Source organism: Lichenibacterium ramalinae, from assembly GCF_004137085.1.
In the GTDB taxonomy this organism is placed as follows: domain Bacteria; phylum Pseudomonadota; class Alphaproteobacteria; order Rhizobiales; family Beijerinckiaceae; genus Lichenihabitans; species Lichenihabitans ramalinae.
The window spans coordinates 1-57,671 of record NZ_QYBC01000018.1; the positions used below are offsets into that span (position 1 = coordinate 1).

At 71.9% G+C, this 57,671-nt stretch carries 50 protein-coding genes; 30 read left to right on the plus strand and 20 right to left on the minus strand.

From position 1 onward, the window contains the following. Positions 1-455: 455 nt before the first annotated feature. From D3272_RS19635 to D3272_RS19650, 4 genes are all read left to right on the plus strand, one after another. The gene (locus D3272_RS19635; protein ID WP_129220918.1) at positions 456-3,845 is read left to right on the plus strand and encodes a hybrid sensor histidine kinase/response regulator; all 3,390 of its coding nucleotides are present in this window, start codon (positions 456-458) and stop codon (positions 3,843-3,845) included. A gap of 68 nt (positions 3,846-3,913) precedes the next feature. Next, on the plus strand, positions 3,914-4,804 hold the full coding sequence (locus D3272_RS19640) for a response regulator transcription factor (RefSeq protein WP_129221019.1): 891 nt from the start codon (positions 3,914-3,916) through the stop codon (positions 4,802-4,804). 70 nt (positions 4,805-4,874) lie between these two features. Beyond that, entirely contained in the window at positions 4,875-5,297 is a 423-nt protein-coding gene (gene arfB / locus D3272_RS19645) for an alternative ribosome rescue aminoacyl-tRNA hydrolase ArfB (RefSeq protein WP_129220919.1), read from the plus strand. Between the two features lie 124 nt (positions 5,298-5,421). Then, positions 5,422-5,673, plus strand: coding sequence for a hypothetical protein (locus D3272_RS19650; protein ID WP_129220920.1), 252 nt, complete (start codon positions 5,422-5,424; stop codon positions 5,671-5,673). A 128-nt stretch (positions 5,674-5,801) separates the two neighbouring features. On the opposite strand, the gene D3272_RS19655 is transcribed toward D3272_RS19650, so the two are convergent. Then, the gene (locus tag D3272_RS19655; RefSeq protein ID WP_129220921.1) at positions 5,802-7,757 is read right to left on the minus strand and encodes a hypothetical protein; all 1,956 of its coding nucleotides are present in this window, start codon (positions 7,755-7,757) and stop codon (positions 5,802-5,804) included. 482 nt (positions 7,758-8,239) lie between these two features. On the opposite strand from D3272_RS19655, the gene D3272_RS19660 reads away from it, so the two are divergent. Both D3272_RS19660 and D3272_RS19665 read left to right on the plus strand, forming a co-directional pair. Then, on the plus strand, positions 8,240-8,503 hold the full coding sequence (locus tag D3272_RS19660; protein ID WP_129220922.1) for a hypothetical protein: 264 nt from the start codon (positions 8,240-8,242) through the stop codon (positions 8,501-8,503). 232 nt (positions 8,504-8,735) lie between these two features. Next, a complete protein-coding gene (locus tag D3272_RS19665) occupies positions 8,736-10,262 on the plus strand; it encodes a sensor domain-containing diguanylate cyclase (protein ID WP_129220923.1) in 1,527 nt (508 codons plus the stop codon). A 91-nt stretch (positions 10,263-10,353) separates the two neighbouring features. Here D3272_RS19665 and D3272_RS19670 read toward each other — a convergent pair whose 3' ends face one another. From D3272_RS19670 to D3272_RS19690, 5 genes are all read right to left on the minus strand, one after another. Beyond that, entirely contained in the window at positions 10,354-11,466 is a 1,113-nt protein-coding gene (locus D3272_RS19670; RefSeq protein WP_129220924.1) for a Gfo/Idh/MocA family protein, read from the minus strand. A 194-nt stretch (positions 11,467-11,660) separates the two neighbouring features. Then, entirely contained in the window at positions 11,661-12,605 is a 945-nt protein-coding gene (locus D3272_RS19675) for an AEC family transporter (protein ID WP_129220925.1), read from the minus strand. Between the two features lie 242 nt (positions 12,606-12,847). Further along, positions 12,848-13,381: a P-loop nucleotide/nucleoside kinase family protein gene (locus D3272_RS19680; protein WP_129220926.1), complete on the minus strand. Its 534-nt coding sequence runs from the start codon at positions 13,379-13,381 to the stop codon at positions 12,848-12,850. Beyond that, a complete protein-coding gene (locus D3272_RS19685) occupies positions 13,378-14,622 on the minus strand; it encodes an aminopeptidase (protein WP_129220927.1) in 1,245 nt (414 codons plus the stop codon). Before D3272_RS19685 ends, D3272_RS19680 begins: the two co-directional genes overlap by 4 nt. Before the next feature lie 104 nt (positions 14,623-14,726). Then, complete coding sequence (locus tag D3272_RS19690; protein ID WP_129220928.1) at positions 14,727-16,496, minus strand: SLC13 family permease; 1,770 nt, start codon at positions 16,494-16,496, stop codon at positions 14,727-14,729. Positions 16,497-16,707: 211 nt separating this feature from the next. On the opposite strand from D3272_RS19690, the gene D3272_RS19695 reads away from it, so the two are divergent. From D3272_RS19695 to D3272_RS19705, 3 genes are read left to right on the plus strand one after another with little or no spacing between them, the layout of a single operon-like run. Next, entirely contained in the window at positions 16,708-19,038 is a 2,331-nt protein-coding gene (locus D3272_RS19695) for a hybrid sensor histidine kinase/response regulator (RefSeq protein WP_245496685.1), read from the plus strand. A gap of 20 nt (positions 19,039-19,058) precedes the next feature. Beyond that, positions 19,059-19,439, plus strand: a complete 381-nt coding sequence (locus tag D3272_RS19700) for a response regulator (protein WP_129220930.1) — start codon at positions 19,059-19,061, stop codon at positions 19,437-19,439. 16 nt (positions 19,440-19,455) lie between these two features. Next, positions 19,456-20,115, plus strand: a complete 660-nt coding sequence (locus D3272_RS19705; protein WP_129220931.1) for a hypothetical protein — start codon at positions 19,456-19,458, stop codon at positions 20,113-20,115. A 116-nt stretch (positions 20,116-20,231) separates the two neighbouring features. On the opposite strand, the gene D3272_RS19710 is transcribed toward D3272_RS19705, so the two are convergent. Further along, positions 20,232-20,918 carry a GNAT family N-acetyltransferase gene (locus tag D3272_RS19710; protein WP_129220932.1) on the minus strand — a complete coding sequence of 229 codons (687 nt, stop codon included), beginning with the start codon at positions 20,916-20,918 and terminating at the stop codon, positions 20,232-20,234. A gap of 9 nt (positions 20,919-20,927) precedes the next feature. Further along, positions 20,928-22,490 (minus strand): helicase HerA domain-containing protein, encoded by a 1,563-nt coding sequence (locus D3272_RS19715; protein WP_129220933.1) that lies wholly within the window; start codon positions 22,488-22,490, stop codon positions 20,928-20,930. 137 nt (positions 22,491-22,627) lie between these two features. Between D3272_RS19715 and D3272_RS27445 the strand changes: the two genes are divergently transcribed. Beyond that, the gene (locus D3272_RS27445) at positions 22,628-22,771 is read left to right on the plus strand and encodes a hypothetical protein (protein WP_165361427.1); all 144 of its coding nucleotides are present in this window, start codon (positions 22,628-22,630) and stop codon (positions 22,769-22,771) included. A gap of 10 nt (positions 22,772-22,781) precedes the next feature. Here the strand turns inward: D3272_RS27445 and D3272_RS19720 are convergent, their stop codons facing one another. After that, entirely contained in the window at positions 22,782-23,072 is a 291-nt protein-coding gene (locus tag D3272_RS19720; RefSeq protein WP_129220934.1) for a hypothetical protein, read from the minus strand. A gap of 397 nt (positions 23,073-23,469) precedes the next feature. Next, positions 23,470-24,591 (minus strand): extracellular catalytic domain type 1 short-chain-length polyhydroxyalkanoate depolymerase, encoded by a 1,122-nt coding sequence (locus D3272_RS19725; protein WP_129220935.1) that lies wholly within the window; start codon positions 24,589-24,591, stop codon positions 23,470-23,472. Positions 24,592-25,031: 440 nt separating this feature from the next. On the opposite strand from D3272_RS19725, the gene D3272_RS19730 reads away from it, so the two are divergent. Continuing rightward, positions 25,032-25,892, plus strand: coding sequence for an SDR family NAD(P)-dependent oxidoreductase (locus tag D3272_RS19730; protein ID WP_129220936.1), 861 nt, complete (start codon positions 25,032-25,034; stop codon positions 25,890-25,892). Positions 25,893-26,056: 164 nt separating this feature from the next. Further along, a complete protein-coding gene (locus D3272_RS19735) occupies positions 26,057-27,835 on the plus strand; it encodes a hypothetical protein (RefSeq protein ID WP_129220937.1) in 1,779 nt (592 codons plus the stop codon). Positions 27,836-27,946: 111 nt separating this feature from the next. On the opposite strand, the gene D3272_RS19740 is transcribed toward D3272_RS19735, so the two are convergent. The 8 genes from D3272_RS19740 to D3272_RS19775 form a co-directional block, all read right to left on the minus strand. After that, positions 27,947-28,966: an alpha/beta fold hydrolase gene (locus D3272_RS19740; protein WP_129220938.1), complete on the minus strand. Its 1,020-nt coding sequence runs from the start codon at positions 28,964-28,966 to the stop codon at positions 27,947-27,949. A gap of 34 nt (positions 28,967-29,000) precedes the next feature. Next, positions 29,001-29,738, minus strand: coding sequence for a tetratricopeptide repeat protein (locus D3272_RS19745; RefSeq protein ID WP_129220939.1), 738 nt, complete (start codon positions 29,736-29,738; stop codon positions 29,001-29,003). Positions 29,739-29,903: 165 nt separating this feature from the next. Next, positions 29,904-30,029 carry a type B 50S ribosomal protein L36 gene (gene ykgO, locus D3272_RS19750; RefSeq protein WP_012590802.1) on the minus strand — a complete coding sequence of 42 codons (126 nt, stop codon included), beginning with the start codon at positions 30,027-30,029 and terminating at the stop codon, positions 29,904-29,906. A 118-nt stretch (positions 30,030-30,147) separates the two neighbouring features. Further along, positions 30,148-31,209 carry an alkene reductase gene (locus D3272_RS19755; RefSeq protein WP_129220940.1) on the minus strand — a complete coding sequence of 354 codons (1,062 nt, stop codon included), beginning with the start codon at positions 31,207-31,209 and terminating at the stop codon, positions 30,148-30,150. A 102-nt stretch (positions 31,210-31,311) separates the two neighbouring features. Next, positions 31,312-31,929 carry a 2,3-bisphosphoglycerate-dependent phosphoglycerate mutase gene (locus D3272_RS19760; RefSeq protein ID WP_129220941.1) on the minus strand — a complete coding sequence of 206 codons (618 nt, stop codon included), beginning with the start codon at positions 31,927-31,929 and terminating at the stop codon, positions 31,312-31,314. Between the two features lie 25 nt (positions 31,930-31,954). Next, positions 31,955-32,770: a 4-hydroxy-tetrahydrodipicolinate reductase gene (gene dapB, locus D3272_RS19765; RefSeq protein WP_245496686.1), complete on the minus strand. Its 816-nt coding sequence runs from the start codon at positions 32,768-32,770 to the stop codon at positions 31,955-31,957. 45 nt (positions 32,771-32,815) lie between these two features. Beyond that, positions 32,816-33,160 carry a hypothetical protein gene (locus D3272_RS19770; protein ID WP_129220942.1) on the minus strand — a complete coding sequence of 115 codons (345 nt, stop codon included), beginning with the start codon at positions 33,158-33,160 and terminating at the stop codon, positions 32,816-32,818. Between the two features lie 59 nt (positions 33,161-33,219). Then, the gene (locus D3272_RS19775; RefSeq protein WP_129220943.1) at positions 33,220-33,498 is read right to left on the minus strand and encodes a BolA family protein; all 279 of its coding nucleotides are present in this window, start codon (positions 33,496-33,498) and stop codon (positions 33,220-33,222) included. Between the two features lie 98 nt (positions 33,499-33,596). Here D3272_RS19775 and D3272_RS19780 point away from each other — a divergent pair, with 98 nt between their 5' ends. From D3272_RS19780 to D3272_RS28215, 12 genes are all read left to right on the plus strand, one after another. Further along, positions 33,597-34,226 (plus strand): J domain-containing protein, encoded by a 630-nt coding sequence (locus tag D3272_RS19780; RefSeq protein ID WP_129220944.1) that lies wholly within the window; start codon positions 33,597-33,599, stop codon positions 34,224-34,226. 58 nt (positions 34,227-34,284) lie between these two features. Then, on the plus strand, positions 34,285-35,274 hold the full coding sequence (cobS, locus tag D3272_RS19785; RefSeq protein ID WP_129220945.1) for a cobaltochelatase subunit CobS: 990 nt from the start codon (positions 34,285-34,287) through the stop codon (positions 35,272-35,274). A gap of 43 nt (positions 35,275-35,317) precedes the next feature. Beyond that, a complete protein-coding gene (locus D3272_RS19790; RefSeq protein WP_129220946.1) occupies positions 35,318-35,809 on the plus strand; it encodes a DUF29 domain-containing protein in 492 nt (163 codons plus the stop codon). Continuing rightward, positions 35,806-36,222 (plus strand): GNAT family N-acetyltransferase, encoded by a 417-nt coding sequence (locus D3272_RS19795; protein WP_129220947.1) that lies wholly within the window; start codon positions 35,806-35,808, stop codon positions 36,220-36,222. The genes D3272_RS19790 and D3272_RS19795 overlap by 4 nt, the downstream gene beginning before the upstream one ends. Next, complete coding sequence (gene cobT, locus D3272_RS19800) at positions 36,219-38,138, plus strand: cobaltochelatase subunit CobT (protein WP_129220948.1); 1,920 nt, start codon at positions 36,219-36,221, stop codon at positions 38,136-38,138. Before D3272_RS19795 ends, cobT begins: the two co-directional genes overlap by 4 nt. An 87-nt stretch (positions 38,139-38,225) precedes the next feature. Beyond that, on the plus strand, positions 38,226-39,191 hold the full coding sequence (locus D3272_RS19805; RefSeq protein WP_129220949.1) for a sensor histidine kinase: 966 nt from the start codon (positions 38,226-38,228) through the stop codon (positions 39,189-39,191). A gap of 266 nt (positions 39,192-39,457) precedes the next feature. Next, positions 39,458-40,039, plus strand: a complete 582-nt coding sequence (locus D3272_RS19810) for a TadE/TadG family type IV pilus assembly protein (protein WP_281010983.1) — start codon at positions 39,458-39,460, stop codon at positions 40,037-40,039. 115 nt (positions 40,040-40,154) lie between these two features. Continuing rightward, positions 40,155-40,760 (plus strand): TadE/TadG family type IV pilus assembly protein, encoded by a 606-nt coding sequence (locus tag D3272_RS19815; protein WP_165361429.1) that lies wholly within the window; start codon positions 40,155-40,157, stop codon positions 40,758-40,760. 71 nt (positions 40,761-40,831) lie between these two features. Then, positions 40,832-42,112, plus strand: coding sequence for a pilus assembly protein TadG-related protein (locus D3272_RS19820; RefSeq protein ID WP_165361430.1), 1,281 nt, complete (start codon positions 40,832-40,834; stop codon positions 42,110-42,112). Between the two features lie 117 nt (positions 42,113-42,229). Next, positions 42,230-44,080: an ABC transporter ATP-binding protein gene (locus D3272_RS19825; RefSeq protein ID WP_129220953.1), complete on the plus strand. Its 1,851-nt coding sequence runs from the start codon at positions 42,230-42,232 to the stop codon at positions 44,078-44,080. A gap of 122 nt (positions 44,081-44,202) precedes the next feature. After that, positions 44,203-44,928, plus strand: a complete 726-nt coding sequence (locus D3272_RS19830; RefSeq protein ID WP_129220954.1) for an SDR family oxidoreductase — start codon at positions 44,203-44,205, stop codon at positions 44,926-44,928. A 179-nt stretch (positions 44,929-45,107) separates the two neighbouring features. After that, a complete protein-coding gene (locus D3272_RS28215; protein WP_281010984.1) occupies positions 45,108-45,242 on the plus strand; it encodes a hypothetical protein in 135 nt (44 codons plus the stop codon). Positions 45,243-45,329: 87 nt separating this feature from the next. Here the strand turns inward: D3272_RS28215 and D3272_RS19835 are convergent, their stop codons facing one another. After that, entirely contained in the window at positions 45,330-46,046 is a 717-nt protein-coding gene (locus D3272_RS19835) for a FadR/GntR family transcriptional regulator (RefSeq protein WP_129220955.1), read from the minus strand. A gap of 273 nt (positions 46,047-46,319) precedes the next feature. Between D3272_RS19835 and D3272_RS19840 the strand changes: the two genes are divergently transcribed. The 5 genes from D3272_RS19840 to D3272_RS19860 all read left to right on the plus strand — a co-directional run bounded on the left by D3272_RS19840 (position 46,320) and on the right by D3272_RS19860 (position 52,252). Further along, complete coding sequence (locus D3272_RS19840) at positions 46,320-47,255, plus strand: dihydrodipicolinate synthase family protein (protein WP_129220956.1); 936 nt, start codon at positions 46,320-46,322, stop codon at positions 47,253-47,255. 244 nt (positions 47,256-47,499) lie between these two features. After that, entirely contained in the window at positions 47,500-48,864 is a 1,365-nt protein-coding gene (locus D3272_RS19845; RefSeq protein WP_129220957.1) for an MFS transporter, read from the plus strand. Between the two features lie 11 nt (positions 48,865-48,875). Further along, a complete protein-coding gene (gene araD, locus D3272_RS19850) occupies positions 48,876-50,684 on the plus strand; it encodes an L-arabinonate dehydratase (protein WP_207210261.1) in 1,809 nt (602 codons plus the stop codon). A gap of 22 nt (positions 50,685-50,706) precedes the next feature. Next, the gene (locus tag D3272_RS19855) at positions 50,707-51,420 is read left to right on the plus strand and encodes a ribonuclease activity regulator RraA (protein WP_129221022.1); all 714 of its coding nucleotides are present in this window, start codon (positions 50,707-50,709) and stop codon (positions 51,418-51,420) included. Positions 51,421-51,457: 37 nt separating this feature from the next. Beyond that, positions 51,458-52,252 (plus strand): HpcH/HpaI aldolase family protein, encoded by a 795-nt coding sequence (locus tag D3272_RS19860; protein ID WP_129220958.1) that lies wholly within the window; start codon positions 51,458-51,460, stop codon positions 52,250-52,252. A 45-nt stretch (positions 52,253-52,297) separates the two neighbouring features. Here D3272_RS19860 and D3272_RS19865 read toward each other — a convergent pair whose 3' ends face one another. Continuing rightward, positions 52,298-55,150 carry a response regulator gene (locus tag D3272_RS19865; protein ID WP_129220959.1) on the minus strand — a complete coding sequence of 951 codons (2,853 nt, stop codon included), beginning with the start codon at positions 55,148-55,150 and terminating at the stop codon, positions 52,298-52,300. A gap of 272 nt (positions 55,151-55,422) precedes the next feature. Between D3272_RS19865 and D3272_RS19870 the strand changes: the two genes are divergently transcribed. Continuing rightward, positions 55,423-57,477: a hybrid sensor histidine kinase/response regulator gene (locus D3272_RS19870; RefSeq protein WP_245496687.1), complete on the plus strand. Its 2,055-nt coding sequence runs from the start codon at positions 55,423-55,425 to the stop codon at positions 57,475-57,477. Positions 57,478-57,671: the final 194 nt, after the last annotated feature.

A 57,671-nucleotide genomic window follows, 5' to 3' on the forward strand; every position in this document is an offset into this window, starting at 1 on the left:
GGCAGACCGACGCGAGGGGGACGACCAGCCAACCATACCAAAAGCCAAAAGGGCCGTTAAGTCCGACAAGCTGCTAGAGGCGTTTGCTGAGGGATATTTCCGGGCAACTGCCGCTCTCACAGATTCGCGGCCTCCTGCGGAGGATCGTCAAGAATCGCCTCACCCCGACCCTGACCAGCCAAGCTTCTTCGATTAGGTATGCCCGGCAGCGCCGCGTCGTCTCTATCAGCCATATTTTTTGGCATGCCAGAACAGCCCTGAGGTAACAGCTACCAGCTGAGCGATCGTCGATTGCCGAGCCCTTCGATGCTGGCGCGAACGCCTTCCGTGAGGGAGTGCAGAAGTTTAAAGGTGATTTTGGTGGCAAGCGAGCCAACCTTGCCAAGGCTCGCCATGGGTCCTTCCCACCCCGCCCCCCTCCGGCCCATAACCTGCATGGCCTGCACGGGGGAATCATGACCGGACGCCAACGCATCCTGCCCGTCAGGCGCGACTACAATCGCTGGGTCGCCGACGAGACGCTGGAAGACTTCGCGCTGCGCTTCACCGCCAAGGCGGCGCGGCGCTGGTCGTCGTCGCGCGTGTCGCAGACGGCGCTCGGCGCCATCTCGTTCCTGGCGCTGGAAGCCATCGGGGGCAGCGTCACCCTCACCTACGGCTTCACCAACGTGCTGGCCGCCACGCTCGTGGTGGGCCTCGTGCTCTTCGTCACCGGGCTGCCCGTCAGCATCGTGGCGGCGCGCTACGGGGTCGACGTCGACCTGCTGACCCGGGGCGCCGGCTTCGGCTACATCGGCTCCACCGTCACGTCGCTGGTCTACGCCACCTTCACCTTCATGCTCTTCGCCATCGAGGGGTCGATCATGGCGAGCGCGCTGAAGCTCGTCTTCGGCGTGCCGCTGCCGCTCGGCTACCTCGTCAGCGCCCTCGCCGTCATCCCCCTGGTGACGCATGGCATCAGCTGGATCAGCCGCTTCCAGCTGCTCACCCAGCCGCTGTGGATCGGGCTGAACCTGCTGCCCGTGGGCTTCATCGCGCTGCACGACTGGCCGGCCGTCGCGGCCTGGACGCGCTTCGGCGGGCTCGGCGTGCCGGAGGGGGCCGGGGGGTTCGACCTCCTGAAGTTCGGCGGCGCCGCCTCCGTCATCCTGGCGCTGATGCCGCAGATCGGCGAGCAGGTGGACGTGCTGCGCTTCCTCCCCGCCCGGCCGGCGCCGGGCCGCGCGGCCCGCGCCTGGTGGCTGTCGCTGCTCGCCGCCGGCCCGGGCTGGATCGTGCTCGGCGCCCCGAAGCTGCTGTTCGGCTCGCTGCTCGCCGTGCTGGCGCTGCGCGCCGGCGTCGGGCCCGGCCATGCCGCCGACCCGGCCGAGATGTACCGCATCGCCTTCGGCCACGTGCTCGGCAGCCCCGAGGCGGTGGCGCTGCTCACGGCGGGCTTCGTCGTGGTGTCGCAGCTGAAGATCAACGTCATGAACGCCTATGCGGGCTCGCTCGCCTGGTCCAACGTGTTCTCGCGCGTCACCCACTCGCATCCCGGCCGGGTGGTGTGGCTGGTGTTCAACGTCGCCATCGCGCTGCTGCTGATGGAACTCGGCATCTATGCGGCGCTGGAGCGCATCCTGTCGCTCTTCGCCGTGGTGGCGGTGGCGTGGCTCGGCGCCGTGGTGGCGGACCTCGCCGTCAACAAGCCGCTCGGCCTGTCGCCGCCCGGCATCGAGTTCAAGCGCGCCCACCTCTACGACATCAACCCCGTGGGCTGCGGCGCCATGGCGCTGGCGACGCTCGTCGCCCTGCTGGCGGCGGCGGGCCTGTTCGGCGAGGCCGCGGCGGCGCTGGCGCCCTTCGTGGCGCTGGGCACGGCGCTCCTCGCCGCCCCCGCCATCGCGGCGCTGACGCGCGGGCGCTTCTACCTCGCCCGCAAGCCCCGGGCCTCCTGGGGGGCGCTGCCGACGATCGCCTGTTCCATCTGCGCCCACCCGTTCGAGCCCGAGGACATGGCGCATTGCCCGGCCTATGCCGGCCCCATCTGCTCGCTGTGCTGCTCGCTCGACGCGCGCTGCGGCGACCTGTGCCGGCCGCGCGCCACCGCGCTGGCGCAGGGCACGGCGGCCCTGAAAGCCCTGCTGCCGCGGCGCTGGGGCCTGCGGGTCAGCCGCCCCGCCGTGCAGTTCGGCCTCACCTTCCTGTGCTTCGTCGCCGTGGTCAGCCTCGTGGTGCTGCTCATCCACGTCGGCGCCGCCGCCACGGGCCCGGACATCCGGCCGGTGATCGACCGCACGCTGGTGGCGGCCTTCGCCATCCTGTGCATCGTATCGGGCGTGCTGGCCTGGTTCTTCACCCTGGCGGGGGAAAGCCGCCGCGCCGCCCAGGACGAATCCGCCCGCCAGACGGCCCTGCTGCTGCAGGAGATCGACGCCCACCGCCGCACCGATGCCGAGCTGCAGCGGGCGCGGGACCGGGCCGAGGCGGCGAATTCCGCCAAGAGCCGCTACGTGGTGGGCCTCAGCCACGAGCTGCGCACCCCGCTCAACGCCGTGCTGGGCTACGCGCAGCTGCTGGAGCGCGACGGCGACCTGCCGCCGGCGCGCCAGAACGGCGTGCGGGTGATCCGCCGCTCGGCCGAGCACCTGTCCGGCCTCATCGACGGGCTGCTCGACGTGTCCAAGATCGAGGCCGGCCGCCTGCAGATCCGCGCCGACCCGGTCCGCACGGCCGAGTTCTTCGCCGGCCTCGTCGACATGGTGCGGCTGCAGGCCTCGGCGAAGGGCCTCGCCTTCCGCGTCGCCGGGCTCGACCTGCTGCCCCCCGTGGTGCGGACGGACGAGAAGCGGCTGCGGCAGGTGCTCATCAACCTCCTGTCCAACGCCATCAAGTTCACGCCCGCCGGCCACGTCGCCCTCACGGTGGCGTTCCGCAACCAGGTCGCCACGCTCGACGTGTCCGACAGCGGCCCGGGCGTCGCCGCCGAGGACCGGGCCCGCATCTTCGAGCCCTTCGACCGCGGCCCCCAGGCCCGGGCCGATGCCGTGCCGGGCCTCGGCCTCGGCCTCACCATCACGAGGCTCCTCGCCGAGCTGATGGGCGGCGACATCGCCGTGCTGGACCCCCCGGCGGGCGGCGGCGGCGCGCTGTTCCGGCTGCGGCTGATGCTGGCGGCCGCCGCCGCGCCCGCCCTCGCGGCGGCGCCCCGCGCCGTGTCGGGCTATCGCGGGCGCCGCCGCACCCTCATGGTGGTGGACGACGACCCCGAGCAGCCGGTGCTGCTCCGCGCCATCCTGGAGCCGCTCGGCTTCGCCCTGCTCAGCGCCCGCGACGGGCCGACCTGCCTGTCGCTGCTCGCCGACGTCGCGCCCGACCTCTTCGTGCTCGACGTGTCCATGCCCGGCATGGACGGCTGGACGCTGGCCCACGCCGTGCGGGCCCGCGGGCTCGACGCCCCGATCCTCATGATGTCGGCCAACCTCGGCGAAGTGTCGCCGGCCGGCGGGGCCGCGGCGGGCGAGGACGCCGACCACGACGCCGTGCTGCCGAAGCCCTTCGACCTCGCCCGGCTCATCGACAGCCTCGGCACCCTGCTGGCGCTCGACTGGATCGAGGGCCCGCCCGCGCCCCCGCCGCCGACACGGCCGGCGGCGGCGCGGGACCCCGATCCCGCCGACGTCGCGGAGCTCCGGCGCCTCGCCTCCATCGGCTACGTGCGCGGCCTCGAGGCCAAGCTCGCCGCCATGGCGGGGGACCCGGCCCAGGGCGCGCTGGTGGCGGCGCTGCGCGAGCGGGTGGGGCGCTTCGACCTCGACGGGCTGGCGGCGCTGCTCGACGGCGCGGGCGCGGAGGCCGCCTCGTGAGCCTTCCTCCGGCCGGCGGCCCCACCCCGGGCGGCCCCGCCCCGGGCGACACCACCCCGGGCGGCACCGTGGCGCTGCGCGACACCGTGCTGGTCGTCGACGACACGCCCGACACGCTGGGCTTCCTCACCGAAGCCCTGGAGCGGGCCGGCATCACGGCGCTGGTCGCCACCGGAGGCCCGCAGGCGCTGGCCCTGGTCGGCCGCCTCGTGCCCGACCTCGTGCTGCTCGACGCCATGATGCCGGGGATGGACGGGTTCGAAACCTGCCGCCGCCTCAAGGCCGGCCCCGCCGCCCACGTGCCGGTGATCTTCATGACGGCGCTCAGCGACACCGAACACGTGGTGGCGGGCCTCGATGCCGGCGGCGTCGACTACGTCACCAAGCCCATTCGCCTCGACGAACTCCTGGCCCGCATCCGCGTCCACCTCGCCAACGCCCGGGCGGCGCGGAGTGCCCGGGCGGCGCTCGACACCTCCGGCGCCGCGCTGGTGGCGGTCGACGGCGCCGGCGCGCTGCTGTGGTCGACGCCCGGCGCCGCCGCCATGCTCCGCGCCGCCTGGCCGGAGGACGGGGCGTTGCCGGCCGGCCTCCCGGCGCGGCTCGCCGCCGGCCGCGACGCGCCCGGGCCCGTGACGGCGGCCGGGGCCGACGGCCGCCCGGCGCTGCGCTTCGCCCATCTCGGGGCGGCGGCGCCGGGGGAAACGCTGTTCCGCCTGAGCCTCCACGACGCCCGGCCCGACGAAGCCGTGCTACAGGGGCGCTTTCCCCTCACGGCGCGCGAGGCCGAGGTGCTGCTGTGGCTGGCCCGCGGCAAGAGCAACCGCGACATCGCCGCCATCCTCGATCTCGCGCCCCGCACGGTGAACAAGCACCTCGAGACGGTCTTCGCCAAGCTCGGCGTCGAGAACCGCGCCTCGGCGGCCGTGCTGGCGACGCGGGCGCTGGGGGAGCGGTGAGGCGCCGCGTGGGTCGATTCCCCACCCGCGAACCTGTATCGCTTCCCCGCCGACCCAGGGGAGCCCGCCGGTGATCAGGATCACGGAGCGCATCGCGCTCGACGACGACGAAGTGCAGGAGGAGTTCCTGCGCGCCTCGGGCGCGGGCGGGCAGAACGTCAACAAGGTCGAGACGGCGGTGCAGCTCCGCTTCGACGTGCGTGGCTCGCCGAACCTGCCGGAAGGCGTGCGGGAACGGCTGGCCCGGCTGGCGGGCCGGCGGCTGACCAAGGACGGCGTGCTGGTCCTGTCGGCCCAGCGCTTCCGCACCCAGGAGCGCAACCGCGCCGACGCGCTGGCGCGATTCGTCGCCCTGGTCCAGGAGGCCGCGGTGCCGCCGCCACCGCCGCGGCGGCCGACCCGTCCCACCCTCGGGTCGAAGAAGCGCCGGCTCGAGGGCAAGCGAATCAGGGGGGACGTCAAGGCGATGCGGGGGCGGCCCGAGGGCGACTGAGCCGGCATTGTGTCAAAAAGCGCCCAGTCCCGCCGTATTTTACCATGATGCGGCGCGCTAATAGAACAAAAAGTGGCAGAACGTCATCTTACCGGGCGAAGGTAGCTCGCAAGCAGGTGGTGACGTGCTGGATGAGACGAAGGTTGGGCGGCCGCCGGTCGAACTCGTCGGCGGGGAAGATGCGGTCCTGACGGCGCTTCGTCGCCTGTCGGCGCTGGAGGACCGCGGCGTCACGGCCTTCGAGGTCGCCGAGGCGTTGGGGACCGACAGCGGCCGGGTGCGGGCCGAACTCGGCTCGCTGCTCCGCAAGGCCCTGGTGCGCTGCGAGGGCCTGGTCGGCGATCCGGGCGTCGCCTGCTGGCGCCCCGTCTTCTGAGGACGGGTGAACGCCTGCGCTTTGCCCGAGACGGCTGAGGGCGGTCCCCGTGTGCTCCGGGGGCGTCCCGCCACGCTCCCGGTCCCGTCACCGACCCGGCATGGTGCCTGCCCCGCCGGTCGCGCCCGTCACGCCGGGGCGTCGTGGAAGGCGAAGTCCTGCCGATTGTGCTGGAGCTGCGCCTTGGTGATGCCGGTGAGGCGGATCGAATCGCCCGACGTGGGGTCGACGATGCGCACCCCGCCCGACACGTTCTGGGTGTGGCGCAGGATGTCGGCGATGGAATTGGCGAAATCGGCGCCGGGCAGGCTGATCGTGTCGTGGTCGGCCCCGTTGAGCCTGAACGCGTTCAGCACGTCGGCCCCGTATCCCGGATCGAACACGAAGGTCGTCGCCGCCATGCCGTGCACCTGGAACGTGTCGCGGTAACCGGACGCGATCGTGTGCCCCGGCGACGTGATGTCGACGGTCCGCGAGCCGTTCCGGTTCGTCACGGCGGTGAAGCCCGGGTCCGAGGCGCCGGCATCGGCCGCGACCGCCGTGCTGGCGGTGGCGGTCGATGCCGCGAGCAGCGACGCGCCGCCCGCGCTCGTCGCACCGAGCGGCACCGCCGATACGTCCGTGCCGGTCGTCGTGGTCGTGCTGGCGACCGTGGCGGCGGCCGTGCTGGCGACCGTGGGGGTGGTCGCCGCCCCCAGTGACGAGGCCGCAGGCGTCGATGCGGTCGTCGACGCGGACGTCTGCGCCGAAACCGCCGGGGCCACCTGGGCGGTGGCAACGGTCTGGATCGCCGCCGCCTGCGCCCCGCCGCTCGACACCGGTGCCGAGGCTGCCGCGCCGAGCGTCGGCCCCACCGCGATGATCAGGGGGTGGTCGGTGACCGACACCGCCACCGTGCTGGTGGCGCCATAGGTGGCGATCGGCGTCGAGCCGAGCAGGGGATCGTAGACCGACACGGCGTGGAGGCCACCGAGCCCCACCGTCACGGTTTCGGTCGGCGCCGCGACCTCGGCGTGGTTGCTCCACAGGGTCGGTTCCGCCCACACCACGATGTCGGTGGTGCCGTCCGATTTGGCGACCTCCAGGCTGTTCCCGGTCTGCGGCAGGCCCGTCAGCGTGTAGGGCAGGGGCGTCGGCGTGAAGGTGTGGGCCGAAGCGCCCGTGTCGGCCAGGATGGCGGTGAGGTTGTGGATGCCGGTGGCGGCGAGCTTGGGGGCGTTGGCGGTGTCGAACAGGCCGTAGCCGGCGTTGCCCTGCGGCGAGCCCGTCGCATACGCGTCCATCAACTCGTAGAGGTAGGTCGCCGAGGCGCCGTCCTTGGCCGTGTCCATCAGCAGGTCGAGCGTGTATTTGCCCTGCACGGTGGCGTCGACGCCGTTCACGTCGGAAAGCTTCGTCGTATAGCCGGTCTCGGTATAGACGAACGGCCCCTTGGTGCCGGGTTCGTTCCGCAAAGCCATGCCGGGGTCCACCCAATAGGCGGGCGCCCCCCCGTTCTGGGGGTAGGGATGCTGGGTATCGAAGTCGGCGAGCCCCGACGTCGTGCTGGGGTCGGGCCCCGCCCCGAAGCCCACGGTGCTGTAGCCGGTGAAATAGTCGACCTTGACGCCCGGCAGACGCGGGTCGGCCTTCACGGTCTGGTACAGGTAGCGCTGCAACGCGACCGCGCCGTCGAGCCCGCCCTGGCCGTTGAAGGTGAGCGTCCCGTTGTTGATCTCGTTCGGGCCCTCGATCGCGTCGACGCTCCCCGGCACCGCCGCGGCCAGCGCCTCGATCTTGCCGAGCGTATACTGGATCGAGGCCGTGGTGGAGGTGCCGCCGCCCACCACGAAGGTGAAGGTGATGCCGGCCCTGGCCAGGGCGATGTAGGACGACAGCGGGGCGGAGCCGTTCTCGCCGTCCGAGATGCCGTCGCGGACCTTCTTCACGCCGAGGGCGGCGAGGTCGGCGGCTATGTTGCCGACGTTGGCGTAGCCGCCGTCCGTGTAGGCGATATGGGTGTCGACCCCAATGCCGCCGAGTACGTCGGCCGCCCGCATGGCCGCCGTCCCGGCCTGGATCGTCGCAGTGTCGCTGGTTGCCAAGACCGCCCACTCACATTCGTGACACTCGGACACCAACCTGGGTTAGCGCACTTAAGAAAAGAATAATTACGCTCAGTTTCACCATGGTATCGCCGTGTCGTGGCCTGCGACCTGTTGCAGGGTTAAGTAAAGTTTCACGTAATTCTCAGAATGCCGCAGCAGAACGGCCGTGGAACCGGCCCGTCGACCGGGGAGACTGGGTCGGCATTGGCGCAAGGGAGTCGTCCTTGCGGATTGACGACGTTTCCCTTCGAGCAGGCGCGCGAGACGGGGCGGCGAGCGCAGGGTGACCTTGCGTCGCGACCCCCGGCCGGCGCTTCGCTGCCGGCTCCCTCGCCGGGAGACGCCCGGCTGGGACGTCCGGGGGGGGCGGCGCATTTTAACCCATGTGAGTGCGGGCCGCGCGGTCGCGTGCTAGCTCCGCCGGGACGCGACCGCGACCGGGACGGCGCCGAGTGACCTCTCACGCTGCGAGGTGTTTCTTGGACCACGCGCTCCGTTCCGCACTTGACCTCACGCGCGCCATCGTCGAGGTCGCACCGCTCGATCTCGACGCGGCCGCCCTCATGGTGGACCGAATCGGGTCCCTCGGCGGCCTCCCCCTCCGCAACCAGACCCTGCAGACCGTGGCCGCCATCGATGCGGCGCGGGCCCGGGCCGACGGACGCTGCGGCGTCGTCGCCTGCTACGCCATCTTCACCCTCGTGGCGGCAGCCGAGGGCATGCTGGTGAGACGTTCTCATTGAGAGCCGGGCACGGGCCGGGGCTCGACCTCCGTCGCCCGCAACGGAATCCGGGAGCTTCGGCCTCGTCCTGCGGCGAAGCCTGAAACAGGCCAAGGTTAGGCCGGCCCGTCACGGGACGACGCCAGGGTTTTCACCCTGTTGTGGACCGGGTGACGAAAGGCGAAGAAGCGCCAGCATAGGATAAGACGAGTTTCACCTTTTTGACCTGTACTCCGCCGCAAGGGGGAGCAGGATGACGTTCAGGCCGATCGAGGAGGTCATGCGGCTGCAGTCGGGCCGGCAGTCTGGCCGGGGTCGGACGGCGCTGCTGGCGCTCACCGGTGCCGTGCTGGTGGCGATCTGCCTCGTCTTCACCTTCGTCATGGCGGGCTGGTACCGCGACGTCGGGCGCGGCCTCGGTGCTTCGGGCGAAAGCGTGGCGGCCGCCGTCGCCGAAGAGGTGGACCGCAACATCGAACTGCTCGATCTCGCGCTGCGTGCCCTGTCGCAGCAGTGGAGCAAGCCGGACCTGCAGGCCATGCCGACCGCGCTGCGCGACCGGGTGCTGTTCGACAATGCCATGCGGGCGCCCGGCTTCGGCAACCTCCTGGTGCTCGACCGGGACGGCGCCCTCGTGGCGCATCCGCCCGGCACCGATCCCGTGTCGTCCCGATTCGGGGATCGGGACTATTTCCGCGTCCATATCGCCGGCGGCAGCGTCGGCCTTTTCGTCAGCAAGCCGTTCCAAAGCCGCCTGTCGGGCCGTTGGACGTTGGCGCTGAGCCGCCGCATCGACGGGCCCGGGGGCGAGTTCGGCGGCATCGTCCTGGGCACGCTCGACCTCGGCTACCTCGCCAAGCTCTACAAACCGCTCGCCATCGGGCCGGGCAGCGCCGTGACGTTGTTCCGGACCGACGGCACCGTGATCACCCGCGAGCCCTTCGTGCAGGCCGACATACGGCTGTGGGCGGGGGGCGGCGACGCCTTCAACCGCATGCGGTCGACCCATTCGGGCACCTTCGCGGGCGCGTCGCCGATCGACGGCGAGGAGCGCATCATCTCCTACCACAGGGTCGGCAACCTGCCGCTGATCCAGGCCGTGGAGATCACGGGCGAGGCGGCCTACGCGGATTGGTGGCGCCGGGCCGTGGCGGTGGCGGGGCTGCTGACGCTGCTGTGCCTCGGCAGCATGGGCCTGTCGCTGCGGCTGTACCGGGAAGTCGGGCGGCGCGCCATCGCCGAGGCGGAATTGTCGCGGCTCGCCGGCACCGACGCCCTGACCGGCCTCGCCAACCGGCGGCAGTTCGAGGCCGTCCTGGGGCGCGTGTGGCCCCGCGCCGCCGCCTCGGGCGAAAGCCTCGCCCTGCTCATGATCGATGCCGACGCCTTCAAAGCGTACAACGACCTCTTCGGCCACCAGGCGGGCGACGGCGTGCTGCGGGCCATCGCCGGCCGTCTCGACCGCGTCGCCCGGGACCTCGGGGGACTCGCCTGCCGCTGCGGCGGGGAAGAATTCATCCTGTTGGTGCCGAGCGTGACGGAGGCCGGCGCGCTGGCGACGGCCGAGGCGGCCCGCGCGGGCGTCGAGGCCTTGGCGCTTCCCCACCCGCGGGGCGTCGCCAGCGTCGTGACGATCAGCGTCGGCGTGTCGATGCAGCGGCCCGCGGCGGGTGGCACCGCGGAGGGCGCGCTCGCCGAGGCCGATGCCGCCCTCTACCGGGCCAAGGCGGAAGGCCGCAACCGTTGCCGCGGCGCCCCCGCGCTCGACCGGGCCGCCTGAGAGGACGGGACTGGATGCCGCCGTCCCAGACCCGACGTCGTCCGACCGTGTCGTAACGCATCCGGGCCCGGGCCCGGTCGCGGTCGCAGGCTCAATCCACCGAAACCCAGCCGCCCTCGCGTGCCGCCCGGTAGATGGCGGCGACCGTGCGGGTCACGGCCCAGCCTTCCCGAAAGTCGGCGTGGCCCACGGCTTCGCCGCCGATCGCCCGCAGGAAGTCCGCCACCTCGATGGTCTTGAGGTCGTTGAAGCCGAGCCCATGCCCCGCCGCCGGGCAGAAGGCCCCGTAGGGCGGGTGGGCCGGCCCGGCCTCGATGGTGCGGAACCCCTGCAGGCTCGCCGGGTCCCGGGTGCGATACAGCGCGAGTTCGTTCATCCGCTCCTGCGTGAAGCGGATGGCACCCTCCGAACCCGACACCTCGAAGGCGAGGCCCATCTTGCGGCCCGTCGCCAGCCAGTTGGCCTCGATCGTGCCGACGGCGCCCGTCGCGAAGCGGAGCGCCGCCGTCGCGACGTCGTCGACCTCCACGGCCCGGCTGCCGCCGTCGAAGGGCCGGCGGGGCACCAGCGTGGCGGTCTCGCCCGTGACGGCCGCGATGGGGCCGACCACGAAGCGGGCGATCGCCACGATGTGGCTGCCGATGTCGGCGAGCGCGCCGCCGCCGCCCGACGGGTCGAGGCGCCACGTCCAGGGGATCGCGGCGTCGCTCATGAAATCCTCGGCATGGACGCCGCGGAAGGAGCGGACCTCGCCGATCTCCCCCGCCGCCACGAGGTCCCGCGCCAGCTTCACCATGGGGTTCTTGAGGTAGTTGAAGCCGACCTGCGTCGACACGCCCGCCGCCTCGGCCGCCAGAGTCATCTCTTCGGCTTCGGCGGCCGTGGGGGCGAGCGGCTTCTCGCAATAGACGTGCTTGCCGGCCGCGATGGCGGCCAGCGCCATCTCGCGGTGGAGCGTGTTGGGCGTCGTGATCGACACGATGCCGACAGCGGGATCGGCGATCAGCGCCCGCCAGTCCCCGGTGGCGCGGGGGAAGCCGAGGCGGGCCGCCGCCTGCTCGGCCGCGCCGGGCGAGGCGTCGGCCAGGACGGCGAGTTCGGCGCGCACCGGCAGGTCGAACACGCGGTTGGCGGCGAGGAAGCCGAGGGCATGGGCCTTGCCCATGAACCCCGAGCCGATGAGGCCTACGCCCAGCACTGCCATCCCGTCCTCCCGACAGCGGCGGCCTCGTCGGGCGCCTGCCGCATCCTGAGCCTGTGGACCGGCTCGCCTGCCGAAGCTGTCGCGTGTCCGCTACGGCAAGACACACGCTAGCCCGGGGGCACGTCTCGGGATAGGCCGAAACGGACCGTATGTTTCGAAAAAATGCGCGTCTGGAACGGCCGGACTGCCGCGTTTCAGCGGCCCAGCCAGGCCACCAGGGCCGATACGGTGACGACCGACAGCACGGTCGAGACCAGGATGGCGCGCGACGTCGCCGCCGCCTCGCGCCCGTAGAGCTTGGCGAGCATGAAGGGGCCGGTGCCGGTCGGCAGCGCGGCGAGCAGCACCGCGGCGTCGAACCAGGGCTTGGGCATCGGCACCAGCCAGGCGAAGGCGAGCGCGAACAGCGGCTGCCCCACCAGCTTGAGGCCGACCAGCCGGGCGACCTCGGCCGTGTCGGCCCGCTCGCGCTGCTGGTGCAGGAACAGCCCGATCGTGACCAGCGCGCAGGGGCTGGCGGCGGCGCCGAGCAGGCCGAGGAAACGGTCGGCCGGCAGGGGCAGGGCGAGGCCCGTCGCCGCCCAGATCCCGCCCGCCACCGGCGACACCAGCAGCGGGTTGCGGGCCAGCGACGCGGCGGTGCGCACCAGCGTGGCCCACCGGCCCGGCGCGCTCCCGCCCTCGGCTCTGGCGAGATCCGCCTCGATCAGCACGATGGCGAAGGCGAAGAGCAGGCAGGCCGTCAGCAGCACCGAGATCACCAGAGCCGGCAGGATGGCGTTGCCGAACAGCGCCAGTCCGAGCGGGATGCCGAGGAAGCCCGAATTGGCGTAGGCGGCGTCGAGCCCCTCGATGGCCCTGTCGGCGAGGCGTTTGCCCCGGCGCCGGTCGAGCACCATCGACAGCCCGAAGGTGGCCGCCATGGCGCCGCCCGACGCGACGGCGAAGCCGGGGTGATCGATATCGGCGAAGCTCATCTTGGCGGTCGCGGCGAAGAGCAGCGCCGGCAAGGCCAGCCACACGACGAAGCGGTTCAGGGCGTCGGTGACGCCGGCATCCAGCACCCCGCTCGCCGCCGCCAGATAGCCGATGCCGATCAGCGCGAAAACCGGCAGGACGGCATCGATCACGGATTGCATGGCCGGCGCGACATCCCGTTGGCGAGGCTTCCCGGCCTGGAGGGCCGCCGCCTGCAGCGACCTCGCTCCAGCTCCGAATCGAGAGCAGTTTCACGGACTTGGAATCGCCGAGGCGGTCCCGGGGAAGCCAGCACTCGTTTAGCGCGTCCGCCCCTGGGCGGCCAGCGGCGGGGACGCGGGCCCACCCTGCGCGCAGCGCGGGGCAGCGGGCCGCGGCGGCGAGGCGGGCCCGTCGCGGCCGATCAGCCGCCGTCGGCGCCGAGATGCGCCACGATCTCGTCGAGGCTCCGTGCGCTGTCGCGGTGCGCCGTGTCGCAGACGAGGTGCGGCTCCGGCCAGGGATCGGTCTCCAGGGCCTGCACCCTGGCCCACCCGGGCGGGACGAGGCCCGGGATGTCGGAGCCGCGCGTCTCCACCCGATGCCGGTGCTCGGCCAGGTCCGAACACACGACCTCGATCTCGACCGACCGGGCGCCCGTCCGCGCCGCCACGGTTCGCCAGCCCTGCCGGCTCGCCGCGACGGGGTTGACGGCATCGGCCACGACCGAGAGGCCCTGGCTCAGGTGATCGGCCGCGAGGGCATTGGCGATGCCGTAACCGGCCGCCCCGACGTCGCCCGCCGGCACGCCCGCGTCGCGCATCGCCTGCTCGATCGTGTCGATCCGCAGCGCCACCGCGCCGAGGCGTCGTGCCAGGGCCCGCGCCAGCGTGGTCTTGCCGACGCCCGGCCTGCCGCCGAGAACGATCAGCGTCGGGCGGCCGCCGGTGCGCGTCACACCCACTCGCCCTTGCGGAACAGCGGCACGCGGCTGCCGTCGAGGTGCAGGCCGTCGATGTCGATGAGGCCGGAGCCGATCATCCAGTCGATGTGGATGGCGCTGGAATTGCCGCCCCGCGCGGCGATCTCCTCCGGGCTCAGCGTGGCGCCGTCGACGAAGCACTTGGCGTAGCACTGGCCGAGCGCGATGTGGCAGGCGGCGTTCTCGTCGAACAGGGTATTGAAGAACAGCAGCCCGCTCCGCGAGATCGGCGAGGAATGGGGCACCAGCGCCACCTCGCCGAGGCGTCGCGCGCCGGCGTCGGTGTCGAGCACCTTGTCGAGCACCTCCTGCCCGCGCGTCGCCCTGGCGTCGACGATCCGGCCCTCGGCGAAGGTCACGGTGATGCCGTCGATCAGCGTGCCCTGGTAGGACAGCGGCTTGGTGCTGGACACGCGGCCCTCGACGCGCAGGGCGTGCGGGGTGGTGAAGACCTCCTCGGTGGGGATGTTGGGGTTGCAGGTGATGCCGTTCTTCGCCGTCGAGGCGCCGCCGTGCCATTCGTGCCCGTCGGCGAGGCCGATGGTGAGGTCGGTGCCGGGGCCGGAATAATGGAGGGCGCTGAAGCGCTGGCCGTTCAGCCGCTCGGTGCGGGCGCGCAGGTTGGCGTTGTGCTCCGCCCAGGCCGCCACGGGGTCGGGGCGGTCGACGCGCGAGGCCGCGAAGATGGCGTCGGCGAGCCTGCGGGTGGCGGCCTCGGCCGGGAGGTCGGGGAAGACCTGGCGGGCCCAGGCCGCGCCCGGATAGGCCACGATGTTCCAGTTGACGTCGAAACCCGTGATCCGCTCCATGGCGGGCCGGTAGGCGACGGAATTGGCACGATTGGCGCGCGACACCCTGGCGGCGTCCTGCCCGGCCAGCAGCATCGGGTCCTCGCCCACCACGGCGAGGCGCGCCGTGCCGGCGTCGAAGGCCTTGGCCATGCCGTCGTAGAGCCAGCCGGCCGCGCGGTCGAAACTCGCCTCCTCGCCCGAGCGGTAGCGCGCCAGCGCCACCTCGGGGTCGGACAGCAGCGGCGTCACGAGGCCGGCCCCCGCCCGGTAGGCGTGGTCGGCGATGCGCCGCACCAGCGGCAGCGCCTCGACCGGCGCGGTGAGCAGGAGGTCCTGCCCGGGTCGCAGCTGCAGGCCGACCTTGACGGCGACCTCGGCCAGGGCGTCGAGCCGGGCGGGGTCGATGGCGGGGGAGATGTCGGTCATGGGCCTGCCTTTCGGGATCGGGAGTCTGGTGCCGGGCGACGACGCTTCCGGCTCACCCCACCGTGGACCCGGCGGGCCGGGGCTTCAATCCGCTCGCCGCGGCATCAGGGGCCATGCCCGTGCAGCGGCCAGAACCAGGAGATGAGCGGCACGCCGGCCGCCACCACCATGATGGAGAGCGGCAGGCCGAGCCGCGGGTAGTCGCTGAACCGGTAGCCGCCGGGGCCCAGCACCAGCGTGTTGCACTGGTGGCCGACCGGCGTGAGGAAGTCGCAGCCGGCGCCGAGCGCCACCGCCATCAGGAAGGGGTCGGGGTTCAGCCCGAGCTTCAGGGCGAGGCTGCCGGCGATGGGGCCCATCACCAGCGTGGTGGGGGCGTTGTGGAAGAAGGGCGTGACCCCCATGGCGATGACCATGACGACGGCCAGCGTCGTCGTCGGGCCGAGCCCCTGCACGGCGTGTTCGAGCCCGCGCGCCAGGAGGTCCGTCCCGCCCGTGTCGCGCACGGCGTGGGACAGCGGGATGAGGGCGCCGAGCAGGAACAGGATGTGCCATTCCACGGTCTTGTAGGCCTCGTGCATCGTCATGGTGCGCAGCAGCAGCAGCACCACGGCGGCGCCGAAGAACGCCACCGCCACGCCGACGAGCTTGAACGCCACCATGACCATGGCGACCGCCAGCACGCCGAGCGGCACCCAGCTCCGGTGGCTGATGCCGAGCGTGATGGCGCGTTCCGCCAAGGGCAGCACGTGCAGTTCGCCCAGGGTTTCCGGCAGGGTCGGCGAGGACGAGCGCAGCACCACGACGTCGCCCTGGCGGAACCGCACCGTCGAGAGCCGCTGCAGGATCGCGGTGCCGCGGCGCGACAGGGCCAGGAGGCCGAGGCCGTGCCGCGCCTGCAGCGAGAGCTGGCTGGGCGTGTGGCCGATCAGGGGCGAGTTCTCGGTGATGACGCCCTCGACGACGGCGGCGGCCTTGCCGGGCGGCCCGCCGCTGGCGAGGTCGAGCCGCGCCTGGGCGATCAGCTGCTCGAGCGTTTCGGGCTCGCCGCGCAGCAGCAGCACGTCGCCGGCCTGGAGGCGGGAGGCGGGGGTCGGGGCGTAGCGCCGGAAGCGCTCGCGCACGATGCCGGCCACCGACACTTCCCCCTCCTGCATGGCTTCGAGCTCCGCCACCGTGCGGCCGGCCACGGGCGAGCCGGCGCCCACCACCGCCTCGGCCGTGTAGCTTTCGATGGTGAAGGCGGCGTCCATCGACGAGGCGGCGCGGCGCTCCGGCAGCAGGCGCCAGCCCACTGCCAGGAACGCGATGGTCAGGCCCGCGATCGACAGGCCCACCGGCGTGAAGTCGAACATGGTGAATGGGTGGCCGAACATGTCGGCCCGGACCTTGGCGATGATGATGTTGGGGGACGTGCCCACCAGCGTCACGACGCCGCCCGTCAGCGACGCCGCCGCCATGGGCATCAGCAGGGCCGAGGGCGAGGTCCTGTGACGCCGCGCGAGCTGCAGCGCGATGGGCATGAAGATGGCGAGCGCCCCGACGTTCTTGGTCACCATCGACAGCACCAGCACGCAGCCAGCCAGCACCGGCACCTGCACGGCGGTGGTGCGCAGGCGCGGCAGGATGGGGCGCATGATGGCCTCGATGACGCCCGAGCGCGCGATGCCGGCGCTGACCACCAGCGCGGCCGCGATGATGACGATGATCTCGTCCGAGAAGCCTTCGAAGGCGTGTTTCTCCGGCACGATGCCGATGGCGATGCCGATGAGCAGCGCCGACAGGGCCACGAGGTCGTAGGGCAGGCGCCCCCAGACGAACATGCCGATGGTGGCCGTGATGAGGCCGAAGGCCAGCGCCTGGTCGAGTGTCATTGTTCGTCCCCGACCGGCATGGGCCGGTCCGGCCGCGTTATAGTCCGGCTCCGGCCTTCCATCCAGGGAGCGGGCGGGCCATATGGCACGAGAACGCTGCCGGGGACGCAGGATGGCCGACGCGAACGACAGGGTTTCGGAGATTGCGGCGGCCGCCGGGCCCGCGGTCACCGATTCCAAGGTGCCCGAACCCGAGGTTCCCGGACCCGAAGTGTCCGATCTCAAAGTGACCGCGCCCGGGGCCGTCGAGCCCACGACGGCCGACTTCCGCCACCTCGCCGACGCCATTCCCCAGCTCGCCTGGATCGCGGACGGGCATGGCTCCATCTTCTGGTACAATCGGCGCTGGTACGACTACACCGGCACGACGCTCGCCGACATGCGCGGCCGCAGCTGGTCCAAGGTCCACCACCCCGATCACGTGCTCCAGGTCGTGGAGCGCTACAACACGGCCTTCGCGGCCGGCGAGACCTGGGAGGACACCTTCCCGCTGCGCCGCCACGACGGCGTGTTCCGCTGGTTCCTGTCCCGCGCCGAGCCGGTCCGCGATGCCGAGGGCACGGTCGTCCGCTGGTTCGGCACCAACACCGACATCACCGAATCGCGCGATGCCGAGGCCGCCGTGCGGCGCTCGGAGGAGCGGTTTCGCACGCTGATCTCGGCGTCCGCCGACCTCATCTGGACGGCCGGGCCCGACGGCGGCATGATCCCGCCGCTGCCGACCTGGCGCGCCTACACGGGCCAGACGGAGGCGGACTACGCCGGCTGGGGCTGGTTCGACAGCGTCCACCCGGAAGACCGGGAGCGGGTGATGGACCTTTGGCGGGACTGCCTGGCGAGCCGGGCGCCGCTCCATGCCGAGTTCCGCCTGCGCCGCCGCGACGGCGCCTGGCGCTATTCGGACGTGCGGGCCGCCCCGGTCCTGGGGCCGGACGGCAGCGTGCGCGAATGGGTCGGCGTCAGCTCGGACATCAGCGAGAGGCGCGAGGCCGAGGACGCCATCTTCGAGGCCAAGGAGCTGGCCGAGAGCGCCAATCGCGCCAAGAGCCAGTTCATCGCCAACATGAGCCACGAGCTGCGGACCCCGCTCTCGGCCGTGATCGGCTACAGCGAGATGCTGGCCGAGGAGATCGAGGACGTCGGACAGACGCACCTCCTCACCGACGTCGGCAAGATCGAGAGCAGCGCCCGCCACCTGCTCGGCCTCATCAACGACGTGCTCGACCTGTCCAAGATCGAGGCCGGCCGCATGACGGTCGAATCGGTGGATTTCGACGTGGCCGCCATGGTGGACGAGGTGGTGGGGGCCACGGGCGGGCTCATCGGCAAGAAGGACAACCGCTTCGTCCTCGACCTCGGCGAGGGGCTCGGGCGCATGCAGTCGGACGAGCTGAAGATCCGGCAATGCCTGATGAACCTCATCGGCAATGCCGCCAAGTTCACCGAAGCCGGCACCATCACGCTGCGGGTCAGGCGCCCGGAGCCGGACCGTCTCGCCTTCGACGTCGCCGACACCGGCATCGGCATGACGGCCGACCAGCTGGGCCGGCTGTTCCAGCGGTTCTCGCAGGCGGACGAATCGACGACGCGGCAGTTCGGCGGCACGGGGCTCGGCCTCGCCATCACGCGCGCCTTCGCCAAGCGCCTGGGCGGCGACGTCGTGGTCGAAAGCGCGCCAGGGCGCGGCTCCGTGTTCCACCTCGTCCTCGCCGCGGCGGTGCGCTCCGACGACGGCGGGGCGACGGCCCACCCCGTCACCATCAAGCCCGAGCCCGAGGAGGCGGCGGCTGAAGGCGGCGGCGAAGCGCCGCGCCGCATCCTCGTCGTGGACGACGACCCGGCGGCCCGCGACCTGCTGGCGCGCTTCCTCAAGCGCGAAGGCTTCAGCGTCACGGGCGCGGCCGACGGCCAGGCCGGCCTGACGCTCGCCCGGGCGCTGCGCCCCCAGGCCATCCTGCTCGATGTCGAGATGCCGCGCATGGACGGCTGGTCGGTGCTGCACGCGCTGCGCCAGGACCCGGTGCTGGTGGACACGCCGATCGTCATGGTGTCGGTCAAGAACGAGCAGAGCCTCGCCTACGCGCTCGGCGCCACCGACTACCTGATGAAACCGGTCGACTGGGAGCGGTTGAAGCGCGTGCTGGACCGCCTCCAGCCCCAGCGCGACGGCACCATCCTGGTGATCGACGACGACGAGGGCGCGCGCGAACGCATGCGCTTCACCTTGACGCGCGCCGGATGGACGGTGGTGGAGGCGGGCGACGGCCAGCAGGCGCTGGAGCGCCTCGACGGCGTGACGCCCTGCCTCATCCTGCTCGACCTGATGATGCCGGTGATGGATGGGTTCGACTTCCTCGAGCGGCTGCGCCAGCGTGCCGACGGCGGCCTTGTTCCCGTGGTGGTTTTGACCGCCAAGGATGTTACACCGGAAGAAAGGGCCTGCCTCGACCGGCAGGCCGAACGGATCATCACCAAGGGCAGCCTCAGCCTGCCCGACCTCGCCCAGGAACTGAGGGATCTCATCCCGGCTCCCGCGCGATAGAACGGATTGGAGGCCACTGCATGCGTATATTGCTCGTCGAGGACCACGAGGAGATCTGGGACTTCCTGTCGCGTCGGCTCCGCCGCCGCGGTTTCGAGGTCGTCCTGGCGGCGGACGGCCAGGAAGGGGTCGACAAGGCGGGTGCCGAATCGCCCGACATCATCCTGCTCGACATGAACCTGCCGATCATCGACGGGTGGACCGCGGCCAGCATGATCAAGGCCGAGGCCAAGACCGCCCACATCCCCATCATCGCCCTGACGGCCCACGCCATGTCGGGCGACCGCGAGAAGGCCATCGCGGCTGGCTGCAACGATTACCACCCGAAGCCGGTCGATTTCTCGCGGCTGCTGGCGCAGATCGAGGCGCTGGGCGGCAAGGCGGCGCCGGCTGCGGGCTGACGGGCCCGTGGGAGCGGTGCCGACGACCCCGTCCCGCGCCGGCCTGCTGGCGGGGCTGCGACACCTGCTGGACCGCCGGCTCGGCCCCGGCGGCGAAGCCGCGGCGCCGCACCGACGCGCCGCGCCCGGCGACGCGGCGCTCGATTCGACCCAGGACGCCACTCGAGACGCCACCCAGGACGCGGCCGGCGAAACGGGCCGGCGCGACCGGCGCCTGGGCCTGCCGCAGGAGATCCTCGACCGCAGCCTGTCCGGCAAGGTCCTGGACGGCTGGCTGCAGAACCGCCACCAGGTGCTGGTGCCGCTGACGCTGCGCCTGGGACGGCTTTCCCCGGACGATGCCGCCCTGGTGATGCGGTTCACCGCCGTCGCGGTGCTCAACGCCACCGACGGCGGCGACGGGGCCCGCCGGTCAGCCGAGCGTTGGCTGCGGGAGATCGGCGCGCCCGGCGACGGGCTCGGCCCCTTCGCGGCGGCGCTGGATTCGCCCCCGCCCCTGAGCCAGATGCTGGCGGCGCTCCGGGCCCGCGACCTCGCCCCTTACGCCTATGCGGCGGCCGTGGCGGCCGTCGATACGCGCGAGCCCGCCGGCCGGGTCTTCGCCAGCTTCGTCGCTATCCGCCTCGACCTGCCGGCCGACGCCGTGCGCTCGATCGACCGCCGCGCCCGCCGCTGAGCGGCGGGCCGCGACGTCACGGCTGTGGACGGATCGGACGGGCGCTCGAAGGCCCGCCGATACCATCGAGAGACGTCTCGCCGTCGTCGAGCCGTAGGGCTGTCAGTCCCCGATTCTCACGCGCGGAAACTCGTCAACCCCTGTCGCTGCCGGCCCGCGGGGTCGAAGTTCTCCGGCGCGAGCCAGAGCGCGAAGGCGCGGCGCACGGCCGGCCAGTCGCCGTCCGTCATGGCATACCAGGCGGTGTCGCGGTTGCGCCCCTTCACGATCATGTGTTGGCGGAACACGCCCTCGAAGACGAAGCCGAGACGCTCGGCCGCGGCGCGCGAGGGGGCGTTGAGGGCGTTGCACTTCCACTCGTAGCGGCGGTAGCCGAGCCCGTCGAAGGCATATCCGGCGAGCAGCGCCATGGCTTCCGTCGCGCCGGGCCGGCGCTGCAGCGCCGGGGTGAACAGGATGTTGCCGACCTCGATGCAGCGGTGGGCCGGGTCGTGCCGCATCAGCGTGGCGAAACCCACGGCGTTGCCCGAGGCGCGATCCACGATGGCCCAGAAGAGGGGATCGGCCGAGGCGGCCTTCTCGGCGAGCGCGGCCGTCAGGCGCGCCGCGTCGGGGTAGGGCCCGTCGAACAGGTAGTCCCACACCGCATCGGCGCCGGCGAGGTTGCGCCACAGGGCCGGGCCGTGCGCGGCGGCGTCGAGCGGTTCAAGCCGGACGAAGCGGCCCTCGATGGGCTTGCGCTCCGGCCGGCGCGCCGGGGTGGCGTCGATGGCGGGGCCGATCGGGCGGGCGGGGGCCTGCATCGTGTGTCCTCATTCGGCGGCGGTGCGTTCGGACGGACCGAAGAGGTCCGGCGTTACGGCCCGTGCCGCTTCGGCCGGCGCCGTCGCGGGGGCGTTGGGGTCGCCGGGCGCCGTCTCCCAGCCGAACTCCGGCACGGCCGCCACGCGGTTGCCCGACATGTCCGATCGCGTCACCACGAGGTCTCCCTTGTCGAGGTGGCGGATGCGCGAGCGTGCCCGTCCGGCCGAATGCATGCCGCAGCGGCGCGCGACCTCGTGGTCCGACGGACAGGGCGCCCCCGCCAGCGCCGCCCCCGCCATGATGAGGTAGATGGCCTGCATGTCGTCCGGGATGGCGCGGGCCACCGCCAGGGCGCGGTCCCACTCGGCGCCGGCCGCGCGGTCGGGGTCGAGGCCGGCCCGGGCGGCGTTGAGGTACAGCTTCACCTCGGCCGGTGCGACCGTGCCGACCCGGCCGATGCGGCAGCGGACCTGGAAATCGCCGAACAGCACCGGCTCGGGCCGGAAGAAGCTGTCCGGGTCGGCCATGGTCTCGCGCGCGATGGCGCGCAGGCTCCGCTCGCGCTCCTCCGCCGGCAGGGCCGGCACCTCCTCGGGGGCGGGGCCGGCGGGCCGGTTGCGGACGATCTCCTCTAGGATCTGGTGCATCGAGGGCGCCGACGGCGCGGCGGCGCGGCGCTCGGCCGCCGTGGCCCGGGCCGGCCCGAGCGGGACCGGCGCCAGGATGAGGTCGCGTGCTTCGGCGCTCGGCTGTCCGGGCAGGGGCGTCAGCTTCGGCGTGCCGCCGCGCGGCGCCGTTTTGACGGCTCCGACGCGGATCGGCAAGGGACGGCGCGACAGGGCGGGGCCCAGCGCCACGAAATGCCCGCGCTGCAGCTCCCGAAACACTTCGGCCTGCCGGCGCTCGAGGCCGAGCAGGTCCGCCGCCCGGGCCATGTCGATGTCGAGGAAGGTGCGGCCCATCAGGAAGTTCGTGGCTTCCGCCGCGACGTTCTTGGCCAGCTTGGCCAGGCGCTGCGTCGCGATGACGCCGGCGAGGCCGCGCTTGCGGCCGCGGCACATGAGGTTGGTCATGGCGCCGAGCGACAGCTTGCGCGCCTCCTCCGACACGTCCCCCGAGACGGCCGGCGCGAAGAGTTGGGCCTCGTCGACGATGACGAGGGCCGGAAACCAATGGTCCCGGTCGGCGTCGAAGAGGCCGTTGAGGAACAGCGCGGCGGCGCGCATCTGCATCTCGGCGTCGAGCGTTTCCAGCGTCAGCACGGCCGAGATGCGGTGCTGACGCACCCGGGCCGCGATGGTCTCGAGTTCGGCGACGCTGCGGTCGCCGTCCACCACCACATGGCCGAAGCGGTCGGCGAGGCCGACGAAGTCGCCCTCCGGGTCGATCACGACCTGTTGGACGTGGGGGGCGCTCTGTTCGAGCAGCCGGCGCAGCAGGTGTGACTTGCCCGAGCCCGAATTGCCCTGGACCAGGAGGCGCGTCGCCAGCAGTTCCTCGAGGTCGAGCATGGCAGGCCCGGGGACGGCGCCCGACGCGGCCGTGAGCCCCATGTCGATTTCGATCTTCATCGCCACGACCATAGCGCGGATCGACCGGCCGGGGCAGGGGGCATCGGGCGCGATCCCCAGGCGCAGGGCGGCGGCCGCGGCCCATCAAGGGTCCGTTCACATTCGAATCGTATCTTCGCTGTCAGGAGGATGATGCGATGATCCTGGCCGCCCTCGCCGCCGTCCATGCTTCGCCCGCGCTGCTGGCGATGGGCTTCTCGATCCTGCTCGTGGTGTCGCTGGTGGCGGCCGAGGAGGCCGAACGGCGGACGGACGACCGCCCGGAGGAGCGCGGCGTCTGAGCCGCCCGCGTCAGCTCACGACGCCCTGTTTCAGGCGCTCCAGCGCCACCAGGCCCGAGCGTCCCGCATCCACGGGACTGCTGAACCGGCCGGGGCTCTGCGCCACCGGCTGGATGTGGCCGAACCGGCGGATCTGCCAACCGAAGCCGGTCGGCGTCTCGGCCGCCCGCACCACCACCATGACGAGGTTGTGGTCCTCCGGGAACTGCAGCCTGTGCTCGCGTTTGCGCTGCCGTGCCAAAGCGGCAGCTTCCCGCGCCGCCTCGGTGAAGTGGCGGCGCGTCTTGCTGGTCGACGCCATCGGTCCCAACCTCGACTTTCCAGCCGCCCGGAGATCCGTCCCGCGGACCCACGCCTGCGACGCCGTGTTGCCGGCCGCGCCCGCGGCGACACGGGATCGCGACGTTGGCGACCCCACGGCAGGATAGGAGCAAGTGCCGGCCGATCCAGCATTCACATGGGATAAGCTTCGGCGCCCCTAGAGCGCTTTCGCCTTCGGCCCATTCGCTCCGGCTCCGAATCGAGATCAGTGTCGTCGGCTTCGAGTCGCCAAGGCGACTCGGGGAAAGCCGATACTGCTCCAGGGCAAGGATCACGGCCGGCGCCCGTCGATCGACTTGAGCTTGGCCTTTAAACTGGACTGCGTTGCTCTGTGGCGATTGGACGCGTTGCAGATAAGGGACGGTTTTGCCCGCCCTTCAAGGCGTGCGGGGCGCGGCCGGGCCGACATGTTCGGCGAAGAAGCGCAGCATCTCGCCCGACGCATCCGGGCCGTGCGGGTCGGTATAGGACCCGGCCGCATCGCCGCCCGCCCAGGCATGGCCGGCGCTGCGGATGGCCCATTGCTCGACGAGGGCGCGCCCGTCGGCATCGAGGAAGCGGGTGCGGCGATAGGCGTGGCCGCCCGGCGCGACGCCGTCCTCGGCCTCGCGCAGCACGGTCGCGGCCTGGATCGCCTGGGTCGCCACGGCGTCGCCGTTGACGGGATGGACGGTGCCGTCGCGGTCGCCGTGGAACACGATGGTGGGCACGGCGGCGGTGGCGGCAGCGCCGGCCGGGGAAGCACTGCCCTGCCGCATGGCCGAGAAGGCCGAGGCCATGTCGTGGGCCGCCCCGCAGGCGAGGCCCGAATGGACCCCCACGGCGGCGTAGAGATCCGGATAGGCCTGGCCCATCGTGGCGGCGAGGGCGCCCCCGGCCGAGAGCCCGGCGACGTAGACCCGGGCGGGATCGACGGGGTGGCGCGCCATGACGTCGCGCGTGATGCCGGCGATGAGGGCCGGCTCGCCGCGATCCCGGTGCTGGTCCCCGTCGTTGAACCAGTTCCAGCACTTCTGGCCATTGGCGGCCGTGGTCTGCCCCGGGTAGCACACCAGGAAGCCGTCGCGCTCGGCCCAGGCGTTCATGCGCGTGCCGGCGGCGAAGTCGTCGGGGGACTGGCTGCAGCCGTGCAGCATCACGACGAGCGGCATGGCGATGCCGGCCTCGGCGCAGGCCGGGACGTACAGTTTGTAAGGCCGGCTGCCGGCGGGACCGGCGAAGCGCGCTTCCGTGAAACTGCCGACGGCCGAGCCGGCCGGGGGCGGCGCCGGCGCCTTGGCGGGGGGCGTGAAGGGATTGAAGGCGCAGAAGCTGTCGAAGGCGTCCTGCATGTCCGACATCATGCCGTCGAAGAGGCTGGCCGGCGCGGCGGCACGGGCCGCCGGCGGCGCGGCGTCGTCGAGAAGGCCGCGCTTGACCACCGTCGCGGCTTCGCCGAGACGGCCCGCGCGCACCAGCCGGGTGGCGCCGATCATCCCGGCTCGAAACATTTGCGTCATGGGTGCCGTATCCTCGTCGTTCCGCCAGGCGGAAAAAGTCGGGGGCGCCGGACCGGCCGCCCCTGGCGGAGGCGCGCGGGATGCGCCTCCTTCGTCGCGGGCGGGTGGGAGCCGCCTGCCGCGCCTTGAGACGGCGTCGTTGTTGCGCCGCACAATGATATGCGACGCCGTTTATTGCAATGCACGGGCCGCGTCGGAGTTGCCTGACGCCCCTGCACGGCAGGTCTGCCCCCGGCGGGCAGGGCGGGACTGAGGGAGCGTGGCAGGCGCCGATGCCGCAGGATCGGCGGCGGGGCTTTCGGGGGCCTGACGCCGCGCGGCGGCGCTTTCCTGGGCCTGACGCCGCGCGGCGGCGCCGTGGCGCGTGGCCTTGGAGGAACGATCGGCGGCCCGGAGCTTTATCGGTTCTGCCCGTGTCCGCGGGCCACAGGAGACGTCCCATGCAGCACCATCCCGCCATCGCATCCGGCCGGACGGCCGTCATCACCGGGGGCGCCAGCGGCATCGGCCTCGCGGCCGGCAAGCGCCTGGCCGGGCTGGGCCTCAACGTGGTCCTGGCGGATCTCGCCGGCGACAGGCTCGAGGCGGCCCGGGCCGCCGTCGTGGCGGCGGCATCGGCAGCCGGCGCGCCGGACGGGGCCGCGACGGTCCGCGCCGTGCCGACCGACGTCGGCCGCATCGACGACCTGCGCGCCCTGAAGGACGCCGCCTATGGCGCGTTCGGCGACGTCGCCGTGCTGATGAACAATGCCGCCGTCAGCCCGGTCGGCAAGCCGTGGGACGCCTACGAGGACTGGCAGAGGCTCATCGCCACCAATCTGTGGGGCGTGATCAACGGCGTGCAGGCCTTCGCGCCCGCCATGCTGGCCGCCGGCAAGCCCGCCGCCATCGTCAACACCGGCTCGAAACAGGGCATCACGACGCCGCCCGGCAACGCCGCCTACAATACCAGCAAGGCCGGCGTGAAGGTCTTCACGGAAGCGACCGCCTACGAGTTGCGCCAGACGCCCGGCTGCCCCGTGACGGCTCACCTGCTCATCCCGGGCTTCACCCACACGGGCCTGACGGGCACCGAGGAGAAGCCCGCCGCCGCCTGGACGGCCGAGCAGGTAGTAGATTTCATGCTGGCCTCGATGGCGAGCGGCGACTTCTACATCCTGTGCCCGGACAACGACGTCGACCGCGCGACGGACGAGAAGCGCATGGCCTGGGCCATCGGGGACGTCATCGAGAACCGTCCGGCGCTGTCGCGCTGGCACCCCGACCACAAGGAGGCCTTCGCACGCTTCATGGGATCCTGAAGCCTGCCGCGGCCGCGCCGCGCAATGGAGTCCTGAAGCCCTGCGGCTGCCGCCGGCGCCCCCCAGGATGTGAAACGCCCTCGCCTTCACGCCCGAAAGCGTGTTCAGCATGCGCCGGCCACCGCCGGCGGGGCGGACGGCGTGGCGAAGGCGACGGGACTGCGATGGACGACGGGTCGACGGCAATCGCGGCGGGTCGCCGGGGCGAAGAGGCCGGACAGCGCGAGGTCGGCCCCGGCCGCCGGTCCGGCCGGCCGGCGCCGCCGCGCCAGTGGCTCGTCCGGGCGGCCGCGGCGATTTCCGCCGTCGCCGCCGCCGCCACGCTCGCCTTCACAGTCGCGACGGCCTATCGCCTCCACGTCCCGCTGCCCTACTGGGACGAGTGGTACAACATCCTGCACTTCCGCAGTTTCGCCGAAGGGCGATACGGGCTCGCCGACCTCGCCTCGCAGCACAACGAGCACCGCCTGCTGGTGCCGCGCCTGTTCTTCTTCGCCGATGAGATGGGGTTTCGCCTGTCCGGCCTCTTCGACCTGACGGTGACGTTCGTCCTGCAGGCCGCCAATGCCGCCATCCTGATCCTGCTGATGCGCCGCGGCGTGGCGCGATCCGCACCGCGCCTGCTGCTGGTGGGCTTCGTGCTGCTCCTGCTGTTCACGCTGCGGCAGGAACAGAACTTCACCAACGGCTTCCAGCTGCAGTTCGTCGGCGTCTTCACCGCCGCCGCCCTGGCGGCGCTGGCCTATGGGGCGGCGCTGGAGCGCTTCGGCGCCGGCCGGCGCCGCGCGTCGCTGCCGTTCTTCGCCCTCGCCGCCCTGGCCTCGGCCGTGTCGGCCTATACGATGGCCAACGGCGTCATGACGGGCTTCGTCCTGGCCGTCGCGGCCCTGCTGCGCGGCGCCCCGCTGCGCGTCCCCCTCGCTACCGCGCTGCTGTCGCTGCTGCTGGCGGCGCTGTTCTTCCACGGCTACGTGCCCGGCGGCGGCAGCCTGCCGGCCGGCGAGATCCCCTCGCACCTCCTGGCCTATCCGCGCTTCGTCACCGCCTACCTCGGCAACCCGCTGGGCGACGACCTGCGGGCCGCCCAGGCGCTCGGCCTCGTCGGCCTGGGGCTCGCCGCCGCCGCGGCCTTCAGCGTCGCGACCGGGCGCCGGCGCGACGCCGAAGGCCTGGTGCTGCTCACCGTGGCGGGCTTCATCCTGGCCACCGCCGCCGTCACGGCCTACGGGCGGGTCGCGGCCGGCAGCCACCAGGCCTTCGAAAGCCGCTACGCGACACCGTCCCTGATCTTCTGGTGCGCCATCGTCCTGTTCTGGTTCCCGGCTCTGGTCCGGCCCGGCCGCGCGACGCTCGGCGCCATCGCCCTCGGCACCCTGATGCTGCTGCTCGGCCTCGCCGCCTGCTGGTCCGAGGCGACCGCCTGGCCCGCCCTCGCGGCCCGGACGGCGGCGCTGCGCCACGTGGCGGACAGCCTGCTCGCCGGCCTCTACGACGCCGAGGCGGCCGGCACCTACGAGAACACCACCGCCGAGGAGGTGGTGGGCTTCGCCCCCTTCCTGCGCGAGCACCGGCTGGCGGTCTTCGCCGGTGCCGATTATGCGGCCCTCGGCCGGCCCCTGGAGCCGCTCGCGCCCGCCGGCAGCTGCGCGGGCACGGTCGTGGCGCGGGCCGATCCGGCGCTCGGCGCGGACGGCGTCCGCCTGTCGGGGACGGCCCGGGACGCCGCGACGCGCCGGGCCCCGACCCGTCTCTTCGTCACGGCTGCGGGGAGGGTCGTCGGCTTCGGCTCGGCCTCGGTGCCGGGCGTGCCGTCGCGGCTCTGGACCGGCTACGCCAAAGCGCGCCCGGGCGATGCCCTGCAGGCCGTGGCGCAGCGGCCGGACGGTTCGCTCTGCACCATCGGCGAGGCCGTCGTGGCATCGCCGGACCCGGCCGGGGGCTGAGGCCGCGGGGATGGATGGCCCTTGCTCCCAGACGAAGCGGCATCGCCGCCCGTCATCCCGGGAGCATCAGGCGCGGGTCCATGACGTGATCGACCCCGACCGCAGCGCGGCTCAGCGCGCGGCGGCCTCGGGCACCGGCAGCGCGGCATGGGGGGCGACCGCGCCCCGGCCCATGCGCTCCGCCACGGCCGCGATGGCGTCGACCACGACCGCTGGGTCGGACCATTGCGGGGAGTGACCCCGTCCGGGCAGCAGCGCGATGGTGGTGCCGGGGAGTTCGCGCACCAGCCGCTCGGCGTGGAAGGAGGCCGGCACGATGCCGTCGCTGTCGCCCGCCACGATGGCGACCGGGACCGCGATGCCGGGCAGGCGCGGGCCGAGCCCGGTGACGAAGGCGTGCAGGTGGAACACGTCCGTCGCGTTGTTCTCGAACTCGGCGGGCCGCAGCACCAGCGCCACGCCCGTGAGGGCGGCGAAGTCCGGCGGCGGCGCCTGGGGGGTGAAGACCGAGGCGATGCCGGCCGGCATCAGCAGCTGGCCGAACGGCATGGTCAGGATGTGGGTGAAGGCCGGGCCGAGCCAGCGCGACGCCGCCGGCCCGTAGTACCATTCGATGCCGGTCGGCCACGGATAGAGCACGGGCGACAGCAGCACGATGCCGCCGGTGACGTCGCGGTGGTCGAGCGCGAAGACCGCCGCCAAGGCCCCGCTCCAGCTGTGGCCCACCATGATGGCGTCGGACACGTCGAGGCGCTTCAGCCCGGCCGCGATGAGGTCGGCCTGGCGCGCGGGCGAGGAGTCGGGCTCCTCGCCGCCGGGCCGATCGCTCCAGCCATGGCCGGGCCGGTCGAAGGCGAGGACGCGGAAGCCGAGCGCGGCCAGACGGTCGCCGATCGGCACCATCAGGTCGGCCTGGTTGCCGCTGGCGCCGTGCAGCAGCACCACGGTGCCCCGGGCAGGGCCCGCCGGAACGCGCTCGGTATAGTGCAGCCGGGCGCCCGGGCCCACGGCGACGAAGCGGCCGCGCGGCGGGAATCGCCGCTCGATGACGCCCGTCTGCCAGAACGTGTAGAGCCAGCCACCGGCCGCGAGGAGCAGGACGGCGACGGCGAGGCCGATCGGGATCTTCATCGGGCCGGATCCGGCACCGGCGGGCGCGGAGCCGTCAAAGGTCCTGCCCTTCCACCGTCGGGGCCAGCTTGTCGACGGCCTTTCGCACGTCGCCGTCCTGCGGATAGACGGCGAGGGCGCGGCGCAGCGCCTTCAGGGCGGCGGCGTCCTCGCCGTGCCGCTCCAGGATGAAACCCATGCCGCTCAGCGCCCCGAAATGGCGGGGCTCCAGCACCAGCACGTGGCTGATGTCCTCCATGGAGCCGGTGTCGTCGTTCTCGAGGAAGCGCAGCGTGGCGCGCTTGTTCCAGGCTTCCGCCCAGCCGGGCGCGAGGTCGATGATCTTGTCGAGAAGCGCCGCCGCGACGTCGCGACGGTCGCCGTTCATCGCCGCGACCGCGCGCGTCATCAGCAGGTCCGCCGTGTCGGACCCCGATTCCATCCAAAGCCGTTCCACCATGCCGGCGACGGCGTGGGCTTCGGCCTCGTCCTGCGCCCTGGCGAGGCGGCCGAGCAGCTTGTCCAGCGCTTCGGCGCGGGTCGGCGCCCGATCGGGCTTCGGCGCCGTAACCTCGGCCGCATCGGCGCCCGGCGGGCCGGGCCGGTCGGGCGCCCCGTCGGACCCGGGCAGGGGGCGCCCCGGCCGCGCCTGCAGGCCGGGGAGGGGCGGGACGATGTCGCCGAGGCCGCGGCGGAAGAACGGGAGCGGCGCGCCGGGCCCGCCGGGATCGGGGGCGGCGGCGACCGGCACGGCGACGGGGAGAAAGGCCGCCAATGCGGCGCCGATGGTCATGCGATAGCCCATCGCCCCAAGATAGGGAGGAGGTGCCACCCCGTCAAAGACGGGGCCGGCGGCGAAACCCCGCAAGGCGGCGCCCCGACGACGAGACCCCCGAACGACGAAACCCCGGAACGGGCGTTCCGGGGTTCGTCAGGACGTCACGGTCGCGAAACGCGTTCAGCCCTGGCGGGCCTTGTAGCGCTTCTGGGTCTTGTTGATGATGTAGACCCGGCCCTTGCGGCGCACGAGCTGGTTGTCGCGGTGACGTCCGCGGAGCGACTTCAAGGAATTGCGGACCTTCATCACAGCACCCGATCAAAAGAAAGGCGGCGGGATAACCCGCCGCGTCTGCCGCTGCTATGCCCGATCGCGCGGCCGCGATCAAGCCCCAAGATGGTGCCGGGAGCGCGGCACCCGCCGCTCAGGCGGCGTCGAGCGCCGGATAGTCCGTGTAGCCCTCGGGGCCCGACCCATAGAAGGTTTCGGGCTTGGGGGCGTTCAGCGGGGCGTCCTCGCGGAAGCGGCGCACGAGGTCCGGGTTGGCGATGTAGAGCTTGCCGAACGCGACCGCATCGGCCTCGTTGTCGGCCAGCACCCGCACGGCATCGGCCTTCGAGAAGAGCTCGTTCTCGATATAGAGGCCGCCGAAGGCGCGCTTGATCGCCGCCCCGAGGCTGTCGTCGCCGAGCTTCTCACGGGCGCAGATGAAGGCGACCTTCCGGGCCCCGAGTTCGCGCGCCACGTAGGTGAAGGTGCCGAGCGGGTCGGAATCGCCCATGTCGTGCGCGTCGCGCCGCGGCGCCAGATGCATGCCGACGCGCTCCGCACCCCAGACCGCGATGCAGGCGTCCGTCACTTCCAGCATCAGCCGGGCCCGGTTCTCGATCGGCCCGCCGTAATCGTCGTCGCGCAGGTTGGTCTTGTCCTGCAGGAACTGGTCCAGCAGGTACCCGTTGGCGCCGTGGACCTCGACCCCGTCGAAGCCCGCCCGCTTGGCGTTCTCGGCACCCCTGCGGTAGGCCGCCACGACGCCCGGGATCTCGGCGATCTCCAGAGCGCGCGGGGTTTCAAATGCCTTCGTGGGCCGCACCAGGCTGACGTGGCCGGCGGGCTTCACGGCGCTCGGCGCCACGGGGAGGCGGCCGCCGAGATAGCTCGGGTCCGAGATGCGGCCGACGTGCCAGAGCTGCATGAAGATGCGGCCACCCGCCTCGTGCACGGCTTGGCTCACGAGCTTCCAGCCCTCGACCTGTTCGTCCGACCAGATGCCGGGCGTGTCGGGATAACCGACGCCCTCGTCGGTGACGCTGGTGGCTTCGGACAGGATCAGCCCGGCCGTGGCGCGCTGGCGGTAATAGTCCGCCATCAGCGCGTTGGGGACGCGTCCGCCGCCGCCGGCGCGGCAGCGCGTCAGGGGCGCCATCACGATGCGGTTCGGCAGGCGGAGGTCGCCGATGGTGAGGGGATCGAAGAGGTCGGCCAAGCTGGTCTCCCGGCAAAAGGGTGGCAGGTCGGCCGAGACATGGGGATGCCATCGCGCAGGGTAAGGCCGCGCTCAAGCCCGCAGGGCAGCCCTGCGCGGCCGTCAGGGCTTGAGCACCTGCTTGCTGTCGACCGTCGAATCGGCCTTCAGCCGGTAGACGATCGGCACGCCGGTCTCGAGCTCGACGCCGACGATGCCCTCGGGAGACAGCCCGTCCAGCACCATGATGAGCGCGCGAAGCGAGTTGCCGTGCGCCGCCACCAGCACCTTTTGGCCCGACAGGACGCGCGGCAGGATGCGCTGGTTGTAGTAGGGCAGGGCGCGCGCCACGGTGTCGCGCAGGCTTTCGCCGCCGGGCGGATTGATGTCGTAGGAGCGGCGCCAGACGTGGACTTGGTCGGCGCCCCACTTCTCGCGGGCCTCGTCCTTGTTGAGGCCCGACAGGTCGCCGTAGTCGCGCTCGTTCAAGGCCTTATCGGCGATCGTGTCCAGCCCCTCCTGGCCCACCTCGCCGAGCACGAGGCGGCAGGTGTGCTGGGCCCGGCCAAGGGCGGAGGTGAAGGCGACGTCGAAGGGGCCGACGCCCTTCAGCGCGCGGCCGCCGGCCTTGGCCTCCTCGATGCCCTTCGGCGTCAGCTCCGGGTCCTTCCAGCCGGTGAAGAGGTTCTTCAGGTTCCAGTCGGACTGGCCGTGGCGGATGAGGACGAGCAGGCGGTCCATGGGGGATCCCATCGCTGGTTCGGGGTCAGGAGGCGGCAAGGTCGAGCACGTCGGCCATGCTGTAAAGCCCGGGCCGGCGCCCCCGCGCCCACAGCGCCGCCTTCACGGCGCCGCGGGCGAAGAGCGAGCGGTCCTCGGCGCGGTGGTTGAGCTCGATGCGCTCGCCGTCGCCGGCGAAGACGACCGAATGCTCGCCCACCACGGTGCCGCCGCGCAGGGCCGCGAAGCCGATGGTGCCGGCTTCGCGCGCGCCCGTGATGCCGTCGCGACCCCGCACGGCCGCCTCGGCGAGGCTGGTGCCGCGGCCCTCGGCGGCGGCTTCGCCGAGGAGCAGCGCGGTGCCCGAGGGGGCGTCGACCTTGCCGCGATGGTGCATCTCGGCGATCTCGATGTCCCACTCGGTGCCGAGCGTCCGCGCGGCGCGGCGCACCAGGGCGGCGAGGAGGTTGACGCCGAGGCTCATGTTGCCCGACCGCACCAGGGGGGCATGGCGCGCCGCGGCCTCGAGCCGGGCGAGATCGGCGGCGACGAGCCCCGTCGTGCCGATGACGTGGGCGATGCGGGCCTGGGCCGCCAGCATGGCGAAATGCACCGTGGCGTCGGGCAGGGTGAAGTCGAGCACGCCGTCGGCGGCCACGAAGGCTTCGAGCGGGTCCTCCGTCACCGGGACCCCGATGGGGCCGAGGCCCGCCAGCATGCCGGCATCCTGGCCGAGCGCGGGAGACCCGGCGCGCGCCAGCGCGGCCGACAGCATCACGCCCGGCGTCGCCTGGACGGCCGCCACCAGCATGCGACCCATCCGGCCGCCGGCTCCGGTGACGACGAGCCGCATGTCCGACATGGTTTGGATCTCCCGCGCGCCGTGGAATGCGGCCGAGCGCGGGTCTTAGAGCAGGATCGCCTTTCGTGGAATCGCCTTGACGATGGCAAGCCGACGGCACCGGACACGATCGGCGAGCGAGGTCGCCGAAGGCGACGGGGCTCCGGAGCAGACCGCGGCGAGGCATGGGAGGCACCGATCGCGCCTCGACCGCTGCAGCCCCACCGCCTTGCGCAGGGGTTCGGCCATGCGCTCGCGCCAGTCCGGCCCGTCGGCGCGGAAGGCCACCACGTCGCCGGGCAGGTCGCGGTCGACGTGCTCGCGGCTCGTGGCCAGCGCGGCGGACATGGCGGCCCGGCCCTCGGCTTCGCCGACCACGCGCCCGCCGAACCGCCACGCGACGAGCGACATGGCGGCACTCGGACCGGCGACCACGGACGAAGCCTGGAAAAGGTCGATGCCCCGCCCCGTCAGCGCCCCGCCTCGCCCGGCGCCCACGCCTCGATGGCGAGGGCGTGGATGCCGTCGGGGCGCAGTTCGTCGGCCAGCAGCGCGTTGATGGCGCGGTGGCGGTCGACGCGGCTGCGGCCCGCGAAGGCTTCCGCCGTCACCCGCACGCGGAAATGCGACTCGCCCGAGGGCCGCGAGCCCATGTGGCCGGCGTGCTGGTGGGACTCGTCGAGCACTTCGAGCGCCTCGGGTCGGAGTTCCCGGGTCAGCGTCGCCACGATTCTGTCCTTAACGGTCATGATACCAAATCCTCGGCAGGCAAGGGTTGCGGGGCGGGGCAGGGATGCGTCGCGGCCCGCCTTGCGACGCCCGCGATCTCCCCCATAATAGGCCGGTGATGAACCTCAACTCGCACCATTTCGATCGCATCCGCTCCAAAAGCGCGGGCAAGAGCGGCAAGGCCGCCGCCGTGCCGTCGACGACGCCGTGCGATCACCCGGGTTGCGACAAGGCGGGCGACTTCCGCGCGCCGCAGGGGCGCGACCGCGAGGGCCAATATTTCTGCTTCTGCATCGATCACGTGCGGGAGTACAATGCCACCTACGATTATTTCAGCGGCATGAGCGACGACGCCGTCGCCCGCTACCAGAAGGAGGCCCTGGTCGGCCATCGGCCGACCTGGAACATGGGGGTCAACCGCGCCGCCGGCGAGGCGGGATCGCCCGACGACCTCCATCCCGACAGCCTCGGCATCTTCCGGGCGCGCGCCCGGCAGGGGCAGGCCGAGGCGCCGCGCCGCCCGCGCTATTCCATCGCCACCACCAAGGCCCTGACCACGATGGGGCTCGACGACACGGCGGATGCTGCCGCCGTGAAGGCCCGCTACAAGCAGTTGGTCAAGCAATTGCATCCCGACGCCAACGGCGGCGATCGGTCCAGCGAAGACAAATTGCGCGACATCATCCGCGCCTATAACTTCCTCAAGACCATCAAGCTTTCGCCACCGGGCGCCGCGGCGTCCCGGTAAAACCCCAAGAAGCCCAGGAGCGGGCGCCGCACCCTCGCGGGGCGGGCTCGGAGGATCGATGCAGAACGCCACTTCAGATACGCAGGCCCTTCCCGACACGACGGTCTCGGTCCGTGATGTCTTCGGCATCGACATCGACATGCGCGTGCCTGCCTATTCGCGCACAGAAGAGCATGTCCCCGATTCGGACCGGGACTACCTCTTCGACCGCGACACGACCCTCGCCATCCTGGCGGGTTTCGCCCGCAACCGCCGCGTCATGATCACGGGCTACCACGGCACCGGCAAGTCGACCCACGTCGAGCAGGTGGCGGCTCGCCTCAACTGGCCCTGCATCCGCATCAACCTCGACAGCCACGTGTCGCGCGTCGATCTCGTCGGCAAGGACGCCATCGTCCTGCAGGACGGCAAGCAGATCACGGAGTTCCGCGACGGCATGCTGCCCTGGGCGCTGCAGAACAACGTCGCGCTGTGCTTCGACGAATACGACGCCGGCCGGCCCGACGTGATGTTCGTGATCCAGCGCGTGCTGGAACTGTCGGGCCGCCTGACGCTGCTCGACCAGAAGCGCGTGATCAAGCCGCACCCGGCCTTCCGGATGTTCGCGACCGCCAACACGGTGGGTCTCGGCGACACGTCGGGCCTGTATCACGGCACCCAGCAGATCAACCAGGGCCAGATGGACCGCTGGTCGATCGTTACGACGCTCAACTACCTGCCGCACGACCGCGAGGTCGACATCGTCCAGGCCAAGGCGCCCCATTACCAGGGTTCCAAGGAGGGGCGCGACATCGTCAACAAGATGGTGCGGGTGGCGGACCTCACCCGCAACGCCTTCACGGCGGGCGACCTGTCGACCGTGATGAGCCCCCGCACCGTCATCACCTGGGCGGAGAACGCCGAGATCTTCGGCGACATCGGATTCGCGTTCCGGCTGACCTTCCTCAACAAGTGCGACGAGCTGGAGCGGTCGCTGGTGGCGGAATTCTACCAGCGCTCCTTCGGCAAGGAACTGCCGGAAAGCGCCGTCAACGTCGCGCTGAGCTGAAGCCGACGCCGCCACGGCGGCCACACCGGGAAGGAGACGAGCCATGCAGCACGCGACCTTCGTTGTGACCCATGACCGGGACGAGCGTCTGCCCAAGCCGCTCGCCCGCTATGAGGAGGATACCCACGCCTGGGCGCTGGAGCAGGCGGACCTCCTCAAGGCTGGACACTTCGCCGATCTCGACCTCATCAATCTGGCCGACGAGGTCGCCGACGTGGGACGCCGCGAGTACGACAAGCTGGAGAGCGATCTCGCGCGGGTGATCCAGCATCTGTTGAAATGGGATTGCCAGCCTGACCGCCGGAGCCGCAGCTGGGTCAACACGGTCGAGGAGCACCGCCGCAGGGTGGCGCGGCATCTCGATCAGAACCCGAGCCTGAAGGGTCGCCGGGACGAAGCGCTGTCCGAAGCTTTCCTGCGGGGCCGCGGCGATGCGTCGATCGAGACCGAACTGCCGATGGCGATCTTCCCCGTGGACGTTCCCTATACCTGGGATCAGGTGATGACCCGGCCCATCGCCTGGCCGGAGCCGTGACGGCCGCCATCCGCCTCGTGCCCGGACTCCGCGAGGCCGAGGCTCGGCACGCCATCATGGAGGCGCTGCGGGCCGATACGCGTGCCAAGCACGATGGCGGGCGCCGGCCCCTCACCTTCGTGCTGCGGCAGGACGGGGCCTTCGTCGGCGGCCTCGTCGGCCAGACCTTCATGGGCTGGCTCGCCGTCGACGGGCTCTGGGTCGCGGCCGAGCACCGCGGCCGGGGCCATGCCACAGCCCTCATGGCGCGCGCCGAGGACGAGGCCCGCGCCAGAGGTGCGACGGATTGCGTGCTCGACACGTTCTCCTTTCAGGCGCCGGACTTTTATCGCAAGCTCGGTTACCGCGACTTCGCCAGGCTCGACGGCTTCCCCGCCGGCCATCGCCGCCACTACATGACCAAGAGCCTATGAGCCCCCTTTCGAACCGCAAGCCCGGCACGCCCACGGAGGCTCCGCAAGAGCCATTCAAGCGGGCGGTCGCCTCCTGCATGCGCGCCATGTCACGCACTCCCGGGCTCGAAGTCTCCTACGCGCCCGACAAGCCCAGCGTCGTCGGCCACGGCGAGGGCGCCAAGGCGCGCCTGCCCGAGCCGGCCCGCAAGCTGAGCCCGCGCGAGGCCGCCATCGTGCGGGGCCACGCCGATTCCATGGCGCTCAAGCTCGCCTGCCACGATGCCGCCACCCACCGCCGGCTGCTTCCCGAGGCGCAGGCGGCCCGCTCGGTCTTCGAGGCGGTCGAGCAGGTGCGGGTCGAGTCCATCGGGGCGCGCCGCATGGACGGTGTCGGCGTCAACCTCGCCGCCATGCTGGAGGACCGCTACCACCGCGGCAACTATGCCGAGATCACCGACCGGGCCGACGCGCCCATCGAGGATGCCGTTGCCCTGATGGTGCGCGAGCGCCTCACCGGCCGGGCCCCGCCGCCGGCTGCCCAGACCATCGTCGACCTGTGGCGACCCTGGATCGAGGAGCGCGCCGGCGCCGATCTCGACCGGCTCGACACGATCCTCGAGGACCAGCGCGCCTTCGGCCGCTCCATCCACAAGCTGCTCCAGTCGCTCGACATGGCCGATCCCTCCGCCTTCGACCGGGAGGAGGACGACCAGGACGAGAACCAGGACCAGGCCGAGGACGATGCCGACCAGTCGGAAGGCGAGGGCCAGGAGTCCGAGACCGGCCAGACCCTCGAGATGGACACGGCCGAGTCGTCCGCCGAGGACATGGAGGAGGGCGCCATGGAGAGCCCCGACGCTCCCGCCGGCGAGACCCTCGAGGACCAGGACGACGGCGAGGCCGAGGAGGCTGCCGAGAGCCGCCGTCCCCAGGCTCCTCCCGGCGATGCGAAGGGCCCGGACTACAAGGCCTTCACGGTGAAGTTCGACGAGGTCGTGCCCGCCGAGCAACTCTGCGACGCCGAGGAACTGGAGCGGCTGCGCGCCTATCTCGACAAGCAGCTCAACAACCTGTCGAGCGTCGTGGCGCGCCTCGCCAACCGCCTGCAGCGCCGGCTGATGGCGCAGCAGAACCGCGCCTGGGAGTTCGACCTCGAGGAGGGCATGCTGGATCCGGCGCGCCTGTCCCGCGTGGTCATCGATCCCCAGCAGCCCCTGTCCTTCAAGCGCGAGAAGGACACCGACTTCCGCGACACCGTGGTGACGCTGCTGCTCGACAATTCCGGCTCGATGCGGGGACGCCCCATCACGGTGGCGGCGACCTGCGCCGACATCCTGGCGCGGACGCTGGAGCGCTGCGGCGTCAAGGTCGAGATCCTGGGTTTCACCACCAAGGCCTGGAAGGGCGGCCAGTCCCGCGAGGCGTGGCTGCAGTCCGGCAAGCCCGCTACGCCGGGCCGCCTCAACGACCTGCGCCACGTCATCTACAAGGCGGCCGACGCGCCCTGGCGGCGGGCGCGCCGCAACCTCGGCCTGATGATGCGCGAGGGCCTGCTGAAGGAGAACATCGACGGCGAGGCGCTGGATTGGGCCCACAAGCGCCTGCTCGGCCGTCCCGAACAGCGCAAGATCCTGATGATGATCTCGGACGGGGCCCCGGTCGACGACTCGACCCTCTCGGTCAATGCCGGCAATTACCTCGAAAAACACCTCCGCGCGACCATCGAGGAGATCGAGACGCGGTCTCCCGTGGAACTGATCGCCATCGGCATCGGCCATGACGTGACACGCTACTACCGGCGCGCCGTGACGATCGTCGACGCGGAAGAGCTCGGGGGGGCCATGACCGAGAAGCTGGCCGAACTCTTCTCCGAAACGGGACAAGGCCCGGCCCGAAGCTCCGGGTCTCGCCGTCGCGTGTCGGCGCCGGTCTGAGGGGAAGGGGGCCGCCGATGCAGGTCGCCGAACGGGATCGGACATCGGGGCCCGTTCCCGGCCTCCGGGAACCATGAGGAGGTCGCCGTGCCGCGTGCTGCCCAGTGCCTCGCGGGCCACTCTCCGCTGTTCTGGCGGGCCGACCCGTCGGGCAGATGGACGTGGTCCTGCCATGGTTGGTCGGCCTTCACGGGCCTGTCTGAGCCCGGCAGCCGCGGCCAGGGCTGGCTGGAGGCTGTCCACCCCGCCGACCGTGCAGCCGCTGCGGCGCCCTGGGTGGTCGGCGGCGCGAGCCTCGAACGGCCGCCCTTCCGCCTGAAGCACCGTGGTGGCGAGGACTACCGCGAGGTTCGCCCCTACGCCACCCATGCCCTCCATCCCGACGGCACGCTGCACGAATGGATCGGGACGTTGACGGTGCAGGCCCGCCCGCTCGGCGTCGGCCGGGGCTGCCTCGACGACGTGCAGCATTACATGCGCAACGCCCTCGCCGTGATCCGCTCGGTGGCGCGGCGAACGGCGCGGACCAGCGACACGGTCGAGCATTACGCCACCCATTTCGAGGGGCGGCTCGACGCCTTCGCCCGGGTCCAGGACGCGCTGATCCGCAGCGGCGACGACGGCGTCGACCTCGAAGGCATGATCCGCGAGGAACTCGTGGCGCATCGCGTCACCGATACCAGCGTCACCGTGGACGGCCCGCACCTGCGGCTGCGCGGGCGGGCAGCCGAGGCCGTGATGCTGGCCTTGCATGAACTCGTCATCAACGCCGTCAAGTTCGGCGCCCTGACGTCCGACCGGGGGGCGGTGTCGGTGGTCTGGACCATCGACCGCAGCGCCGACCCGCCGCGGCTGCTGTTCCGCTGGAGCGAGACGGGCGTGAGGGTGGCGGGCCCGGCCCCTCGACGCCGGGGGTTCGGCACCGACGTGATCGAACGGAGCCTGCCCTATGAGCTCGGCGCCGTGACCCGGCTCGACTTCCTGCCGGGCGAGGTCCGCTGCAGCATCGCGCTGCCGCTGCTGCCCGGGATCGTGGTGGGCGACGCCGCCTGACGGGCGCCGAGGCCGGGCCGCTCCCGGCGCGCCGGGCGCGGCACCGCCTCGGCGTGCGGAGCCGTGCGTGCCCTCGTGTGGATCAGGTCCGGCGGTCGCAAAACACCGCCGATATCGACGGCTTTGCAACCCTTGATTCATCGGTCGTCGCCTAGTGTGACGGGAGCCGCGAGCCCGACGTCCGTCCTCGTCGGGCCGCTGTAGGCCGGATCTCGCCGGGGCATCTGGCCCGTGGCGGGGGGCGGCCCGTCCTCGAGGGCATGTCGATGCGGTGCTGGTTCGCAACAGGTCGGCGTCTTGCCGGCGACCGCCGGGGCACGAGTGCCGTCGAGTTCAGTCTCGTGGCCTTGCCCTTGTTCATGCTGATCTTCGCCATCGCCGAGATGGGGCTCGACTCCTATTGCCGCTCCAGCCTCGACGTGGTGTCCCAACGTGTGGCCCGACAGATCGCCATCGGCGCCGTCCAGACCGACAACCTGGACGCCGACGGGTTCCGGGCCCTCGTCTGCGGTTATCTACCCTCGGTCCTCTCCTGTTCCAACCTCGTCTTCAGCGTGCAGACGGTGCCGTCGAGCTTCTACGGGCTCACGACCTCCTACAAAGCCTCCAACGGTCGTGTGCAATACGTCGTCACCCGGCCGTCTCTGGACCAGTCGCTGAACAAGTTCTGCCCCGGCGACAAGAACCAGTTCGTCGTCCTTGAACTCCTCTATGCCATGCCGGTCGTCACGGGCCTCTGGCTGACCAGCTCGGTCAGCTACAGGGGCGGCTCCGTTCGGGTCATCGGCGCATCGCAGGTGTTTCGAAACGAGTCGTTCCTGGCCGCCAACACAGCTGCGGGATGCTGAGGCGATGCAGCGCGCGATCCGCTCCGTCCCGGCCCGTCCACCGCTGCTTGCAGGCAGGGCTGTGCCCGGACGTGCCCTTGCGCGGTTCGCCCGCGGGGTCGGCGCGACATCGGCAGTGGAATTCGCGCTCGTGCTGCCCGTTCTGCTCGGTCTGATGATGGGCTCCGTGGAGATCTACCGGCTCGCCACGACCGGCAAGGAGGTGGTCGCCACCGCGAACGCCATCGGCGAGATGCTGTCGAGTTCGCAAAGCCCGCCGACGGCGGCGGACCTCCAGTTCATCTCGGACTCCGGCATGATCATCGATCCGGAGGTTCTCACCGATGCCCAGATGCAGGGCGTGGACTGGTGGTCGATCATGACGTCGAGCTTCACCAGCGTGGTCTTCAAGCCGACGGTCGCGGGCTGCACGGTCCGGTGCAAGTACGAGGCCCATGTGGCCTGGAGCGCGGGCGCGCGACGCCGGCCGTGTGGGACGCTCCGATCCGTCGCCGACGGATCGCCCTACAGCCCCACGACCCTGCCGCTGAGCCTGTTCAGCCCGGGTTCGACCATCGTGGTCGACAGCCAATATGCCTACAAGCCGTTGTTCGGAGACCGGATCGCGGGACCGCGCACGATCACCCGGTCCGCCTACTTCGCCCCCCGCTACATCGACCCGCTGACCCTGGGCGACCTTTCGGCGAACCCGTCCATCGCCATCGTATGCCCGGGGTTCTGACCATGCTGCATCGTCTTCGTCCGCGTTTCGCGCGACTCGTTCCAGCGGCGCCGCGACGTTTCGCCGGGGATGTGCGCGGCAACGTCGCCATCATCACGTGCCTGGCGCTTCTGCCGCTCATCGGCCTGACCGGGCTCGCCATCGACCATATCGTGCTGGCGACGGGCAAATCCCAGTTCGACCAGGCCGCCGACGCGGCCTCGCTCGGCGCCGTCAGGGCGACGGCGAAGGACATCCAGGCGGGCGTGTCGACCGCGCTCGCCCGAAGCCATGGCGAGCAGGTCGGCGCACAGATCTTCGCCGCCAATGCCGGCAATGCCGGCCAACAGCCGACGCCGACGCCCGTGATCTCCGTCGATGTCCCGGCGAACGGCAATGTCGTGACCGCCAAGGTCGGCTACAGCGCCACCGGCAGCCTCAGGTTCGGGCGCATCTTCGGGTCTCCGACCGCCGATGTCGCGGGCCAGTCGTCGGCTTCGATGTCCCTGCCGTCCTTCATCAATGTGTACCTGATGATCGATACGTCCGGGTCGATGTCGATCGGGGCCTCCTCGGACGACCAGGCGAGGCTGATCCAGACCACCGGCTGTGCCTTCGCGTGCCACGACGGCCAGCCTTTCGCGGGCTATGCCGATCAATACGCCTATGCCGAGGCCACCGGCGTGCACCTCCGCTACGACGTGATCAACAGCGGGATCCGCAAGTTCTTCGATACGGTGGATCGCGACGACCCGCAGCATCGCTACATCCGCTCGAGCATCTACAGTTTCGACAGCACCCTGCACAATCTGACCGGCAGCTCCACGCCGATCAGCGATACGGCGCGACTGCGCAACAACCTCCCCACGGCTCCGGCGACATCGGGCGACTATGCCGGCGCCACCCACTTCAACGAGTCGATCGGCAGCGTCATGGCCGACATCGGCGCCGGTGGCGACGGCCTGTCGGCGGGTCATCCGAAGAAGCTGCTGATCATCGCGACGGACGGCGTCCAGGACCCCAACCGGACCTGGACCGACGACCTTTCGCTCCGCCCGCAGGTCACCGTCATCGACACCAGCTTCTGCAACGTGTTGCGCGCCGCCAAGGTCAGCGTCGCCTTCATCCACACGGCCTACCTGCCGATGACCTTGGATTGGGGATATATGGCCACCCTCGGCCAACCCGTCACGGCGATCGTGGGGCCGTCCCCGACATCCGTCGCGGTGAGCCAGACCAGGGTCGATCTCATCAGGCCGGCTCTCCAGGCCTGCGCCGGCAAGCTCTACACTCCGGCCAACGACACGACGGCGCTCAACAACGCCTTCACCAACATCCTGCAGGCCTATATCGGGGTGCGCCTGACCTATTGAGCGTCGGACGCGCGGGCGCCAGCACCCGTTGTCCCACCCACCCGGGCCCCCGGACCCGTCCCGCCTCGGTCGCTCTGCCCCTTGCGTCCGCCCCGGCGACGCGGTCAAAGGTCGGGCATGGCCGCCTTCCAGCCCCTCGCGATGCTGCACGACCGGCTCGGCACGCTCGGCAGCCTGCCGCGCCTGCTGCGCCTCATCTGGCGGACCAGTCCGGGTCTGGCGCTCGCCACGGTCGCTCTGCGGCTCGCCCGCGCCCTGCTGCCCACGGCGGCACTCTACGTCGGCAAGCTCATCATCGACGCCGTCGTGTCCGAGGCGCGGCTGCCCCATCCCGGACCCGCCCTCGCCGACTGGATCGCGGCGGGGCGCCTGACCCACATCGCCCTGCTGGTCGGCACCGAGGCCGGGCTCGGCATCCTGTCGGACCTGCTCGGCCGGGCCAGCCAACTCGTCGGCGACCTGCTCGGCCAGCGCTACAGCGACGGCGCCAGCCTCGCCCTGATGCGCCATGCCGCGACGCTCGACCTCGAACAGTTCGAATCCGCCGACCAGCAGGACCGGCTCGACCGGGCCCGCCGCCAGGTGACGGGCCGCTCCTCCATCCTGCAGCTCGTGTTCGGCCAAGCGCAGGACCTCGTCACCGTGGCGGTGCTGGCGGCCGGCTTCGCCGCCTATGCGCCCTGGCTGCTGCTGCTGCTCGCCGCCGCGCTCGTGCCCGCCGCCTACGGCGAACTCCACTTCAACCGCGAGGGCTACCGGCTGAACTTCGGCCGGACGCCCGAGCGGCGCCAGGTCGACTACCTGCGCTACCTCGGCGCCAGCGTCGAGACCGCCAAGGAGGTGAAGCTCTTCGGGCTCGAGGGCTTCCTCGCCGGGCGCTTCGCGGCCCTGTCCGACCTCATGTACGGCGAGACGCGCCGGCTCGCGACGCGGCGGGCGCTGTGGGGCGGGCTCTTCGCCACGCTGAGCGCGCTCTCCTACTACGCCGGCTACGCCGTCATCCTGTGGCGCACGCTCGCCGGCGACGTCACCATCGGCGACCTCGGCTTCCTCGCCGGCTCGCTGCTGCGGCTGCGCTCGCTGCTGGAGGGGCTCCTGCTCGGCCTGTCGCAGCTGGCCTCCCAGGCCGCCTATCTCGACGACCTGTTCTCGTTCTTCGACATCGTGCCGGCGGTGCGCTCGCCCGCCCGGCCCGTGCCGTTCCCGGCGCCGATCCGCTCCGGCATCCGCTTCGAGGGGGTGGGCTTCCGCTACCCCGAGGCGGAACGCTGGGCGGTGCGGAACCTCGACCTCGAGATCCGCGCCGGGGAGGTCGTGGCGCTGGTGGGGGAGAACGGCGCCGGCAAGACCACGATCGTCAAGCTGCTGTCGCGCCTCTACGATCCCGTCGAAGGGCGCATCACGGTGGATGGGATCGATCTGCGCGCCTTCGCGCTCGACGACCTGCGCGGCCGCATCGCCCTCATCCTGCAGGACTTCGTGCGCTATTCCTTCACGGCGGCCGAGAACATCGAGGTGGGGCTCATCGCCGAGGCCGGCAATGCGCCGCGCGTCGCCGACGCCGCCGCCCGGGCGCTGGCCGACCGCGTGATCGCGCGCCTGCCGCAGGGCTACGGGCAGCCGCTCGGCCGCCGCTTCAAGGACGGCGTCGAGCTGTCGGGCGGCGAGTGGCAGAAGATGGCCATCGCCCGCGCCTACATGCGCGACGGCGCCGTGCTGGTGCTCGACGAGCCGACGGCGGCCCTCGACGCCCGGGCCGAATACGAGGTGTTCCGGCGTTTCCGCGACCTCAGCCGCGGGCGCACCTGCCTCATCATCTCGCACCGCTTCTCGACGGTGCGGATGGCGGACCGCATCCTGGTGCTGGAGGAGGGGCGCGTCGCCGAGCAGGGCAGCCACGCCGAACTCGTGGCGATGGGCGGGCGCTACGCGGCGCTCTTCGATCTCCAGGCCGCCGGGTACCGCTGATGCGCCTCCTCCGGCCCGGGCCGCGATGGGCATCGGCGCCCCGCCCCTGTATGCGTGGGGCTCCGGCGCGGTGCAATGGTGCCGCGCCGGGCCAGTGACCATCGGCAAACGGAAAACCAACCATGCTGGACGGCAAGACGGTCCTCATCACGGCGGCCGCGCAGGGTATCGGCCGCGCCTCGGTCGAGGCCTTCGCGGCGGCGGGCGCCCGCGTGGTCGCCACCGACATCAACGCGGACGGGCTCGCGGGCCTGGACGGGCTCGGCCGGGTCGAGGCCCACAGGCTCGACGTGCTCGACGGCGAGGCCGTGTCGGCGCTCGCCGCCCGCATCGGCGCCGTCGACGTCCTGTTCAACTGCGCCGGCGTGGTGCACGGCGGCAGCCTGCTCGAATGCAGCGACCGGGACCTCGACGTCGCCTTCGACCTCAACGTCAAGGCCATGGTGCGGACGATCCGGGCGGTGCTGCCCGGCATGTTGGAGCGCCGCGACGGCGCCATCGTCAACATGGCCTCGGTGGCCAGCAGCGTGAAGGGCGTGCCCAACCGCTTCGCCTACGGCGCCACCAAGGCGGCCGTCATCGGCCTCACCAAATCCGTGGCGGCCGACTACGTCGCGCAGGGCATCCGCTGCAACGCCATCTGCCCGGGGACGGTGGAGTCCCCCTCGCTGCAGGACCGGCTGCGCGCCCAGGGCGATTACGAGGCGGCCCGCGCCGCCTTCGTGGCGCGCCAGCCGATCGGTCGCATCGGCCAGCCGGCCGAGATCGCCGCCCTGGCCGTCTATCTCGCCGGCGCCACCTACACGACGGGCCAGATCCACGTCATCGACGGCGGCTGGACGATCTGACGGCACCGGTCGAGCGACGCCGGTCCCGGCGGGGTCCGCCCCGCCCCGCGCCGCCCCGACCATGCGCGGCATGCATGGCGTCGCTGCGGCGCGGGAAATTGCTGCGCTGCGATAAAACCCGCATTGTGCGTCGGACAGCGCGCCCGCCCGGGTTTCGCACCGACCCATGGGGATGAGCCTTGACGTCCTATTCGCTCGCCGCCGCGCGGCCCGGCCGGGCTCCCGCCCGCGCCGAAAGCTTCCTCGCCCGCGTGGTCCGCCTGTGGATCGCCCATCACCAGCGCATCGTCGCCTCCGGCGTTACCCTGTTCTGATGCTGCCCGCCCGCCGCGGCGGGCGAGGCGCGCGTCCATGGTCTGGCCCGTGTCGGCCGCAGCCCGACATGGGCCGGCGGCCCGGCGTCATTGGTCGCGCTGACCGTCCGTGAGCCGCTGGCGGGCGCGGTGGAGGTGGTAGCGCATGGTCAGGGTGGCGGCTTCGGCGTCGCCCTGGCGGATGGCCTCGGCGATGGCCTCGTGCTCGTCGAACACGCGCCGGGCCCGCTCCTGCGAGCCCGCCCGGGTGATGCCGAGCGCCACCCCCATCATCTCCTGGATGGTCTCGTTCAGCGTTTCCAGGATCTCGCCGAACAGCGGGTTGCCGCTCGCCGCCGCGACGGCGAGGTGGAAGGCGAAATCCGTGCGGGCCGGCACGCTGCCCCGCGCGAAGGCCGCCCGCAGCGCGTCGAGCGCCGCGAAGATGGCCTCCACCTCGGCCGGCGTCCGGCGCTGCGCGGCGAGGCCCGCCGCCTGGCTCTCGAGCCCGAGACGCACCTCGAAGCAGCGCAGCAACTCGGCGATGTCCGAAGCCTTGGCGAGCCGCGTCAGGTGTTCGGACGGGCGGTGCTGCACATAGGTGCCCGAGCCCTGCCGCGTCACGACGAGCCCGTCGGCGTGGAGGCGCATCAGGGCTTCCCGCACGGTGGGGCGCGACACCTGCGACGAACGGCAGATCTCGTTCTCCGACGGCAGCTTGTCGCCCGGCTTCAGCGCGCCCGCCGTGATCCGGTCGAGGATCTGCCCGTAGATGATGTCGCCGAGCCGCTCCTTGCGGCGCGGAACCGGCCGGAACTCGCTCACGGCCGACGGCGCCGAACGTCGCTACCGTCGGCGCGCCGCCGCGGCGTCCCGTCCTCCCGCCAGCCCCTTCGCCCGCACTCCTGCCCGTCCACCGCAAGCTCCACGCGCGCCGACCCCGCCCGAGTGCCGGTCCTCCGGCAGGATGACGGCCCTGCGACAGACCGTCAACCTGTCCGACGACTTGACAGGTTGCCGGTGCGGTGACACCGTCGTGGTCGTTCGGACGACGCGGCTCCCTCGAAGGCCGCGCCCCGCTCGCCGAAGGAGGGACCCATGCCGTCGCCGCATCCCGGCCTGCTCCAGGCCCTCACGGGCATATCGGGCATCCTGGTGACGCCCTTCGACCGGGACGACCGGCTCGCGCCCGACCGCCTCCGGCCGATCGTCGACCGGGCCGTCGCGGCCGGCGTCCACATCCTCACCGTCAACGGCAACACGGGCGAGTTCTACGGCCTCACCACGGCCGAGGCCGAGCGCATGGTGGCGGCGGCGGCCGAGATCGTCGACGGGCGCGTGCCGCTGGTGGCCGGGGTCGGGCGCGCGATCGGCGACGCCGTGGCGCTGGCCCGCGCTGCCCGGCAGGCCGGGGCCGCCGGCCTGATGGTGCACCAGCCGCCCGACCCCTTCGTGGCGCCGCGGGGCGTCGAGGCCTATGTGGCGCGGATCGCCGAGGCCGGCGACGGCCTGCCGCTCGTGCTCTACCTGCGCAACGACGCCATCGGGCTCGACGCCATCGCGCGGCTCTGCACCGTTCCGGGCGTGGTGGGCGTCAAGTGGGCCTCGCCCACGCCCCTGCGCCTCGCCGAGGCGATCCGCCGCTCCGACCCCGCCATCGTCTGGGTGGGCGGGCTGGCCGAAACCTGGGCGCCCCCGCTCTGCGCCGTCGGCGCGCGGGGCTTCACCTCGGGCCTCATCAACGTCTGGCCCGAGCGCTCCGTCGCCATTCACGCGGCCCTGGCGGCCGGCGATTACCCGGGCGCCAACGCGCTCATCGCCGGCATGCGGGCCTTCGAGGACCTCCGCGCCGAGGAAGGCAACGGCACCAACGTGACGGTGGTGAAGGCCGCCCTGGCCCTGCTGGGCCGGGACTGCGGGGCGGTGCGGCCGCCCGGCGCCTGGCCGCTGTCGGAACGCCAGGCGACGGCGCTGCGCGCCGCGCTCGAAGCCTGGGGCCTCGTCGGCCCCGCGCGGGCCGCCGCCGCGGCCTAAAGCAGGATCGGCTTTCTCCGAGTCGCCTTGGCGCCTCGAAGCCGATGAAACTGCTGTCGATTCGAAGCTGGAGCGAATTCGCCGAAGGCGAAAGTGCTCTGGCATCTGGGGACAGGCTCGGCGTCGAAAGCTGGCGCGGGTCGGCGACACGCCGCGGCTCGTCAGGGCGTCGATGACGCGACCATTCCGCCGGACGCGGCCCGCCAAGAGGCCGCCGGCGACCATGCTGTTGGGGAGGGACGGGATGTCGACGGCGACGGGGATGGCCGAACTGGCGATGGGCCGGGTTCGGTTCGGGATCGTGGCGATGCTTTGCGTCGTCACGGTCGTCAACTACGCCGACCGGGCGACGCTGTCCATCGCCGGTCCCGTCATGGCCAAGGACCTCGGCCTGACGCCCATCGGCATGGGCTACGTCTTCTCGGCCTTCGGCTGGTCCTACGTCATCGCCCAGATCCCGGGCGGCTGGCTGCTCGACCGCTTCGGCTCGAAGCGGGTCTATTTCGCCAGCATCTTCACATGGTCGCTCTTCACCCTGCTGCAGGGCGGCGTCTGGGTGTTCAGCGCCGTCACGGCGGTCTACGCGCTCTTCGCGCTGCGCTTCCTCGTCGGGGCCGCCGAGGCGCCCTCGTTCCCCGCCAACGGCCGCATCGTGGCGGCCTGGTTCCCGGCCGGCGAGCGCGGCACGGCCTCGGCCCTGTTCAACGCCGCCCAGTATTTCGCCACCGCGCTCTTCGCCCCCATCATGGGCTGGATCACCGTCACCTATGGCTGGCCGGCGGTCTTCGTCGTTATGGGCGTGCTCGGCATCGCGGTCAGTGCCGTCTGGCTCAAGGTCGTCCACAGCCCCGGCCACCACCCGCGCCTGGGGACGCTCGAGCGCGACTACATGCGCGAGGGCGGCGCGCTGGTGGACCTCGACGGGCCGGGCGCCCCCCCGCGCGGGCGCCGGGCGTCCACCTCCGGGGCGGACTTCGACGCCATGTTGGCCCTGCTGCGCGACCGCATGATGGTGGGCATCTTCGTCGGCCAGTTCTGCATCAACGCCATCACGTATTTCTTCATCACCTGGTTCCCCGTCTACCTGGTCCAGCAGCGGCACATGGGCATCCTCAACGCCGGCTTCGTGGCCGCCATCCCGGCGATCTGCGGCTTCGCCGGCGGCGTCGTGGGCGGCACCTGGTCGGATGCGCTGCTGCGGCGCGGGCACTCGCTGACCTTCGCCCGCAAGCTGCCGCTCGTGCTCGGCATGCTGGTGTCGATGTGCATGATCCTGTGCAACTACGTCGAGGCGCAGTGGCTCGTCGTCGCCATCATGGCGGTGTCGTTCTTCGGCAAGGGCATCGGGGCGCTCGGCTGGGCGGTCCTGTCCGACACGGCGCCGCGCGAGATCGCCGGCCTGTCGGGCGGGCTGTTCAACATGTGCGGCAACGTTTCGTCGATCACGACGCCGATCGTCATCGGCTACATCATCGGCATCACCGGCTCCTACGACGGCGCGCTCGTCTTCGTGGGGCTCAACGCCCTCGCGGCGGCGGTGAGCTACCTCGTGATCGTCAAGGACATCCACCGCCTCGAGCTGCACCGCCCGCAGCCGGCGGCCCATTGAGGGAGGCCCCCATGCCCGACAGCAAGCCCGACGCCCCGCTCGCCCCGCCGGAGCTCGAGCCCGGCGCCGTCCCGGCGGAACCGCTGCAGGTCCGCAAGCAGCCCTCGGAGCTGCGCTCGGCCCGCTGGTTCGGCCCGGCCGACCTGCGCTCCTTCGGCCACCGTTCCCGCGCCATGCAGATGGGCTACGCGCCCGAGGAATGGTCCGGCAAGCCCGTCATCGCCATCCTCAACACCTGGTCCGACCTGCAGCCCTGCCACATGCACTTCAAGCAGCGCGTGGATGACGTGAAGCGCGGCATCCTCATGGCCGGGGGCTTCCCGGTTGAGCTGCCGGCGCTGTCCATGTCGGAAAGCTACCTGAAGCCGACCTCCATGCTGTACCGGAACATGCTCGCCATGGAGGCCGAGGAGCTGCTGCGCTCGCACCCGATCGACGGCGCCGTGCTGATGGGCGGCTGCGACAAGTCCACGCCCGGGCTGCTGCTCGGCGCCACCTCCATGGACGTGCCGGCGATCTTCCTGCCCGCCGGCCCCATGCTGCGCGGCAACTGGCAGGGCAAGGTGCTGGGCTCGGGCTCGGACAGCTGGAAATACTGGGACGAACTCAGGGCCGGGAAGATCACCGACCAGGACTGGCTCGGCGTCGAGGGCGGCATCGCGCGCTCCTACGGCACCTGCATGACCATGGGCACGGCTTCCACCATGACGGCCATCGCCGAAGCTGTCGGCATGGTGCTGCCGGGCGGCTCCTCGATCCCGGCCGCCGATGCGGGGCACATCCGCCTCGCGTCCGAAAGCGGGCGGCGCATCGTCGACATGGTGTGGGAGGACCTGACGCCGAGGCGCATCCAGACGCGCGCGGCCTTCGGCAACGCCATCGCGGTCGCCATGGCGATGGGCTGCTCGTCCAACGCCATCATCCACCTCATCGCCATGGCGCGCCGCGCCGGCCACGACGTGGGCCTCGCCGATTTCGAACACCACAGCCGCCGCGTGCCCGTCATCGGCAACGTGCGGCCGTCGGGCGACAAGTACCTCATGGAGGACTTCTTCTACGCCGGCGGCATCCGGGCGCTGATGAACGAGATCCGCCAGCATCTCGACCTCGACTGCCTCACCGTCACGGGGCGCACGCTGGGCGAGAACATCGCGGGCGCCAAGGTCTACGACGCCGACGTGATCCGCCCGCTGTCGAAGCCCATCTACGGCGAGGGGTCGCTCGCGGTGCTGCACGGCAACCTCGCGCCCGACGGCTGCGTCATCAAGCCGGCCGCCATGGACCAGCGCTTCCTCAAGCATTCGGGTCCCGCCCTCGTCTTCGACGACTACCCGAGCCTCAAGAAGGCCATCGACGACGAGGATCTCGACGTCACGGCCGACAGCGTCCTGGTGCTGCGCAACGCCGGGCCGCAGGGCGGGCCCGGCATGCCGGAATGGGGCATGCTGCCCATGCCGAAGAAGCTGCTGAAGCAGGGCCACCGCGACATGCTGCGCCTGTCGGACGCCCGCATGTCGGGCACCAGCTACGGCGCCTGCGTGCTGCACGTGGCGCCGGAAAGCTACGTCGGCGGGCCGCTGGCGCTGCTGCGCACCGGCGACATCGTCACGCTCGACGTCGATGCCCGCTCGATCCGCATGGAGGTGTCGGACGCCGAACTGGCGGAGCGCCGCGCCGCCTGGGTGCCGCCGGCCCCGCGCTACGAGCGAGGCTACGGCTGGGCCTTCTCCCGGCACATCCAGCAGGCCGACCAGGGCTGCGACTTCGATTTCCTGCGCACCGAATTCGGCGCGCCGGTGCCCGAGCCGGCGATCTTCTGAGGAGCCCGCCATGGATCTCACCATGAACCCCGACACCCGCTCCAAGCTGAAGGGCGTCAGCACCGCCACGCTCGCCTCGGCGCTGTTCAAGCGCGGCCTGTTCAAGCAGATGGTTCAGGACGTGCGCCCGCTGAGCCTCCCGCGGGACGGCTCCATGGTGGGGCCGGCCTATACGCTGCGCTACATGCCGGCCCGCGAGGACCTGAACCCCATGACGGTGTTCCGCGACCCGTCCCATCCGCAGCGGCGCGCCGTCGAGGAATGCCCGCCCGGCGCCGTGCTGGTGATGGACAGCCGCAAGGACCCGCGCGCCGCCTCGGCCGGCGGCATCCTGATGACGCGGCTGACGGTGCGGGGCGTGGCCGGCGTCGTGACCGACGGCGGCTTCCGCGACACGGCCGAGATCGCCGCGCTCGCCATGCCGTCGTTCCACGCCCGCGCCTCGGCCCCCACCAACCTCACCCTGCACCAGGCCGTCGACCTGCAGGTGCCGATCGGCTGCGGCGACGCGCCGGTCTTTCCCGGCGACGTCATGGTGGGGGACGCCGATGGCGTCATCGTGGTGCCGGCCGGCATCGCCGATGCCATCGCCGACGAGGCCGTCGAGATGACGGCCTACGAGGATTTCGTCATGGAGCGGGTGCGCGCCGGCGCCCGGACGGTCGGCCTCTACCCGCCGACCGACGAGAGCAACCTCGCGGCCTTCGCCGACTGGCGCGCCCGCCACGGCCGCTGATACGCCACATTTGACCCCGCCCGACACGGAACCCGCCATGGAACCGCAAAGCCTGAAGGCCCTCTGGACGGAGGGACGGGCCGCCCTCAACGGATGGCTGTCGATCGGCGACGCCTTCGCGGCCGAGATCGTGGCGAGGGGCGGCTACGACTCGGTCACGATCGATCTGCAGCACGGCATGATCGACGACGGCGACGCGCTCGCCATGATCCAGGCGCTGCGGGCGAGCGGCGCCGCGCCGCTGGTGCGGGTGCCCTGGCTGGCGCCCGCGCCGATCATGAGGGCGCTCGACATGGGCGCGGTGGGCGTCGTCTGCCCCATGGTCGAGACGGCCGCTCAGGCGGCGGAACTCGTGTCCTACGTCCGCTACCCGCCGGCCGGCACCCGCAGCTTCGGGCCGACCCGGGCCGCAATCGTCGAAGGCGCCGGCTACGGCGAGACGGCCGACGCGCGGGTGATCTGCTTCGCCATGATCGAGACGGCCCGGGGCTTCGGCGAGGTCGACGCCATCGCGGCGACGCCGGGGCTCGACGGTCTCTACATCGGGCCGGCGGACCTGACCCTCGCCCTCACGGGCCGGCGCTTCCGCACCGGTTTCGACCGGGAAGAGCCCGAGATGCTGGATGCGATCCGGACGATCCTGGGCGCCGCCAAGCGGGCCGGCATCCGGGCGGCGCTCCATTGCGGCAGCCCCGCCTATGCCGCCCGGGCGATCGGCTGGGGCTTCGACCTCGTGACGCTGCCGAACGACGTCCGCATCCTGGCCCGCGGCGCCGCCGCCGATGTGGCGGCGGTGCGGGCTGCGCTGGCGTCGCCCGGTCCCGCCGCCTGACCCGCCGGGCCGCGGCACGGCGGCCCCGTCCAGGGCTCGCCGCCGTCAGGATTTGGCGAGCCCCTGCAGGCGGTCCACCACGGACCGCAGGCTGAGGTCGCCCTTGTTGAGGATCTGGTCGGCGCCGCGCAGCAGGCGCCGGTCTTCGCGCGTCAGGTCCCGCGCCGTCAGCACCACGACCGGGATGTCGCCGCAGCCCGGCAGGGTGCGCAGCTCCTTCAGGAAGTCGAAGCCGTCCATCACCGGCATGTTGAGGTCGAGCAGCACGACCTCGGGCCGCTGCTCGGCGACGCGCAGCAGCGCGTCGCGGCCGTTCTCGGCTTCCCGCACGTCCCAGCCGTCCGCCGCCAGCATGGTGCGGATGTTGGTGCGCGCCGCCTCGTTGTCCTCGACCAGCAGGATGCCGCCTTCCGGGGTCCGGAACCGGTCCATCACCTGGCTGAACCGGTCCCAGCGGACGGGCTTGATCATGTAGTCGGCGGCCCCGAGCGAGGCGGCGAGGTTGCGCTGGTCGACGGACGTCACCATGACGACCGGCACGGCGGCGAGGTCCGGGTCGGCCTTGAGCTCGCTCAGCACCGACCACCCGTCGACGCCCGGCATCATGACGTCGAGCAGGATGGCGCGGGGGTGGAGCGAGCGGGCGAGGGCGAGGCCCTTGCGGCCGTCGCCCGCCACCTGGACGCCGAAGCCCTCGCGGGTGAGGAACCGGGTGAGGAGGTCGCGCTGGTCGGCGTCGTCGTCGATCACCAGGATGAGGTCGCGGTCGCCCTCGCCCGGGGCGCCCTCGGCCTCGACCTCCGGCCCGTCCTCGGTCGCCGCCACATAGCTGTCCGGAAGCCGCACCGAGAAGGTGCTGCCCTGGCCTTCCGTGCTCTCGACCGAGACGTCGCCGCCCAGCATGTCGGCGAAGGCCCGGGTCAGCGACAGGCCGAGGCCCGTGCCGCCGAACCGGCGGGTGGTGGATTCGTCGGCCTGTTGGAAGCGCTGGAACAGCTTTTCGCGCTGGTCGGGCGTCATGCCGATGCCGGTGTCGGAGACCTGGAAGACGACGCGGCCGGCACCCTCCTCGCGGGCGACCGACAGCGTGACGACGCCGTTCTCGGTGAACTTGGCGGCGTTGCCGAGCAGGTTTAGCAGGATCTGGCGCACCTTGGTCAGGTCGGACGTCATGGAGCCGAGGTCGGGCGCCAGGGCCAGCGCCAGCCGGTTGTTCTTCTTGCCGACGAGGGTCCCGACGGTTTCGGCGACCTCGCCCACCGCCGCCGCGATGTCGAAGGTTTCCGCATAGACCTCCATCTTGCCGCTCTCGACCTTGCTGAGGTCGAGCACGTCGTTGATGAGGCCGAGCAGGTGGCGGGCGTTGCCCTCCACCTTGCGCATGTCGGGCACGAGGGTGCCGGCGTCGCCCCCGTCCTCCATCTCCTCCAGCATCATCTCGCTGTAGCCGATGATGGCCGACAGCGGCGTGCGCAACTCGTGGCTCATGTTGGCGATGAAGGTGGATTTGGCGAGGTTCGCCTCCTCGGCGGCGTCCTTGGCCGCCAGCACGTCGAACTCGGCCCGCTTCTGGTCGTCGATGTCGGTGTTGGCGCAGACCCACTGCAGGATGGCGCCCTCCTTGTCGCGGAGCGGCACCGCACGGGCGATGTGCCAGCGGTGGCTTCCGTCGGCGCGGCGCAGGCGGAACTCCGCCTCGTAGACCGTGCCGGCGGCCCGGGCGGCTTCCCAGCGGGCGACGGCCTCGGGCCGGTCGTCGGGATGCACGAGGCCGGCCCAGAGCTCGCCGTCGAGCGCGCCCGGCGCCAGCCCCGCATAGGCGTAGCTGCGCTCGTTGCACCAATCGAGCGTGCCGTCCGGACGGAAGGTCCACACCTGGTTGGGCAGGGCCTGGGCCAGCATGCTGAACTGCGCCTCGCTGTCGCGCACCGCCGCCTGGGCCTGGGCGCGTTCCACGGCGTCGAAGACGCGCGCCGCCACCCCCTCGATGAGCGCGACGTCGCCCTCGATCCAGTCCCGGGGGTGGCGCTGGTTGACGTAGAGCATGGCGGTCAGCCGGCCCTGCCGCACCAGCGGCACCGAAACGTAGGCGCGCGTCTCGATGCCGGCCCAGGCCGCCGCGTCGTAGAGCGGCTCGGCCGCGACATCCGCGCTGAGGCTGGTCTCGCCCCGTCGCTGCCGGTCGGCCGCGTCCGCCCCGAAGGCGTCGATCCGCACCGCGCCGCTGTTGGGCGCGACGCCCTCCTCGTAGCCCGATACCAACAGCACGGTCCGGCCGTCGGGCTGCATCTCGCCGTAGCCGACGCGGTTGGCGCCGAGGTGCCGCCCGAGGGCGCGGACCGCCGTCCCGACGATCTCGTGGGGGTCGGACAGGTCGCGCAGCTGCTCCTCGAGGTCGAGCCGGAAGGCCTGCCGCCGCTCGGCCAGCACCTGGGCGGTCGTTTCGGAGCAGGGGCACAGGAGGCCGGCCACCTGCCCGTCGGCGTCGCGCACGGGCGTGTAGGAGAAGGCGAAATGCGCCTCGCACATCGCCCCGTCCCGGTCGACCATCAGGGTGATGTCGTCCATGTGGACGGGCTCGCCGGCGAAGACCTGGTCGACCAGCGGGGCGAGGTCCTGCCGCACCTCGGCCCACACGTCGAGGAAGGGGGCGCCCAGGGCGGCGGGATGCTTGAAGCCGAGCAACACGCGATAGCTGTCGTTGTACAGCATGGTGAGGTCGGGACCCCAGGCGACATACATGGGCTGCTTGGCCGCCAGCGTGACGTCGACCAGCGCCTTGAGGGCCGGCGACCAGCCCGACGGGGGCCCGAGTGCACTGCCGCTCCAGTCGAAGGCGCGCATGCGGTCGCCCATCTCTCCCCCGCCGTGGAACACGGGCCGGCTTGACTGGTTCAAAGCACACTCCCTGTGGCTCCACGCCACGATCCCGGTCCGGCGGAGCGCGAGGCTCCACCGGGTCTAGGACGGAAGCGTCGACGGCCCCCGCGGTTCCCTCGCCGGGGCCAGAAAGGTCCCGGCGCGGCGATGGCGCGCTCGGGTTCGGCGTCAATCACGTCCCGTCTACCCCAAATCTGCAGCGGAACCATGGACCTTCCGCCGCAGCCGGTGCACGAAGCTCTGGCGACTGACTCCGCGTCGCGCCGACGCCGGTCGGGGGAGCGAGCCGCTTGCACAAGTTCCTGAGACTGCTGTCCCGGCAGGACCTGTCGCCGCCGGCCCGCTATGGCCTGCCGATCCTGCTCGTCGCGCTGGCGACGCTGGTCCGGCTGGTGGCGCCGCTCGATGTCGCGCCCTTCCTGCTCTACATGCCGGTGATCCTCTTCGTCGCCGTGGCGGTCGGCCCCGGGCCGGGCTTCCTCGGCACGGCCCTGTCCACGCTGTTCGCCGCCGGCTTCTTCGCGCGGTCGAACGGCGCCATCGGCGCGACGGCATCGGTCTTCACCATGGGCCAGGCCGTGGCGCTGCTGCAATACGTGGTGGTGGGCTTCATCATGGTGACGGTGTCGGCCTCGCTGCGGCGCGCCATCATCGAGAACGAGGCGACGCTGCGACGCCTCGACGAGGCCAACCGCACCCTCGTCGAGAGCCGGGCGTCGCTGCTGGCCGCCAAGGCCGAGGCCGAGGTGGCGCGCCGGGACGCGGAAGCCGCCAAGGAGGCGGCCGAGGGGGCCAACCGCGCCAAGAGCGCCTTCCTGGCCAACATGAGCCACGAGCTGCGCACGCCGCTCTCGGCCGTCATCGGCTACAGCGAGATGCTGGAGGAACAGGCCGAGGACATGGGCGAGGCCGGCATGCTGGCCGACCTCGGCAAGGTGAAGTCCAACGCCCGGCACCTGCTCAGCCTCATCAACGACGTGCTCGACCTCAGCAAGATCGAGGCGGCCAAGATGGAAAGCTACGGCGAGGACTTCGACGTGGCGGACTTCGCGCGAGACGCCGCCGCCACCGTGGATTCGCTGGTGCGCCGCAAGGGCAACCGGCTGGTGCTGGACCTCGGCGACGGGCTCGGCCCGATGCATTCCGACGTGGTCAAGCTGCGCCAGTGCCTGTTCAACCTGCTCAGCAACGCCGCCAAGTTCACCGAGAACGGCACCATCACGGTGCGGGTCCGGCGCGAAGCCTCGGGCGGGGTCGATTGGGTGTCGTTCGCCGTCGAGGACACCGGGATCGGCATGGCGCCGGAGCAGATCGCGCGCCTGTTCCAGCGCTTCGCCCAGGCGGACGACAGCACCACCCGCCGCTTCGGCGGGACGGGGCTCGGGCTGGCGCTGAGCCGCGCCTTCAGCCAGCTGCTCGGCGGCGACATCGCGGTCGACAGCATCCCCGGCCAGGGCACGACCTTCACGCTGCGCGTGCCGGCGGTGCTGCAGGAGACGGTCCAGGACGCGAGCGAGGACGCGAACGCGGATGCGTCCGGCGACGGCGAGGACGGAGCGCTGGCCGACCCGACGCTGCGACCGCCGGGCGTCGCGGCGGCCGACCTCCGCCTCGTCCTCGTCGTCGACGACGAGGCGTCCCAGCGCGAGCTCCTGTCCCGCTTCCTGCAGCGCCAGGGTTTCGCGGTCCGCACGGCGGCGGACGGGCGCAGCGGCCTCGACCTCGCCCGCGCGCTGAAGCCGCATGTGATCCTGCTCGACGTCATGCTGCCCGAGATCGACGGCTGGTCGGTCTTGCAGGCGCTGAAGGAGGACCCCGCCACGGCCCTGATCCCCGTCGTCATGGTGAGTTTTGTCGCCGAGGCCGGGCTGAGCGCGGCGCTCGGCGCCGTCGACGCCGTGCCGAAGCCGGTCGACTGGGTCAAGCTGCGAACCGTCATGGACCAGTTCCGGGACGGCGGCGACGTCCTGATCGTCGACGACGACGCGGATGCGCGCGGCCGCCTGCGGAGCGTGCTCGAGGCGAGCGGCTGGAGCGTGCAGGAGGCGGGTGACGGCGCCGAAGCGCTCCGCCACGTCCTGCACACGCCGCCGCACGTCATCCTGCTCGACCTCACCATGCCGGTGATGGACGGCTTCACTTTTCTGCACCGGCTGCGCGAAACGCCGGGCTGCGCGGACCTCCCCGTCATCGTGCTCTCGGCCCGCGACATGTCGCCGACGGAGCGCTCGCGGCTGGCCGAGGCCGACGGGGTGCTGCGGAAAGGCGAGGCGAGCCTGCGCGAGGTCGCCGCCGAAGTGCGCCGCCTCGACGACCGCCAGGCCGGGCCGGTCGCCCCGGTTTGACGGGCCCCGGGCCGGACCCTCGTCTGCCGGCCCGTCGCAGTAAAACCGCGGCACTGTAGCCTCGAGGCGCTCTTGAACGCTGTGCAAGATCGTCGTTCCGAAGACTTTTCGCGTCAAAATTCCCCGAAATATTGGCGATGACTGGCAAGACTCTGCAGTCGGTGTAATGTTTCTCTAAGGGGATGGGCTGATCG

Excerpts from the sequence above, each read along its gene's own strand:
- D3272_RS19635 (WP_129220918.1), top strand. The coding sequence starts at position 456 with ATGACCGGACGCCAACGCATCCTGCCCGTCAGGCGCGACTACAATCGC.
- D3272_RS19665 (WP_129220923.1), top strand. The coding sequence starts at position 8,736 with ATGACGTTCAGGCCGATCGAGGAGGTCATGCGGCTGCAGTCGGGCCGG.
- D3272_RS19670 (WP_129220924.1), bottom strand. The coding sequence starts at position 11,466 with ATGGCAGTGCTGGGCGTAGGCCTCATCGGCTCGGGGTTCATGGGCAAG.
- D3272_RS19675 (WP_129220925.1), bottom strand. The coding sequence starts at position 12,605 with ATGCAATCCGTGATCGATGCCGTCCTGCCGGTTTTCGCGCTGATCGGC.
- D3272_RS19685 (WP_129220927.1), bottom strand. The coding sequence starts at position 14,622 with ATGACCGACATCTCCCCCGCCATCGACCCCGCCCGGCTCGACGCCCTG.
- D3272_RS19690 (WP_129220928.1), bottom strand. The coding sequence starts at position 16,496 with ATGACACTCGACCAGGCGCTGGCCTTCGGCCTCATCACGGCCACCATC.
- D3272_RS19700 (WP_129220930.1), top strand. The coding sequence starts at position 19,059 with ATGCGTATATTGCTCGTCGAGGACCACGAGGAGATCTGGGACTTCCTG.
- D3272_RS19710 (WP_129220932.1), bottom strand. The coding sequence starts at position 20,918 with ATGCAGGCCCCCGCCCGCCCGATCGGCCCCGCCATCGACGCCACCCCG.
- D3272_RS19715 (WP_129220933.1), bottom strand. The coding sequence starts at position 22,490 with ATGAAGATCGAAATCGACATGGGGCTCACGGCCGCGTCGGGCGCCGTC.
- D3272_RS27445 (WP_165361427.1), top strand. The coding sequence starts at position 22,628 with ATGATCCTGGCCGCCCTCGCCGCCGTCCATGCTTCGCCCGCGCTGCTG.
- D3272_RS19720 (WP_129220934.1), bottom strand. The coding sequence starts at position 23,072 with ATGGCGTCGACCAGCAAGACGCGCCGCCACTTCACCGAGGCGGCGCGG.
- D3272_RS19725 (WP_129220935.1), bottom strand. The coding sequence starts at position 24,591 with ATGACGCAAATGTTTCGAGCCGGGATGATCGGCGCCACCCGGCTGGTG.
- D3272_RS19730 (WP_129220936.1), top strand. The coding sequence starts at position 25,032 with ATGCAGCACCATCCCGCCATCGCATCCGGCCGGACGGCCGTCATCACC.
- D3272_RS19735 (WP_129220937.1), top strand. The coding sequence starts at position 26,057 with ATGGACGACGGGTCGACGGCAATCGCGGCGGGTCGCCGGGGCGAAGAG.
- D3272_RS19740 (WP_129220938.1), bottom strand. The coding sequence starts at position 28,966 with ATGAAGATCCCGATCGGCCTCGCCGTCGCCGTCCTGCTCCTCGCGGCC.
- D3272_RS19745 (WP_129220939.1), bottom strand. The coding sequence starts at position 29,738 with ATGACCATCGGCGCCGCATTGGCGGCCTTTCTCCCCGTCGCCGTGCCG.
- ykgO (WP_012590802.1), bottom strand. The coding sequence starts at position 30,029 with ATGAAGGTCCGCAATTCCTTGAAGTCGCTCCGCGGACGTCACCGCGAC.
- D3272_RS19760 (WP_129220941.1), bottom strand. The coding sequence starts at position 31,929 with ATGGACCGCCTGCTCGTCCTCATCCGCCACGGCCAGTCCGACTGGAAC.
- dapB (WP_245496686.1), bottom strand. The coding sequence starts at position 32,770 with ATGTCGGACATGCGGCTCGTCGTCACCGGAGCCGGCGGCCGGATGGGT.
- D3272_RS19770 (WP_129220942.1), bottom strand. The coding sequence starts at position 33,160 with ATGTCGCTCGTCGCGTGGCGGTTCGGCGGGCGCGTGGTCGGCGAAGCC.
- D3272_RS19775 (WP_129220943.1), bottom strand. The coding sequence starts at position 33,498 with ATGACCGTTAAGGACAGAATCGTGGCGACGCTGACCCGGGAACTCCGA.
- D3272_RS19780 (WP_129220944.1), top strand. The coding sequence starts at position 33,597 with ATGAACCTCAACTCGCACCATTTCGATCGCATCCGCTCCAAAAGCGCG.
- cobS (WP_129220945.1), top strand. The coding sequence starts at position 34,285 with ATGCAGAACGCCACTTCAGATACGCAGGCCCTTCCCGACACGACGGTC.
- D3272_RS19790 (WP_129220946.1), top strand. The coding sequence starts at position 35,318 with ATGCAGCACGCGACCTTCGTTGTGACCCATGACCGGGACGAGCGTCTG.
- cobT (WP_129220948.1), top strand. The coding sequence starts at position 36,219 with ATGAGCCCCCTTTCGAACCGCAAGCCCGGCACGCCCACGGAGGCTCCG.
- D3272_RS19810 (WP_281010983.1), top strand. The coding sequence starts at position 39,458 with ATGCGGTGCTGGTTCGCAACAGGTCGGCGTCTTGCCGGCGACCGCCGG.
- D3272_RS19825 (WP_129220953.1), top strand. The coding sequence starts at position 42,230 with ATGGCCGCCTTCCAGCCCCTCGCGATGCTGCACGACCGGCTCGGCACG.
- D3272_RS19830 (WP_129220954.1), top strand. The coding sequence starts at position 44,203 with ATGCTGGACGGCAAGACGGTCCTCATCACGGCGGCCGCGCAGGGTATC.
- D3272_RS19840 (WP_129220956.1), top strand. The coding sequence starts at position 46,320 with ATGCCGTCGCCGCATCCCGGCCTGCTCCAGGCCCTCACGGGCATATCG.
- D3272_RS19845 (WP_129220957.1), top strand. The coding sequence starts at position 47,500 with ATGTCGACGGCGACGGGGATGGCCGAACTGGCGATGGGCCGGGTTCGG.
- araD (WP_207210261.1), top strand. The coding sequence starts at position 48,876 with ATGCCCGACAGCAAGCCCGACGCCCCGCTCGCCCCGCCGGAGCTCGAG.
- D3272_RS19855 (WP_129221022.1), top strand. The coding sequence starts at position 50,707 with ATGAACCCCGACACCCGCTCCAAGCTGAAGGGCGTCAGCACCGCCACG.
- D3272_RS19860 (WP_129220958.1), top strand. The coding sequence starts at position 51,458 with ATGGAACCGCAAAGCCTGAAGGCCCTCTGGACGGAGGGACGGGCCGCC.